Here is a 56,647-nt window from a genome sequence, read left to right on the forward strand (position 1 = left end):
GGGGGGGGAGGGCGGGAGGGGCAGGGGGGGGGGGGCCACCCCCCCCCCGCCGGTCCAGCGCGGCGAAGTCGTAACTCCCCTTCCGCGGTTCGGGGTTGTCGGCACCCCAGCCCATGATCGCCTGGCCCTGGGCGAGTCCGCCGCCGTCGGCGAGCAGCCGCCGGGCCCGCTCGACGGCCGTGCCGGAGCCCTGGTCGGCGCTGTACTGGGTGTGGGTGAAGCCCCAGCCGACGGACGGGCCGCCGGAGGCGCCGGGGGCGGGCGGGCGGCCCTCGCCGTGCGAGGCGCCGGGCAGCGCGTAGACGAGTGCCGCGAGCAGCGCGAGGACGGCCGCGCCCGCGCCGAGCAGGGCGGCGGGCGGCCGTCGTCGCATCCCCGTGTTCCCCCCGTGAGGTCGCATCGACGACCACAGTAACGGCGGACCCCGTACGGGGGGCAGTGGTCGGGACACCCGGAACAAGCGGGGGAAATGCCGTGCACCGGGGCCACCCGTGCCGGATCATGGCGACCATGACCGCCAATCCGCACGAGGCCCTGCCGATCCGGCTCCAGGTGGACGACTCCGACTCGCCGTCCGACGTCGTGGACGCGCTGTTCCTCGGCCGGTTCGCCACCGGCCAGCAGCCGTTCTCGCACGCGGCCAACATCGACCGGGTGCGTTCCGGCGCGACCCTGCTGCCGGACGGCGCGCGGGTGCTGCGGGTCGCCCGCGACGAGGACCGCAGCGCGACGCTCGCGGAGGGCGACGGCTGGACCCTGCTGGTCTCCCGCTGGAACCGGGGCGCTGACGTGACGGTCACCGCGACCAGCGCCGAACTCGCCCAGTCCGTGCTGGACCTGGCCACGGACGGCGCGGCGGACGAGCCGGAGCCGCAGCCGGAGAACGTGAGCATGGGCTTCTGGTACGTCTCGCCCCGGCGCGGCCCGTACCGTACGGCCCGGCAGATCTCGGCGGGCACCTGGGAGGAGATCCGACCCAACTACACGGCGCCGGTGGCGGACGCGATGGACGGGCTGATGAAGACCACCCCGGAGGACATCGCGGGCCGGCTGCTCCTGCTGCACGGTCCGCCCGGCACCGGCAAGACCTCCGCGCTGCGCACGCTGGCCCGGTCCTGGCGGGACTGGTGCCAGGTGGACTGCGTGCTGGACCCGGAGCGGCTCTTCTCCGACGTGGGCTATCTGATGGACATCGCCATCGGGGAGGAGGACGCCACCGGGCGGGGCCGCTGGCGACTGCTCCTGCTGGAGGACTGCGACGAACTGATCCGGGGCGAGGCCCGGCACACCGCGGGACAGGCGCTGTCCCGGCTGCTCAACCTGACCGACGGGCTGCTCGGCCAGGGTCGGAACGTCCTGGTCGGCGTGACCACCAACGAGGACCTGGAGCGCCTGCACCCGGCCGTGGTCCGTCCCGGCCGTTGTCTTGCCCGGATCGAGGTCGGCCCCCTCACACGTACCGAGGCGGTGGACTGGCTCGGTACGGAGGAGGGCGTCGGCCGCGACGGCGCGACCCTGGCCGAGCTGTACGCACTGCGCCGGGGCACGACGCCGACCTCGGTGCCGGGGGCGCGGGAGGGTGTGGACGCGGGGCTGTATCTGTAGGGGGTCCCTGAGGGGGCGGAGGGCCGAGTCCGTGGAGGGGGGCGCGGAATCGGCCCTCGCGGGCGGGCAGCCCGCACGCGACTGACGTGCCGGGTCGGCCCGGGCAGGCACCGTCAGGCCCCGTCGGGCCACCGGCGTGCCGGGGATCAGCCCCCGTAGGCCGCCCGCAGGGCGTCCCGTACGGCGTCCGCCGCCGCCTCCTCGCTCAGACCCAGCCGCCGTACCCGCTCCGCGTACGCCTGGGCGGCACCGGCGGCCTCGCGTTCGGCGGCGCCTCCGGCCGCCGCGACGAACGTGCCGTTGCGGCCACGCGTCTCGATCACGCCGTCGCTCTCCAGCGCGCGGTACGCCTTGGCGACCGTGTTGGCCGCGAGCCCGAGGGACTCGGCGAGACCGCGCACGGTCGGCAGCCGGTGGCCGACGGGCAGCGCGCCGGAGCGGGCCTGCTCGGAGATCTGGGCGCGCACCTGCTCGTAGGAGGGTGCACCGGCGTCGATACGGATCTTCAGGGTCACGGGGTGATTGTCCCGCAGCCGGGCGGAAATGGAGAGGCGGCCGTCCGGGTGCGCGGCGTACGGTGCGGGCCCATGACCGTGATCGTGCGCGAGCTGCGCCCCGACGTACCGGAGGATCTCGCGGGATACGCGCGGGTCCGCCGCCATGCCCTGCCGTTTCTGCTGTGCACACCGGAGTCGGTCCGGCATCTGGTGGCGGGGAGTCCGCCGGGGGCGGCGCTGCGGCTGTTCCTCGCCACCGAGGAGGGTGCGGTGACCGGCGTGGCGACCGCCTCGCTGGCGCACGACAGCACGGAGCCGGGGCAGGCCCATCTGAACGTGTACGTACGCCCGGACCGGACCGGCCGGGGTGCGGGCGGGCTGCTGGTACGGACGGCCGAGGAGTATCTCGGCTCGGTGGGGGCGACCCGGTGCTACAGCTATGTGCTGGACGCGCCCGGCAACGCGGAGTTCGCCGCCCGGCGCGGCTACCGGCCCGGCCGCCCCGGTCACTTCCTGCGGCTGGACCTGACGGGCACCGCGCTGCCCGAGCCGCCCCCGGTCCCGGCGGGCATGGAACTGCGCACGGCGGCCTCGTTCGCGGCGGACCCGCGTCCGCTGTTCGCGCTGGACGCGGAGACGACGCGGGACGAACCCGGCGAGATCGCGGTGGAACTGGCGGACTACCCGGCGTGGCTGGCGACGAGCTGGGAAAACCCTTTGCTGGACCGTGAGTTGACCCTGGTGGTAGTCGCGGACGGGCGTCCGGTCGCCTTCACCGTGGCGCACACCGACGGCTCCGGCCACTACGCCAGCGGCATGACCGGTACCGCCCGCGCCCACCGCGGCCTCGGCCTGGCCCGCCTCGCCAAGACGCACTCCCTGCACCGCGCCCGCGCCGCCGGCCTCACCACGGCCTTCACCGGCAACGACGCGTCCAACACCCCGATGCTCACCATCAACAAGCGTCTCGGCTACGAGATCTGCGCGACGGAGATCCACCATGTCCGCGAACTCCCCTGACATTCCGGCCATGTTGGACGTCGTCCTGACCAAGGCGGGCCGTACCAAGATCCTTTACCCGGCGGAGTGCCTGGCCGACGACGGCACGCGTCTCGTGGTGCGCGCCCCGTGGGCCGGGGCGGGCGTACGGGACTTCGGCTTCGTCCGCTTCGAGCCGGGGGACGTCTTCACCGAGCACTACTGGCGGGACCGGTGGTACGCGGTGAAGGAGGTCCGAGCCGGGGACGACACCCGCAAGGGCTGGTACTGCGACGTCACCCGACCGGCGGTGCGGCACGAGGGGGGCGTGCTGGTGGTGGAGGATCTGGACCTCGACCTGTGGTGCTCCGCCGACGGCACGGACGTACGGCGGCTGGACGAGGACGAGTTCGCCGCGAGCGGGCTGGCCGCACGGGACCCGGCCGCCGCGGAGGCCGCCGTCGCGGCCCTCACGGAGCTGGAGCGGGCGGCCCGGACGACGGGCGGCATCGCCTCGCTGCTCGGCTGACCTCCGCCGCCCGCGGCCCGGCCGCCGCTACACCGTCGCCACCACCGCGTACCGCTCGTCCTCCACCTCCTTCCCCCACAACTCCCTGTCATTGGAGAGGTGTTCGACGCGGAGTCCGGTGACCAGGGGGCGGAGGAGGTCGGCGAGGCGGGTGGCGGGGATGCCGACCGGGGTGAGGGTGCCCCAGACGCCCTCGACCAGGACGAAGCGGCCACCGGGGCGGAGGAGGGTGCGCCAGTGGCGGAGGACGCGGGCGGAGTCGGGCAGGGTCCACAGGACGTGCCGGACCAGGACCACGTCGAAGCGGGCGGCGCCGACCGGCGGGGTGGCCGCGTCGCCCAGCAGGACCGCCGCGTCATGACCGGCGAGTTTGGCCCGGGCCAGCCCGGTCATCGCGGGGGCGCTGTCCACGGCCGTCACCCGGTGCCCCCGCTCGGCCGCGAGGAGCGACAGGCTGCCGGTGCCGCAGCCCAGGTCGAGGACGTGGGCGGGCGGGTCGGGGAGCCAGGTGCCGAGGCGGGCGGTCCAGGCCGCGCGGGTCCCGGGGGTGCGCAGGCCGTGGTCGGGTTCGTCGTCGAAGGTCGCGGCTGCCGCGTTCCAGTCGGTTCCGTCACCCGCCGTGGCGGTCGTCTCACTGTGCATGCCCTCACCGTGACACGGGCCACCGACAATCCCGCCGGTCGGACGTGACGGCGGCCACAGACAAACCCGGCATCGATGAGGAATCGTCCCCGAACACGTCTACCTCCGCGACAACACGGAACCCGGTAGGCACGTAAGGAGGCCCCCATGCGCCGTACGACCGTGCAGAAGCCCCTGAAGAGGACCGACAACAGCCGCCGGGTCCGCGACGAGGCCGAGGAGCGCCCCGCCGGACGCCCGGAAGTGCGCAAGGACGTCGCCCGCGTGTGGTGGCCGGAGGGCTGAGACCGCGCCCCCGACGACATGGGTGGGGCCTGCCCGGCGGACGGCCGCCGGGCAGGCCCCTCGCGCACACCCGCGCGAGCGCGTCAGCTGAAGACCGACGCGCAGTTGGTGGTGGTGGCGTGGGACGGGTCGAGCGCGTTGGCCACCTCGTGGAAGGCGATGCGGTCCACGAGCGCGATGGCGAGGTGCTCGGAGAGGTCGAGCGCGCACAGGTCCTGGAGCAGCACGTTGCGTACGTTCGAGCCGCTCAGGTACTGGTTCTGCCAGGGCGTGGCCACCTCGTCGTACTTGGTGGCGAGGACGGTGTACTTCACGCCGGGCACGGTGTCGCCGCCCGCGTTCAGCTTGGTGAGGAAGGCGGAGCCGGGGAGCTGGTCAGCGAGGGCGGGCGTACTGCTCTTGATGAGGTTCTCGGCGCCGGGGAAGTACGGCAGCAGGTTGGCGAGGCCACTGAGGGTGGCGCCGTGGTTGCTGGGAGCGATACCGACCAGGGCGTTGACCTTGGCGGCGCCGCCGAGGAACTTCAGGTAGTACCGGGGCATCATGCCGCCCTGGGAGTGGCCGACGATGTCCGCCTTGGCGGCGCCGGTCGAGGCGAGCACCCGGTCCACGAAGGCGGAGAGCTGCTCGGCGGACTTGTCCACGGGACCGAGGCCGTAGAAGAGGGGTACGCCGGAGAGCTGGCCGTAGTCCAGGGAGTAGACGCAGTACCCGCGCACCTGGAGGTACGGGGCGAGGCCGAGCCAGTTGTCCACCGAGTTGCCCAGGGTGCCGTGGACGAGGACGACCGGACGGGGATGGGCGGCGGAGGGCTTGCAGGACCAGTCGTTCCAGCCGCTGCTTCCGGCGGCGATCCCGGCGGGAGCGGAGGCGGTGACCGGAGTGGCGGAGGCCGGGGCGGTGGCGGTGCGGGAGGCGGGGTGGGGGGTCGTGGCGTGCGCCGAGGCGGTGGGGACTACGGCGACACCGGCGGACAGCAGTAGTGCGGCGAGGGGTCTGAGCACTCGTTTCCAGGGCAGCATCGGGCGATCTCCTTGCGGCTCAAGGGGAAGGTGCGACGGGCCTACCCTGTGATCCGGATCACGGGATGCTGTTCACTCGTCAAGTTACGGGCGAGTAGCTCACGTTGGGAAGTTACGCGTCAGTAAAAACTTTGACGACCACGGGCGGCCATCGGCACCGCGTTCCCCAACGACCGGCGGCACCGCACGGACACGCCCCCAACAGGCAACGCGCGGCGCACCCCTTCCCCCACCCCGCCCCCCCCTCCCCCCTCAGGCCGCCAGCGACCCCGGCATCACCGCGCGGGGCCCGAACCGCGCCCGCGCCCGGTCCGCGACCTCCTCGATCCGGCGGAGCTTCTCGTCCACGGGGTCGAAGGAGAGCTGGTGGGAGGCACGGTCCGCGTCGGTGAGCCCCTCGGCGCGCAGCACGAGGCCCCGCACCCGGGCCCGCTGGAGACCGAGGGAGCCGTAGAGCCCGTACGCCGTCCCCGTGAGGGCGGCCGAGTGCGCGGTCGGCTCGGCGAGCGTGCGGCCACGTGTGGTGGTGGAGCGGTCGGCGTAGCGCACGGTGAGGGTGAGGGCGCGGCAGACCTGCTCCCCCGCGCGCAGCCGGGCGCCGGTCTCCTCGGCGGCCGACAGCAGTTCCCTGCGGTGCCGGGCGGGGTCCAACTCGTCCAGGGGGAAGGTCCGTTCGGCGGTGAGGGAGCGGGCGGCGGCGTTCGGCGCCACCCGGCTCCGGTCGATACCGGCCGCCCGTTCCCGCAGCTCGCGGGCGGTGCGCGCGCCGACCAGCCGCTGGAGCGTGCCGGGGGGCGCGGCGGCGACCAGCCCGAGGGTGTCCAGGCCGTACCCGCACAGGGTGCGGGCGGTGGCCGGGCCGACGCCGGGCAGCGCGGTGACCGGCAGCCCGGCGAGGAACTCCGCCACGGCGCGGGGGTCTTCGGGCACCGCGCGGATCTCGCCGGGGCGGGCACCGCGCAGCGCGAGACGGGCGAGCAGCGGTCCGGGTCCGGCGCCGATCGCGCAGTCCACGCCGTACCGGGCGAGGGCGCGCACCCGGATCAGCGGGGCGAGCCTGAGGCCGTCCTGCCCGAAGTACCGCTCGGCGCCGCCGAGATCGGCCAGCGCCCCGTCGGGCGGCAGCGCCTGCACGACGGGGGTGAACTCCTCCAGCAGCCCGAGCAGACCGGGCGGCACGTCCTCGTACCCGGGCGGCGGCAGGAAACGTATACAGACGACGGTCATCCCGCGCTCCCCGGGCTCTGGTGCCACAACTTCCGTCCCACCGGGGCCCCTTCGCCCGCCGGGCGCAGGTCGGCCCAGGGGTTCATCCGGTACCCGGTGGACATGCGGAGGGTCCGGCCGCCGCCGATCGGACCCCGGACCGGCGGTCCGACCGTGCGGGGGCGGCCGTCCACACCGAGCAGGCGCGGTCCGGGCGGCCCGAAGTCCTCGCCGCTGCCCTCGGAACCGTCCCCGGCGAGCCGGGCGGCGACGCCGTCGAGCCCCTCGGTGCGGCGGATCTCCAGCAGGTCGGCGAGATTCCAGACGGCGGCCCCGACCACGCTGAGGCTGCGCGGTCCGCGCCGCTGCACCACGCCCCGGACCAGCAGCAGCCAGGAGTGGAAGACGGTGTGCGCGCAGTTGTCGTGGGAGTCGTCGAAGAAGGCCAGGTCCACCAGGCCGGTGCCGTCGTCCAGGGTGGTGAAGATGACCCGTTTCCCGGAGCGGATCGGCGGCGTCTGGGTGGCCGCCTTGGCGCCCGCGACCAGTACCGTCGCGCCGTGCGGGGCGTCCCGGAGTTGCCGCGCGGAGAGCACGCCGAGTTCGCGGAGGAACCCGGTGTGGTCGTCCATCAGGTGGTACGAGGCGTCCAGGGAGAGCACGCCGAGTTCGGCGCTGAGGCGTTCCTCGGGGGTGAGGTCGGGCAGCCCGGCCGGTGCGGTCCCGCGCCCTCCGGCCAGCGGGAGTTGCCCGCCGCCCCCGCCCCGGGCGCTCCGGTGGAGTTCGGACAGGTGCAGTTGGAGGTCGCGGCGGTTGGCGCCGAACGCGTCGAGCGCGCCGACCCGGGCGAGCCGGTCGGCCAGCGGGCGGCTCGGCCGGGCGCGTTCCCAGAAGTCCCGCAGCGAGGAGTAGGGGCGGCCCTCCTCGATCCGGCGGGCCTCGGCGGCGGAGATGCCCTGCACGTCCCCGAGCGCGAGCCGCAGCCCCCACACCTCGCCCCCGCCCTCACCGGACACCGGTTCGATCCGGTGTGCGGCGCCCGAGGCGTTCACGTCCAGCGGCAGGATCGGCACCCCGCGCCGCCGGGCGTCCGCCAGCAGCAGCCGCTTGGGGTACATACCGGGGTCGTGGGTGAGCAGTCCGGCGTAGAAGGCGGCCGGGTGGTGCGCCTTCAGCCAGGCCGACTGGTAGGTGGGCACGGCGAAGGCGACGGCGTGCGCCTTGCAGAAGCCGTAGGAGCCGAACGCCTCGACGATCCGCCAGGTGCGCAGGATGGTGTCGAAGTCGTGGCCGCGCGCCGCCGCGTGACCGCCGAACCACTCCCTGATCCGGGCCTGTTCCTCCGGGTCGGACAGGTGCCGGCGGGCCTGGTCGGCGACGCCCCGGTCGAAGCCGGTCATCCGGGAGATGATCTCGATGATCTGCTCGTGGAAGACGACGACCCCGTAGGTGTCGTCCAGCGCCTCCGCCAGGCTCTCGTGCGGGACGCGGGCGGGGGCCCGGCCGTGCCGTGCCTCGACGAACGGCCGCACCATGTCGGCGGCGACCGGGCCGGGCCGGAAGAGGGAGATGTCCACGACGAGGTCGTGGAAGACGGACGGCTGGAGCCGCCCCACCAGATCCCGCTGGCCGGGCGACTCGATCTGGAAGCAGCCGAGCGTCTCGGTGGACCGGATCAGCCGGTACGTCGCCGGGTCGTCCTCGGGCAGCGTGTCCAGGCCGATCCGCTCGCCGGACGCCCGCTCGGTCTCCGCGACCGCGTGCGCCATCGCGGACTGCATCCGTACGCCCAGCACATCGAGTTTGAGCAGCCCGAGGTCCTCCACGTCCTCCTTGTCGAACTGGGACATCGGCAGGCCCTCGCCGCTGGTCGGGACGACCGGGGTGCGGGCGGGCAGCGAGGCGTCGGAGAGCAGCACCCCGCACGGGTGCATGGCGACCCCGCGCGGCAGCGCGTCCAGCCCCTCGACCAGCTCCCACAGCCTCTCGTACCGTGCCCCCTCGCCCGCGAGCCGTTTCAGCTCGGGCAGTTCGGCGAGCGCGGTGCGGGCGTCGCGGGCCCGGATGTGCGGGAAGGACTTGGCGATCCGGTCGATCTCGGCGGGGTCGAGGGACAGGGCCGCGCCGACGTCGCGCACGGCGTGCCGGACCCGGTACGTCTCGGGCATGGCGACGGTCGCCACCCGCTCGGTGCCGAACCTGGCGATGATCGCGCGGTAGACCTCGATCCGGCGGGCGGACTCCACGTCGATGTCGATGTCCGGCAGCACCGCGCGCTGCCGGGACAGGAACCGCTCCATCAGCAGGCCGTGTTCCATCGGGTCGGCACGGGCGATGCCGAGGAGGTGGTTGACCAGCGATCCGGCGCCGGAGCCGCGCGCGGCGACCCGGATGCCCCGGCGCCGTACGTCGTCGGTGACCTGGGCGACCGTCAGGAAGTACGAGGCGTAGCCGTGGTGGGCGATGATGTCCAGCTCGTGGTGCATCCGGTCCCAGTAGGCGCGGCGGTGGGTGTGGCCGAGGCGGACCATACCGGCGGCGGCACGGGAGGCGAGGGCGCGCTGCGCGGTGCGGCGGCCCGCGCCGACGAGGCGCGCCTCGGGGAAGTGGACGCCGCCGATGCCGAGGTCGGCCCGCGGGTCCACCCGGCACTCGGCGGCGGTGGCGAGGGTCTGCTCCAGCAGCCGCGCGGCGGTGTCGCGCCGGAAACCGGCCGCCTCCACCACGCGCTCGGCGGTACGGAGCATGGCCGCCGGGTCCTTCAGCCACGCCTCGCCGGAGTCCGGTTCGCCGCGGGGGTCGATCGGCACCAGCAGGCGGGCGGCGTCCAGGACGTCCGCCAGAGGTCCCTGGCCGGGGTCGGCGTAGCGGACGGCGTTGCTGAGCACCGGCCGGACGCCCTGCTCGGCGGCGAGGCCGAGGGTACGGGCGGCCAGCCGCAGGGAGCCGGGTCCGGTGCCCGCGCGGTCGTGCCGGACGGCTTCGAGGCGGAGGGCGTCGCCGTAGATCTCGCGCCAGGGGGCGAGCAGCCGGGCGGCGAGGTCGGGGCGTCCGGCGGCGAGGGCGCGGCCCACGTCGGAGTGGGGGCCGAGCAGCACAGTCAGGCCGTCGCCGTGGTTGGCGTCCCACGGCAGGAGGGGTCCGCCGCCGCCCCGGTGCGCGGCGGTGACCAGGGCGCACAGCTCGGCCCAGCCGCGGGCGCCGTCACGGGCGAGGTAGGTGACACGGGGCGCGGACTCGTCCACGAAGGCGCCGCCGCGCACCGGGGTGCGCGGGCGGGCCGGGTCCGCCGGGCCGGGGGCCGGGCCGGGCACGGCGACCGCGAGGTCCACGCCGAACAGCGGGCGGACCCCGGCCGCCGCGCACGCCTTGGCGAAGCGGACCGCACCGGCGAGCGAGTCGCGGTCGGTGAGGGCGAGGGTGTCCATGCCCCGCTCGGCGGCCCGTGCGGCCAGCCGCTCGGGGTGCGAGGCGCCGTACCGCAGGGAGAACCCGGAGGCGGTGCGCAGATGCGCGAAACCCGGCACACGCACCTCCCGCGCTCAGGAGCACCGAACGGCACTCGAACATCAGTTCCCTGCTTCCGTCTCCACCATACCTCCCTTCTCGAACATACGTACGATGGCGCGGACACCCCCTGCCACCTGCGCGAACGTGTCCGGGGTGCCCCGGACACGGCGAAGCCCCGTCCCCCTCGCAAGGGGGACGGGGCTTCGAGGTGCCGCCCGGAAGGGCTCGCCTCAGCCGATCTGGGTGCCCGTGGCGGAGAGCGCCTCGGTGACCGGCTGGAAGAAGGTCGTACCGCCGGAGGTGCAGTCGCCGTCACCGCCGGAGGTCAGGCCGATGGCGCTGCTGCCGGAGAACAGCGAGCCGCCGCTGTCGCCCGGCTCGGCGCACACGTCGGTCTGGATCAGACCGCTGACCGTGCCCTCCGAGTAGTTGACGGTGGCGTTGAGGCCGGTGACCGTGCCGCCGTGCACCTGGGTGGTGGACCCGCTGCGGGTGACCTTCATGCCCACGGTGGCGTCGGCCGCGCCCGTGATCTTCTGCGAGGAGCCGTTGTAGAGGTCCACCTCGCTCGGGTGGGCGGTGCTGGACGAGTACTTGACCAGACCGAAGTCGTTGCCCGGGAACTGCGAGGCCGCGTTCGAACCGAGCGGGTTGCCGGAGGCGTCCGTCCAGTTGTCGATGGCGTCGGTGCAGTGACCGGCGGTCAGGAAGTACGGCTCGCCGCCCTTGGTGACGTTGAAGCCGAGCGAGCAGCGCCCGCCCGAGCCGTTGATGGCGTCACCACCGGCGATGAAGGGCTCGAACTTCCCCTTGGACTGCTTCAGTTCGGCCTTGCCGCCGAGCCGCTCCACGACCTTGCCGAGCTTCGTCCGCGCGGCCCCGGTCACCGTGCTGTCGGCGGTGACGACGACCTTGTTGGAGACCGGGTCGGTCGCCCACGAGGTGCCGGGGATGGTGGCGTCCTTCTTCAGGGTCGTCCGGGCGCCGTCGAGGGCGGCCAGCGAGTTCTGGACGATTCTGGCCCTGGCTCCGGCCGCCTGGACGGTCTTCGCCGCGTCGGCGTCGAGCACGTTCACGACGAGGCTCTTGGCCTGGGTGTCGTAGTAGCTGCCGGCCGTGTGGGAACCGAGGTCCCGCGTGAGCGACGAGGCGAGCTTTCCGGCCGCCGGGACCGACAGAACGTGGGGTTCCGCGGCCGACTTCACGGGTTCGCTGGCGTTCGCAGTCTGGAAGGAAAGTCCCGTGGCGACCAGCGCGGCGATGCCGGCGCCTGTCACGGCGACCCGTCGCGTGGATATGCGTCGGTGCTGCAACTCACTCCTCCTGTGGGGGATCGACCCGTGGGTTGTGGGGACCTGACGGGCCGGAAGGGCTGGTTGACGTGCGACCACTCTTCCCTGACGCCGCCGGGACACACAAGGTCGAGTTCAGGTCGCGTGTACGGCACACCCGTTCACCGTCGATCTTCTTGACGGAGGACAGTCACACCTGGGCCTTCACACTGCAAACACTACGCATCGGTAACTCCTGACCACGCGGACGCCGTTCGGCCGTGGCCGAAAATCGCCCCTCGCACAGCGGACCGTGCCGCGCGCACAGCGGCGGACCCCCGCACACAGGACGTGTGCGGGGGTCCGCCCGAAGGGGCCCTGGATCAGGGCAGGGTGACGCCGTACCGGCTCAGCGCCTCGGTGACCGGCTGGAAGAAGGTCGTACCGCCGGAGGTGCAGTCGCCGCTGCCGCCGGAGGTCAGACCGTAGGCGGTGGACCCGCCGTAGAGCGGGCCGCCGCTGTCGCCGCCCTCGGCGCAGACCGTGGTCTGGATGAGGCCGGAGACGACGTCACCGCCGCCGTAGTTGACCGTCGCGTTGAGCGCGGTGACCCGGCCGCTGTGCGTGCCGGTGGTGGAGCCGCGCCGGGTGACGGTGGTCCCCACGGACGGGGTGGCCGCACTGGTGATGCTCTGGCTCCCGACCGCGCTGGGGTGCGCGATGGAGGAGTTGGTGTAGCGCACCAGGGCGAAGTCGTCGCCCGGGAAGCTGTAGTTCACGTTCGTGCCCAGCACCGTGGTGTGGCCCGAGTTGCTGTACCAGGTCGAGGCGACCTCACCGCAGTGCCCGGCCGTCAGGAAGTACCAGGTGCTGCCGCTGTGCACGTTGAAGCCCAGCGAGCAGCGGTACTGACCGCCCCAGATGGCGTCGCCACCGGAGATCAGCTTCTTGAACTGGCCGGGGGTGTGCTTGATGGTGAGCGCGCCCGCGTTGCCACCGGCCTGCTCCTTGATCCGGTTGACCTCGGCCTGGGTGACCGTGCTGTCCACGGTGACGACCAGGCGGTTGGTCTTGGCGTCAACGGCCCAGGACGTGCCGGGGACGTCGGCCCGCAGGACCGAGGAACCGGCCTGGGTCAGCTGGTTGGCGCTGAACGTCTGGACCTCGCTCGCGTTCGCGGTGGGGGCGGCGAACGCCGCCGCGGCGAGGAAGCCGGTGGCGACAGCGATCAGCCGGGTTCGTCTGCCGCTGCGGGGAGTGGTGCGCTTGATCCTCACGTTTCGTTCCCTCCCAGGGGAATTCGGGGGCCCGCGTGGGGTCGGGGCCCGTGAGGCGCAGTCGGGAGCGGTTCCGGGTCGCGGATCTTGCATGCCCCTGACAAGCGCTGAAGGGGAGTATTCGGCCGACCGCCCGGTCGGCACAAGAGCCCCTTTCGGCCGAGGCACACCGGGCGCCCCGGCCGTGCGGGGCCGGGGCGCCCGCCGTGCCGTGTCGGCGCAGCCGGGGACGGGGGCGGGTCCGTCCCCGGCCGGGCCGGACCCGCCGTCCCACCCGCCCCACTCGCCTCAGACGACCGCGTGTTCCCCGGCCTCGATGGCCAGATCGAGCCGGTTCCCGGGCGGCGGGAAGGGACAGACGAAGTGGTCGGCGAAGGCGCACGGCGGGAGCTGGGCCCGGTTGAAATCGACCGTGGTGAGCCCGTCCGCGTCCGGCACCGCCGGGTACAGGAAGCGGAACGGGAACCCCCCGCCGCCGACGCCGCCACCCCCGGTGACGTCGGCGAACACCGCCCACAGCGAGCCGTCCCCCCGCTGCGCGACCCGCAGCGTGTACGCGCCGCCCTCCAGGGTGAAGGCGAGTTCGCCCGCCAGCTCCAGCCCGCGTTCCCGCCCGTCCGCGTTGCCGACCCGCACGGTGCGCGGCTCCTCGTACGGGGTGAAACGGCCCGGCACCGACCAGCGGGGGTCGTAGGGGGCCGCCGTGATGTCCCGGAAGGCGCGCCGCCGCTCGGCGGCGGGGTCGTGGACGCGAACGCCCCAGACGTCCTCGCGGACCAGCACGACCAGCCGCCGCTCCCCCAGCGCGACCCGCGAACCGGCCGCCGGGCCGCTGTCCGCGACGAGGTGGATCTCGCCGGAGAACGGCTTGCCGTCCACGGTCAGCCCGGCGTCCTCGTCGGCGGTCAGCACCACCCCGGCCGCGTCCGCCGCCCAGTGGCCGCGCAGACCGGGCAGCCGCCCGTCGGGGTGATCGGCGAGCCAGTACGTCCCGGTCAGCGAGAGCGGTCCGTACGGCGCGGAGACCGCGGCGACCCGGTCGTCGTGCCAGCGCTGCCAGTCGGCGTCGGCGTTCATCGGGGGTTCCCTTCGTCGGTGGTGCCGGAGGGTTCCGGCGGTGTCCCGGTACTCCGTGTTCCACGCGGGAGCGCGAAGGCACCAGGTCACCGGTACCCAGGGGCACCGGTGCGGAGCACTCACCCGTTTCCTCTTCGCGGCACATTGGTGCCGTTCACACGAGTGCAGCGCGCGCGAAGGCCGCTCCCGGCGGCGCCGGAGGGCGCTCGCCGGAGGGGTACGGCCCCCGCCCCTCGGCGGGACCGCGCGCCACGACTACGCGCGCGGCGCGACGCGTTGCCGAGGCTGGTCGCCCGCTCCGACATCGGCCTCGGTCGTGTGTGGTCCGCGTCCTGTCGAGCGCGCCGCTCCCCTGCCGCGTCGGCCTCCGCCTCTCACACCGCGCGCCCCTCGCCGGACGTGTCCCGCGGGTGACTCCTCATCAGCAGTCGCAGTCGCAGCAGGAACCGCAGGAACAGCAGTCGCAGCACGAGCAGTCGCAGTCTCCGCAGTCGCAGTTGCCGCACCAGCCCTCCCGGCGCTTGCCGGACCAGGGGCCCTCGTAGGTGTCGGCGCAGCACACCTTGCAGGTGCAGCACAGGCCGACGGCGACCGCGCAGCCCGCCCAGAACCCGCGCCGGTCGGGGCGGGGCGGCTCACCGCCGTACGGGGCCCGGAAGGGGTCGTCCGGCCGGTACGGCGCGTCCGGACCGGGCGGCGGGCCGAACGCGGCCTCGGGCGGGTGGCCGCAGGCCGTGGTGCCGAACGCCCGGTCCACCGACCGGGCCGGTTCGTGCGCGAGCAGCGCGTGGACGAGCGCCGGGTCGGTGAACTCGGCCGCGCGCAGGGCGCGCCGGATGCCGTGCACGGCTTCGTCCGCGAGCCGCCGGGCCTCGGTGAGCGGGGTGCCGGTCGCGGTGAGCGGGTTCCACGCGCCGGACGCGGCGTCGGCGTCCCTGTCCTCCACTGCGTCCAGCAGATGGGCCAGGCGGCCGAAGTGGCGCCCGGCCTCGGCGAGCGGTGCCGCGTTGCCGGGGCGGCCCGCGAGGACGGCGGTGTGCGCGAACGCGGCGGCCGTGGCGGTCCCGGTGGGCTCGGTGACCGCGTGCAGCGGCGTGCCCGGCCCGGCCAGGGCCTCCAGTCCCGCCTGGCGTTCCACGGCGTCCACCAGGACACCGGTGTCGAAGCCGACCGCGGCGCCGCCGCGCGCTCCGGCGCGGCCCCAGCCCGCGGCGACCCGGCGGGCGGCGGCGGCCACCGGCCGCCGGGCCAGCGGCCCGTCTCCGTCCGCGACATGGTCGCGGACCTTGGCGGCGGCGAGCACCAGCGAGACGGCGGCGGCGAGCCGCGCGCCCTCGCCGCGCACGACGGACGCGGTCCGCATCCCGCGCAGCGGGCACGGCCCCGCGGTGCGCGGGGAGCCCTCGACCGGGCCGGTCTGAGCCTCCGTCAGGACCGAGACCAGCAGGGCGTCGTAGTGGGTGACGACCCGCGCGAACTGCCCGTGGTCGTCGCGCAGCGCGAGGCACAGTCCGCACAAGTGGGCCGTCCACCGGCCCTTGAGTCCGTCCCCCAGCCGGTGTGCGCACGGCCTGACGATTCCGAACACGACGATCCCCCGTGATGTGCCGTTCCGTTGAGCCGCGCGGCATCGTAGCGGCGTACGGACCGGGCGCGGCACCCCCCGACGTCCCCCCGGACACCCCGAACGTCACCCATGTGCCAGCGACAATCATATTTCACTCACAGTCAGCAGCCGTATGAGTCCGACCCCTTGGGGCACAAGGACTCTCGACGGATCGACTGTGCACCAGTACCGTCACAAACCCCCCGCGCGGCGTCTATCCACTTGGCGCTCCGTCCGCATCATGGATGACCATAGGGATGCGGAAACAAGAAGGACCGCTGTGAGAGGAGGCGTCCATCATGGGATCGGTACGCAAGGCGAGTGCGTGGCTCGGCCTCGTCGATGACAACGACGACGAGCGTTACTACGACGACGACTACTCCGAGGGCACACAGTCCGGGGACGCCTGGGTCACGGACCCGCGGGTGAAGGTGGCCACGGACACGGCCGAGGAGAAGGGCCGCCGGATCGGCACGGTCACTCCGGACAGCTTCCGGGACGCCCGCGCCATCGGTGAGCTGTTCCGGGACGGCGTCCCGGTCATCATGAACCTCACCTCGATGGAGCCCGCCGACGCCAAGCGCGTGGTGGACTTCGCGGCCGGGCTGATCTTCGGCCTGCGCGGCAGCATCGAGCGGGTGGCGACCCGGGTGTTCCTGCTGACGCCGTCCAACACCGAGATCGTCAGCAGTGAGCCCGCCGGGCGCCGCGAGGACGGTTTCTTCAACCAGAGCTGAGGCGGGGCCGCTCACCGGCCCCGCCCCCGCGGCCCCCTCTTCCGGGCCGCGCCGGGGAAGCGGGCTCAGCGGAAGGCGTCGAGCCCGGTGAGCGCCTTGCCCAGCACGAGCTGGTGCATCTCGACGGTGCCCTCGTAGGTGAGCACCGATTCGAGGTTGGTCGCGTGCCGCATCACCGGGTATTCCAGCGAGATCCCGTTGGCGCCGAGGATCGTGCGCGCGGTCCGGCAGATCTCGATCGCCTCGCGGACGTTGTTGAGCTTGCCGAAGCTGATCTGCTCCGGGCGCAGCCGTCCGGCGTCCATCCGCCGCCCCAGATGGTGGGCGAGCAGGACACCCTTGTGCAGTTCGACCGCCATGTCGGCCAGTTTGGCCTGGGTGAGCTGGAAGCCGCCGATGGGCCGCCCGAACTGCTCCCGCGTCCGCGCGTAGCCGAGCGCCGACTCGAAGCTGCTGCGCGCGGCGCCCATCGAACCCCAGACGATGCCGTAGCGGGCGTGCGACAGGCAGCCGAGCGGGCCGCCGAGCCCGGTGGCCCCCGGCAGCACGGCGGAGGCGGGCAGCCGTACCCCGTCCAGGACGAGTTCGCTGGTGACGGAGGCCCGCAGCGACCACTTGTGCTTGATCTCCGGGGCGGAGAAACCGGGGGTGTCGGTGGGGACGGCGAAACCCCGGATGCCCTCCTCGGTCCGCGCCCAGACCACGGCGACCCCGGCGACGGAGCCGTTGGTGATCCACATCTTGCGCCCGTCGAGCACCCAGTCCGAGCCGTCCCGGCGGGCGCGGGTGCGCATCGAGGCGGGGTCGGAGCCGATGTCGGGCTCGGTCAGGCCGAAGCAGCCGATGACCTCACCGGACGCCATCCGGGGCAGCCACTCCCGCTTCTGCTCCTCGCTGCCGAACCGGTGGATCGCGTACATGGCGAGGGAGCCCTGCACCGAGACCAGCGAGCGGATGCCCGAGTCGGCGGCCTCCAGCTCCAGGCAGGCGAGCCCGTACTGCACGGCGCTCGCGCCCGCGCAGCCGTAGCCGGTGAGGGACATGCCGAGAGCGCCCAGCGAGCCGAGTTCGCGGGCCAGTTCGCGGATCCCGGGGAGTTCGCCGCGCTCGTACCAGTCCGCGATGTGCGGCAGGACCCGGTCGGCGGCCCAGGCGCGGACGGTGTCGCGGACCGCGAGGTCCTCCGGGTCCAGCAGGTCGTCGAGGCCGAGCGGATCGGCGGCGTCGAACGGGGGCAGCTTCGCGGACGCGGACATGGGGGCACCCTCCGGAACACGGGACACGCACCGGGCGACGGCGCGCCGGGACCCAAACTAGCAGCGCTAGTCGCCGGGCCGGGGGCCACCGCCGGACGGGGTGGGCCGCAGGTCAGGCGGTGACGCGGGGGCGGCCCGAGCCCCGAGGCGCGGGCAGTCCGGCGTCGGCACGGTCGCCGTCCTCGGGCGCCGGGGGGCTCGCGGGCCGGGCGGGGAGGTCCTGTTCGGCGCCGGTCTGCTCGGGGAGCGCGGGGGACGTGCCGGTCTGCTCGGGGAGGGCGGGGGACGTGCCGGTCCCGCTTCCCGCCCGGGCCCCGCCATCGGCTCCGGCCGCGCTTCCTGTCCGGGCCCCGCCACTGGCTCCGGCCGCGCTTTCCCCGCCGGTCCTCGTTCCGGCGCAGGCGCGGGGTTCGGCCGTCGTGGCGCTCAGGGTGTCGGGGTCGGTGCCCTCCTCGCCGCAGTTCATGACGCGGGGCAGGCGCAGGGCGATCACCGCGCCGAGGAGGAGCAGGCCCGCGCTGACCAGGAGGGTGACATGGAGGCCGTGCACGAAGGAGTCGCGGGCCGCGCGGTGCAGGGCCGCTCCGGCGGGGCCGCCGAGGCGGGCGGCCACTTCGTACGCCTCGCCCAGTGAGCGGCTCGCGGCGGCGGAGGCGCGGGCGGGGACGCCCCGGACGGCGGTGAGACCGGGCGCGTAGGCCGCGTTCATCACCGTGCCGAGCAGGGCGATGCCGATCCCGGCGCCGAGTTGGTAGGAGGTCTCGCCGATCGCGGCGGCGCCGCCCGACTGCCCGGCGGGGGCCTCGCTGAGCATCGACTCGTACGCCCCGAACAGCGTGGTCTCCAGGCCGAAGCCGAGGAGGACGAAGCCGGACAGCAGCAGCGGGGCGTCGTCGGTGCCGCCCATGCCGGTGAGCAGCAGGACGGCGACGGCGGTGAGGCAGAACCCGGCGCAGACCATGCGGCGCGGGCCGAAGCGGCGCAGCATCCGGGCGCCGAGGAGTCCGGCGGCCATCGCGGCGAGGGTGAGCGGCAGCAGCCGGAGCCCGGTGGCCAGCGGGGAGAGGCCGAGGACGAGTTGCAGATACTGCGCGGCGATCAGCTCCAGGCCGACCAGCGCGAGCATGGCCAGCACGATGCAGCCGACCGAGGTGCTGAACGCGGCGCGGCGGAACATCCGCAGGTCCACCAGTGGGCTGGGGCGCCGCCGTTGCCGTCGTACGAAGAGGAGGAGGAGCAGGGCGCCGAGGAGCAGCGGGACCAGGGTGAAGGGGCTGTCGGCGCCCTCGCCGCCGCCGAGCCGCTTGACGCCGAGCACCACGCCGAACAGGCCGAGCGCGGCCATCAGCGCGCCCGCGACGTCCCACGGGCCGTTGCGGGCGCCGTAGGACTCGGGGAGCAGCAGGCGGCCGACCGGCAGGCTGAGCAGCATCAGCGGGACGTTGATCAGGAAGACCGAGCCCCACCAGAAGTGTTCGAGGAGGAACCCGCCGAGCAGGGGGCCGACGGCCGCGCCGACGGCGGCGACCGCGCTCCAGATGCCGATGGCGAGGGCGCGTTCGCGGCGGTCGGGGAAGACCTCCCGCAGGATCGACAGGGTGGCCGGCATGATCATCGCGCCGCCGACGCCGAGCAGCGCCCGCGCGCCGATGAGCGTCAGGGCGCTCGGCGCGAAGGCGGCGACGGCGGAGGCGACACCGAACAGGGCGTAGCCGAGGAGGAGGACGCGTCTGCGGCCCACCCGGTCGCCGAGGGTGCCGAAGAGGATCAGCAGCGAGGCGCAGACGAGCGGGTAGACATCGACGATCCAGAGGAGCTGGGAGGCGCCGGGCCTCAGGTCCTCGCTGACGGCGGGGACCGCGACGTGCAGCACGGTCGCGTCGAGGGCGACGAGCAGCAGGCTGGCGCAGAGGACGACGAGGACGACCCAGCGACGGGCACCGGCCGTGTGACGGCTCGTCCCGGTCGGGGCCGTGGTCGTCCCGGTCATGTACGTACCTCTCAGATGGTCCTCGCGGACGCGGATCGGCGGCGCCCCCGGTCGTCCGGCCGGAGCGGGCGCGGTGCCGGTGAGGTGCTGTTCTCCCGGCCCGCGCGGACCCACGCGAGTGACTGGCCAATGTACGCGAGTCGGTCACGGGCACACGTGGCGCGGCTCTCACCCGCGCGACCCAACCCGTGTGGCGTACACCACGTCGCACGTCCTTGACCACGACCCGGCGGAGGGTCCGGTTCCCGGTCCGGTCGATAATCGGGCCCGTGACCGACCTCGCCAAGCGTGTGCCCCCCGTCCGCGCCCCGCTGCCGCCCTCACCGTTCCGGCGGGCGCTGCCCGCCCTGTACGGGTACGCGGCCGTGCGCGCGCTGGGCCTGCTGGTGCTCGGCGTCTGGAGCGCGGCGCGGGGCAAGGACCCGTACACGCTGCTGACCGGCCGCTGGGACGCGCTCTGGTACGAGCGGGTGGCGAGCGGCGGTTACGGGTACGTGGTGCGGCTGCCGAACGGTGACGTCCACTCGGACCTGGCGTTCTTCCCGCTGCTGCCGTGGCTGGAGCGGCTGCTGCACGCGGTGTCCCCGCTCTCCTTCGGGGACGCGGGTTTCCTGGTGAGCCTGCTCGCCTCGCTCGCGGCGGCCGGGGGGATCTTCGCGGTGGCGGAGTTCCTGTACGGGCGGCGGGCGGGAGTGTGCGCGGCGCTGCTCTGGGCGGTGCTGCCGGTCGGGATCGTGCAGTCGATGGCGTACAGCGAGTCGCTGTTCACGGCGCTGGCGGCCTGGTCGCTGTACGCGGTGCTGACCGGGCGCTGGGTGGGCGCGGGTCTGCTGGCGGCGCTCGCCGGGCTGACCCGGCCGGTGGGGCTCGCGGTGGTCGCGGCGGTGTGGGCGGCGGGCGTGGTCTCGTTCGGGCGGTCCCGGAGCGCGGCCCGGCCGGACGGCGCGTCCGGCGGCGTACGCGCCCGCTCGGGCGGGGACCGCGGTACGCCCCGGCGCGCGGCGGACCCCGCGAGAGCCCCGGACTCCGTACGCGCCCCCGCGTGGCGGCGCGTCCTCGGGATGCTGATCGCGCCCCTGGGGGCGGCCGGTTACGTCCTCTGGGTCGGCCGTCGCACCGGCGGGGGCCTTCTCGGCTACGCGCGGGTGCAGGCGGGGTGGCGGAACGGGTTCGACGGCGGGTACGCCTTCGCCCGGTTCACCGCCGACAAGTTCACGTCATTCCCGTCCGCCGCGGCGGGCGCCGGTCTGGTGATCGGCGTGGCGCTGGTGATCTGGCTGTACGTCACCTGTGTGCGGCAGGGCCAGCCGCTCGCGCCGCTGGTCCATACGGGTGTGGTGCTGGCGCTGGCGCTCTGCGCGTCCAGCTACTTCGGTTCCAAGCCCCGGCTGCTGATGCCCGCGTTCCCGCTGCTGTTCCCGCTCGCCCGCGCCCTGGCCCGGTCGCGGACCTCAACGGCCGTGCTGGTCATGGCCGGTGCGGCGGTGGCGTCGGCGGTCTACGGGGCGTTCTGGCTGAACGGCAGCGGTCCGCCGTGACGCGGCCGGTGGGCGGGTGAGCGTCGCCTGAATTCCCCACCAGGATTCGGTGAACGGCTTTATACGCGCCATAGGAACGACACCCCGCATGATCAAAGGGAATTGTGGCGATCGACATCGTCGGATTGCCTAATAGGCCGAATTCGAGGGCTTCCTGAGAGGTTTCCCACATCACATCGTCATCACAAAGCCCCTGTTTCGTCGGGTGACTGAGCGCCCTCCCTGTAACGTCGATTGGGTGCGTACCGAACGAAACCTCACCCGGAGTCTGGACCGGGTGTTCACCAGACTGGACCGTGAGCCGGAACGCCCGGCTCACCTCGACGTGCCCAGGATGAGCAGGCACCGGGTCGTGCTGTTCGCCGCGACCCTCGCCTTCTACCTGGCCATCGTGTGGGCCGTGGTGATCACCTCCTGGCTGGTGCGGCTCGACTGGCAGGTCATGTTCTTCCGGCCGTACCAGCAGTGGCCGCAGATCCACGCCTTCCTCGACTACTACGTGGTGCTGGGCCAGCGCGGCCCCACCGCCGTGATGGTCGCGGCCTGGCTCGGCTGGCGCTCCTGGCGGCAGCACACGCTGCGCCCGCTGCTGACGCTGGCCACCTCGCTGCTCCTGCTGAACTGCACGGTCGGCGCCGCCAAGCTCGGCATGGGGCGCCTCGGTCCGCACTACGCGACCGTGATCGGCTCCAACGAGATGGGTCTCGGCGGCGATATATTCCCCAGCGGCCACACCGCCAACGCGGTCGTGACCTGGGGAATCCTGGCGTATCTGGCCTCCACCCCGCGGGCCCGCCGCTGGCTGTCGGCGCTCTCCGCCGTCACCTCGCTCGGCGTCGGCCTCACCACCGTCTACCTCGGTACGCACTGGCTGAGCGACGTGCTGCTGGGCTGGGCCGCCGGTCTGCTGATCCTGCTGGCGCTGCCCTGGTTCGAGCCGCTGATCGCCCGGACCGAGTCCGCCCTGTTCACCCTGCGGGACCGCCTGCGCGCACGGCGCGGCCGGACCGCGCCGGTGCCCGCCCTGCCGGTCACCCCGGTGGCGCTCAAGCCCCTGCCGGTGCCCGCCGAACCGGCCCGCGAGCCGGTGCCGCCCGCCCGGAGCACCCGCACCCCGGCCCACCTGACGCCCGGCCCGCACACGGCACGCGGCGAGCGCACCCCGGTCGCCCCGGCGGGCAGCCGCCGCCCGCCGCACACCGACCGCCTGCCACGCGGCACGTCCCAGCCCGCCCGCCCCTAGGGCCTGTCTCCAGGACCCCGGTGCGCACCCGGTCCTGACGCCGTGAAAGCCCCGCTCCCCTCTCGACGAGGGGGCGGGGCTTCGCCGTACGTACGGGGCGGCGGGGCGGGTCAGCCCTTCCAGGCGCGGGTCACCCGGCCGTCGCGGACCTCGAAGTTGAGGCGGCCGACCCGGTACTCCATCGTGACGATCGTCCCCGGCGGCAGCGGCCGGACGGTGGTCCAGCCCCGCTCCCGCGCCCGCCGCTCCGCGCTCTCCGCGTCGAGGCCGACGTACGCCTCCGGACTGTCCTGGGGCTCCTCCTGGGGAGCGGGAAAGGGTGCCATACGTCCACGCTAGGCCCGATCCGGGACCGGGGGAAGCGGAAACCGGGGAAGCGGAACAGGAGCATCCGTCACGCTTGTGTCACAGGTTCGGGGTGCGCGATCCGGCCGAACTCCATCACACGTACGGGGGTTTCCGTACACCTCTCGGGGGTATTCGAACAGAATTTTCGCGGCCCCCGCACAGCCGCGCAATTACCGGGCGGAATAGGCCGTGCGACGAGTGCCCGCGGACGCGGAGTGGCATTCTCGGACCGAATGGGCCGCCCCGCGCGGCGAGCTGACGGCGCATAGGAATTGCACCGGTCCGGCACATCGGGGCGGTCAGGGGCGCCCGGTGTCGCCGGAGCCGTCCGGGATCTCGGCGGAGGCGTCGAGCGCCGCGTCGAGGCGGTCACGGGCGGCCCGGACCGCGGCGCGCAGCTCCGGGGGCCGGAGCACCCGGAAGGGCAGGCCGGTGCTCATCAGGTGCACGACCATCACCTCCAGGGAGGGCGCCCCGCTGCGCAGCAGGCAGGCGTCCGGTCCGTCGGCCTCCAGTGTCCCGGCGGACGGCGACACCCGCTCGGCCGCCACCGCGAGCGGCACCGGCAGCCGCACGACGGACCGTTCGGCGTAGACGCGGGTGGAGACGCCCTCGGAGACATAGGCGGCCAGGTCCTCGGCGGGCGGGGTGCGCGGCGTGAACCGGGGTCGGTGCGGGGGCCTCGGGGTCATCCGGTCCACCCGGAAGGTGCGCCAGTCGTCGCGGTCCACGTCCCGGGCGACCAGGTACCAGCGCCGCTCGGTGCAGACCAGGCGGTGCGGTTCGACGGTACGGCGGCTCACCGCGCCCTCGTGGGTGCGGTACTCGAAGCGCAGCAGCTCGGTGTCCCGGCACAGATGGGCGAGTTCGGTGAGCAGCGCGGGATCGACGGCGGAGGCGGGCGGGCCGGGGCGCAGCATGGGCACCGTGTAGGCGGTGAGGGCGCCCACCCGGCGGCGCAGCCGGTCGGGGAGCACCTGTTCCAGCTTGGCGAGGGCGCGCACCGAGGTCTCGCCGATGCCCTCGATGCCCTGTCCGGCGGCGGTGCGCAGGCCGACGGCGACGGCCACCGCCTCGTCGTCGTCCAGCAGCAGCGGCGGGAGTTCGGCGCCCGCGCCCAGTTGGTAGCCGCCGCCGGTGCCGGGACTGGCGTGCACCGGGTAGCCCAGTCCGCGCAGCCGGTCCACGTCCCGGCGGACGGTGCGGGCGGTGACGCCGAGGCTCGCGGCGAGTTCCGCGCCGGACCACTCGCGGTGGGCCTGGAGCAGCGAGAGCAGGCGGAGCAGTCGGGCCGAGGTCTCCAGCATGGCGCCGAGTCTGCCAGGCGGTCCGGGGGCGGGACGCGGGCAGCCGCCGCCCCGGTGGGACGGCGGCTGCCCTGCGGCTGCCCGCCTCAGACGGCGAGGCGCTGGCCGGGCACGATCAGGTCGGGATCGCCCCCGATGACGGCCTTGTTGGCGGCGTAGACACGCTGCCAGGTGGTGCCGTGGCGCTGGGCGATGGTGCTCAGGGTGTCGCCGTGGCGCACGGTGTAGTTGGCACCCGGTGTGGCGAGGGGGCGCTGGTGCGCCGGGGCGGGTGCCGGGGCCGGGGAGCGCCGGGCCTCGGGCGAGGGCGCCCGGTGGCGCGGGGCGGGCGCGGGCCGGGACTCGGACCTGGGCGCCGACTTCGTCGTCGGCGCGCCGCCGGTGGAGCCGTGGTGGACCGAGGCGGTCTCGGGAGCGGAACCGGCGGCTCCGGCGCGCCCCGAGCAGACCGGCCAGGCACCCCAGCCCTGGGCGCCCTGGACCTTGGTGGCGACGGCGATCTGCGCGCTCCGGGAGGCCCGGTCGGCGGTCGGGGCGTAGGCGGTGCCGCCGTACGCGCGCCAGGTACCGGCGGAGAACTGGAGCCCGCCGTAGTAGCCGTTGCCGGTGTTGATGTGCCAGTTGCCGCCGCTCTCGCACTGGGCGATGCGGTCCCAGACCCCATTGTCCGCGGCGGCGGCGTCGCCGGTCGCGGCGAGCAGTCCCAGCGGGGCCAGCAGTGCGGCTCCGGCGAGGACGGCCGCCGTACGGCCCTTGCGGGCGCTGTCACGGCGGACGGTGTCACGGCTGGTATCGGCACACTCGGACATGTAACTCCTTCTCGACGTACCCGGGGGTTCCCCCTGCGAGCGGGACGCGGTCCACCACGCGGTCGCGCGGCCTCCCGTGCCCACCCCGTCCGCCTCCGCCGGACCGGCGGTGGTGCTGCCGGTGCCGGACGGCGGACGTCCCTGGGCGGTGCTCTGTGCACACGGCGGAGGAATGTATGGAGGAGATGTGCCCGGCCGCAACCAACTCCCCTTCTTGCCAGGCCAGTTCATGGTTACCCTAGGTAACAACCAATTCCGGCCAGCCCTTTCATCACCTGATGTCACGTTTTTTCGGTCAAGAGGTGACGTGGACTGTGACGCGGTTCACCCGTTCAAGTTCCTTGACTCCGCAGGTGATTGACGGAGAGTGGTGAATTCCGGACGCGCGGTGACCCTGTGCGCTGGTTGGTTCGATTCCGTTCCCCCGAGGGCGTGACCACCACCACAGCACGCCCGTTGTCCTCTTCATGAGCCCGCGACGTTCTCGGGCTCTGGACCGGGACCCGCCCGGCCCCCGCCACGCACCGCATCCCGAGGGAGCCACCGTGCCGCGCATGCTCGACGTCAGCGACGCCGTACGCGCCGAGATCGGCGACGAAGAAGCCGACCGGCTGCTCGCCGGAGAGAACGCTCCGGGCAGCTACGACTGCACCTCCTGCCGCACTCCGGGCGACTCCGGGCAGGAACGCACCAGCACCGTCCTGTTCGTCGGCGACGAGACCGCCGTCCTCGCCTTCGCCCACGCCGGGTGCCTGCCCTCCCAGGTCGTCCAGGTCACCGACGAGCAGCTGCGCGGCGCCGTCCGCTCCATCGGCGGCGACATCGGGGGCGAGGGGGGCCCGGCGGGCGCCGCGCCCGAGCAGGCCGTGCTCGGGGTCACCAGCGGACTGGTGCTGATCGAGGGCGAGTTGCACCCCGCGCTGGTGGTCGAGCCGACCGCGCCCATCGTGCGCCCCGGCTCCACCGGCATCGGCGACGACTTCCTGCCCCTCCTCATCGAGCAGGGCTTCATGCCGCTGACCGAGCTGGCCTCGGTGCCGCCGGTGCTGCACGGCTGGTCGGTGCTGCTGGCGGTCGGCCAGCTGCACGCGGTGCTCCAGCCCGCCGCCAACGGCGGCCAGCCGGTGGCCTGGTGGCAGGCGCACCAGCCGCTCCAGGTCACCGACGGCTGGCGGGCCGCCGCCAACAAGCACCAGCAGGTGCTGATGTTCGCGGCCCCCGTCGGCTCGGTCGGCCGCCAGCCGCGCGAGGACCTGCTGCGGGACGCCATCGACAAGGCGGCGGCCGGTGGCAAGCTGGTCGCGGCGGCGCTGCCGCTCGCGGGCACCTGATCCCACCGCGCCGCGGCCACGGCCCGCCGCACCCCCTCCCCCGGCGGGCCGTGCCCGGCGGGGGTCCCGCGCATCCCTTTGCGGCCCCGGTCGTTTGGAGAGGTGTGCACCCATACGACACCCCCCGCCGGTCCGCCTACCCCTCCGTCCCGTCCGCGCGCGCGGGCCAGGAGGGGCCGGGCGCGACCTCGGCCACGCCGATCTTCGACACGCTCTACGCGGAGTGGGGCAAGACCTTCCGTACGCTGCCGGGCGACCGCAGCGGCGAGGAGGAACTGGAGTTCAGCGCCTTCGGCAGCGCCCCGCACAGCACGGGGTCGTACCGCGCGAACTCCTACAGCGCCTACAGCGCGGGGGCGTACAGCGCCCGCAACGGCGGCCAGCAGCAGCCGCAGTGGCAACGGGTGGGCACGCTGGGGCGGCCGTCGGAGTCCGGTTCGCACTACGTCCCGGCGGCACTCCCGCCCGCACCCCGCCGGGGCGCCTGAACCGCCGCGCACCGAACACCCCGAACACACGGCGGGGCGGCCCCCGTTGACCGGAGGCCGCCCCGCACGCCGTACGACGGCTACTTCTTCTTGGCGCCCTTCGCGCCGCGCTTCTCGCGGACCCGGACCGAGATGTGGATCGGGGTGCCCGCGAAGCCGAACTCCTCGCGCAGCCGGCGCTCGATGAAGCGCCGGTAGCCCGCCTCGATGAAGCCGGAGGCGAACAGCACGAACCGGGGCGGCTTGGTGCCCGCCTGGGTTCCGAACAGGATGCGGGGCTGCTTGCCGCCCCGGACCGGGTGCGGGTGGGCCGAGACCAGCTCACCGAGGAAGGCGTTCAGACGGCCGGTCGGGACCCGGGTCTCCCAGCCGTCCAGCGCGGTCTCGATGGCCGGGACCAGCTTCTCCATGTGCCGCCCGGTACGCGCCGAGACGTTGACCCGGGGAGCCCAGGCGACCTGGGCCAGCTCGGTCTCGATCTCCCGCTCCAGGTAGTAGCGGCGCTCCTCGTCGAGGGTGTCCCACTTGTTGAAGGCGAGGACGACCGCGCGGCCCGCATCGACGGCCATCGTGACGATCCGCTGGTCCTGCACCGAGATGTTCTCCGAGGCGTCCAGCAGGATGACCGCCACCTCGGCCTTCTCCACGGCGGCGGCGGTGCGCAGCGAGGCGTAGTAGTCGGCGCCCTGCTGGAGGTGGACCCGCTTGCGGATGCCCGCGGTGTCCACGAACTTCCAGGTGACACCGCCGAGTTCGATCAGCTCGTCCACCGGGTCGCGGGTGGTGCCGGCCATCTCGTTGACGACGACGCGCTCCTCACCGGCCACCTTGTTCAGCAGCGAGGACTTGCCGACGTTCGGGCGGCCGATGAGCGCGATCCGGCGGGGTCCGCCGACCGCGGTGCCGAAGGACTGCTCGGGCGCCTCGGGCAGCGCCTCCAGGACGGAGTCCAGCATGTCGCCGGTGCCGCGCCCGTGCAGCGCGGAGACGGGGTGCGGCTCACCGAGGCCGAGGGCCCACAGATACGTCGCGTCGGCCTCGCCGCTCGGGCCGTCCACCTTGTTGGCGCACAGCACGACCGGCTTGCCCGCCTTGCGGAGCAGCCGGACCACGGCCTCGTCGGTGTCGGTGGCGCCGACCTTGGCGTCCACCACGAAGACGACCGCGTCGGCCGCCTCGATGGCGTACTCGGCCTGCGCGGCGACCGAGGCGTCGATGCCGAGGACGTCCTGCTCCCAGCCTCCGGTGTCCACGACCTTGAAGCGGCGGCCCGCCCACTCGGCCTCGTAGGTGACGCGGTCACGGGTGACGCCGGGCTTGTCCTCGACCACGGCCTCACGGCGGCCGATGATGCGGTTCACCAGCGTGGACTTGCCGACGTTGGGGCGGCCGACGACGGCGAGGACGGGCAGCGGGCCGTGACCGGCCGCCTCGATGGCACCCTCGACGTCCTCCGCGTCGAAGCCCTCCTCGGCGGCCAGCTCCATGAACTCCGCGTACTCGGCGTCGCCGAGGGCCCCGTGCTCGTACTCGTGGTCGGCCGAGCCGCCGGGCTCGATGTGGTCGTTCATGACGTGCGTACCTCGTCGTTCATCGTGGTGATCGGTGGAGCGTTCCCAGTGGGGAAGGTCCACTACTCGAGTGTGGCCCGGCGCCCGGTCAGGCGCCTGGCGTTTTCCAGGTGGTCGGTGAGCTGCTTCCGGATGCGCGCCGTCGCCTCGTCCAGCGCGGCCCGCGTCCGCCGTCCGCTGCCGTCGCCCGCGTCGAACGGGTCGCCGAAGACCACGTCGATCCGGGAGCGCAGCGGAGGCAGTGCCTTCACCAGCCGCCCGCCCTCCCCGGCGCTGCCCAGGACGGCGACCGGCACGACCGGCGCGCCGCTGCGCACCGCGAAGTAGGCGAGCCCGGCGCGCAGCGCGGCGAAGTCGCCCTCACCGCGGGTGCCCTCGGGGAAGATGCCCAGCACACCGCCCTGCTCCAGGGTGCCGAGCGCGCGGGTGATCGCGGTGCGGTCGGCGGCGGTGCGGTCCACCTCGATCTGGCCGATCCCGGTGAGGAAGGCGTCCAGCGGGCCGGTGAACGCCTCCTTCTTGATCAGGAAGTGGGTGGGCCGGGGCGCCACGCCCATGACCATCGGGCCGTCTATGTTGTGGGAATGGTTCACCGCGAGGATGACCGGGCCGCTCGCGGGCACCTTCCAGGCGCCGAGCACCCGCGGTCGCCACAGGCCGTACATCAGACCGACGCCGATGCGCCGCCCGACCTCGGCGCCCCGCTCGGAGGGCAGCTCGGCCCCGGCGGTCGTCCGGGCGGGGGCGGGGGTCACTTACCGGCCCGCTTCTCCTCGACCAGGGTGACGACACACTCGATCACCTGGGCGAGGGTCAGCTCGGTGGTGTCCACCTCGACCGCGTCACCGGCCTTGGCCAGCGGGGAGGTCTTGCGGCTGGAGTCGGCGGCGTCCCGCCGGATCAGCGCCTCACGGGTGGCGTTGACGTCGGCACCCTTCAGCTCGCCGCTGCGGCGGGCGGCGCGGGCCTCCGGGGAGGCGGTGAGGAAGATCTTCAGATCGGCGTCCGGCAGCACGGTCGTACCGATGTCCCGGCCCTCGACGACGATGCCACCGGCTCCGGCGGCGATGGTGCGCTGGAGCTCGGTGATCCGGGTGCGCACCTCGGGGACCGCGCTGACCGCGCTGACCTTGGAGGTGACCTCCTGGGTGCGGATCGGGGCGGCGACGTCCACGCCGTCCACGGAGATCGCCGGGGCGGACGGGTCGGTGCCGGAGACGATCTCCGGCTTGCCCGCCACGGCCGCTATGGCGGTCGGGTCGGTGAGGTCGATGCCGTTGGCCACCATCCACCAGGTGATGGCGCGGTACTGGGCGCCGGTGTCCAGGTAGCTCAGCCCCAGGTGGGCGGCGACGGCCCTGGACGTGCTCGACTTGCCCGTGCCGGAGGGGCCGTCGATCGCTACGACGACGGGCTTGGCGGTCGGGGCGCCGTTTTCCACGGGGGGACACCTTCCTGGTGCGGTGCGGGGTGCGGGGAGCGAGTGCGCCCCGCACAAGGTTACTGGGTTCGGGTGACCCGGAAGGACGGCAGTCCTCCCCGGCCACCCCGCACCCCGGCACACCCCGCTCCCCCGGCACACCGCGTACCTCGGCACACCCCGCACCCGGCCACCCGGCACGCCCCGCACCCGCCCGCCGGGGCGACCCGTGCCGCCGCGCCGTGCCCCCTCCTACTGCCGCAGCGCCCAGCCCCGCTCGCGCAGCGCCTCCTTCAGGAGCGGGGCGGCCTTCGGCTCGACCACCAGCTGCACCAGGCCCGCCTGCTGTCCGGCGGCGTGCTCGATGCGTACGTCCTCGACGTTGATCCCGGCGCGGTCGGCGTCCGCGAAGATCCGGGCGAGCTGGCCGGGCTGGTCGTCGATGAGGACGACGACGGCCTCGTACGCGCGCGGGGCGCTGCCGTGCTTGCCGGGCACCCGCACCTGGCCCGCGTTGCCGCGCCGGAGCACGTCGGCGACGCCCTGGCCGCCGGTACGGCGCTCGTCCTGGTCGGCGGACTGGAGCGCGCGGAGGGCGCGGACCGTCTCGTCGAGGTCGGCGGAGAGATCCGCGAGGATGTCCGCGACCGGGCCGGGGTTGGCGGAGAGGATGTCGATCCACATCCGCGGGTCGGAGGCGGCGATCCGGGTCACGTCCCGGATGCCCTGCCCGCACAGCCGTACGGCGGCCTCCTCGGCGTGCTCCAGGCGGGCGGCGACCATGCTGGACACCAGCTGGGGCATGTGGGAGACGAGGGCGACGGCACGGTCGTGGGCGACGGCGTCCATGACGACGGGGACGGCCCGGCAGTGCGAGACGAGTTCCAGGGCGAGGTTCAGCACCTCGGTGTCGGTGTCCCGGGTCGGGGTGAGCACCCAGGGGCGGCCCTCGAAGAGGTCGGCGGTGGCGGCCAGCGGGCCGGACTTCTCCCGGCCGGACATGGGGTGCGTGCCGAGGTACAGGGAGAGCAGGGCCGGGTCGAGGCCGCGTGCCTCCAGTTCGCGGCGCGGGCCGCCCTTGACGCTGGCCACGTCGAGGTAGCCGCGGGCCAGTCCGCGTTCCATCGCGTCCGCGAGGACGGCGGCCACGTGCGCGGGCGGCGCGGCGATCACGGCGAGGTCCACCGGCCCCTCGGGCGGCGCCCCGGTGCCCGCGCCCAGCGCGGCGGCGGTCCTGGCCTGCTCGGGGTCGTGGTCGTCCAGGTGGACGGTGACCCCGCGCGAGGTCAGGGCCAGCGCGGCGGAGGTGCCGATCAGACCGGTGCCGATGACGAGTGCGGTCCTCACTGGGCGATGTCCTTGCGCAGGGCGGCGGCGGCACCGAGGTAGACATGGGCGATGTCGGCGCGCGGCCGGTCGGACTCCACGTGCGCGAGGACCCGGACGGCGCGGGGCATGGCGCCCTCGATGTCGAGTTCCTGGGCGCAGATCAGGGGCACGTCCACGATGCCGAGCTTGCGGGCGGCGGCGGCCGGGAAGTCGCTGTGCAGATCGGGGGTGGCGGTGAACCAGATGCTGATCAGGTCGTCCGGGGTGAGCGCGTTGCGCTCCAGTACGGCGGTGAGCAGCGCACCCACCCGCTCGTCCATGTGACCGGCCTCGTCCCGTTCCAGTTGGACGGCTCCCCGGACCGCTCGTACCGCCACGGCGCTGCTCCTCGCTGACTCGGTTGCGCGGACTGCTGTTCCGCTGCTGCTGGTCCGTCCAGCCTAGTCAGCCCGCGCGGGACGGGCGCGCGCCGCCCGCGTTGCGAGACCGGGGGCGCCCCGGATGCGACCATGTGCCGGATCGCGGGCTTATCCGCCCTTTTCCGCGCTTTCGCGCACGTTCCGGGAGTGACGACATGACCTACAGCACGACCCGTCGCGCGGCCCTCGCCACCGGCGCCGCGGCGCTCGCCGTCTCCTGCGGCACCAACAACGGCGGCGGAGGCGGGGGCAGTTCCACGCCCCCCGGCACGTCCTCCGGCACGCCCTCCGCAGCGTCCTCCGCCGCACCTCCCGCCACGTCCTCGGGCAAGGGCACCGACCTCGGGGCGACCGCCGACATCCCGGTGGGCGGCGGCAAGGTGTTCAAGGACGAGAAGGTCGTGGTGACGCAGCCCGCGAAGGGCGAGTTCAAGGCCTTCTCCGCGGTCTGCACGCACCAGGGCTGCCTGGTGGACAAGGTCGCGGACGGCACCATCGACTGCCCGTGCCACGGCAGCCGGTTCAGCGCGACGGACGGTGCGGTGGAGCACGGTCCGGCGACCAGGCCGCTCCCCGCCAGGACGATCACGGTGGAGGGAAATTCCGTCCGCCTCCTCTGAGCGCCCGCGTACGCTCCCGGCATGCGGCCCGAGGACATCGTACGCGACCACACCGTCTACTCCTGTGTCATGGGGTCGCGGGCCTTCGGCCTGGCCACGGAGGGCAGCGACACCGACCGCCGGGGTGTCTTCCTCGCCCCCGCTCCCCTGTTCTGGCGCTTCGAGAAGCCGCCGGAGCATGTGGAGGGGCCGGGCGAGGAGGAGTTCTCCTGGGAACTGGAGCGGTTCTGCGCGCTGGCGCTGCGGGCCAACCCGAACATCCTGGAGTGCCTGCACTCCCCGCTGGTGGAACGGGTGACCGACACCGGCCGCGAACTCCTCGCGCTGCGCGGCGCGTTCCTCTCCCGCCGGGTGCACACCACGTTCATCCGGTACGCGGTCGCCCAGCGCCGCAGACTGGACGCGGACGTCCGCACCACCGGTGTCCCGCGCTGGAAGCACGCCATGCATCTGCTGCGGCTGCTGGAGAGCGCCCGTGACCTGCTGCGCACCGGGGAGCTGCGGATCGGGGTCGGGGAGAGCCGCGAGGCGCTGCTCGCGGTGAAGCGGGGCGAGGTGCCGTGGCCGGAGGTGGAGTCCCGGATGACCCGGCTCGCCGCCGAGGCGGACACGGCGCTCGACCGCACCCCGCTGCCGGACGAACCCGACCGGGCGCGGGTAGAGGACTTCCTGGTACGGGCCCGGCGGGCGTCGGTGCGGGAGCGCTGACCCGGTCCGCCGGACCGGGCGGGGTCAGCGTCCCCGCCGTATCCGCACCACGAAGTCGTGCAGGGCGTCCCGCGCGGTGGGGGTGTCGGGCAGGGGCGAGGCGGCCTGGGCCGCGTCCAGCACCGTGTGCAGCCGCTCCACGTCGGCCTCGGCGCGCCGGGGGTCGATGACGGCGCGTCCGTGCTCGCGCCCTGCCTTGGCGGCGATCAGCTCGGGGAGGTAGGCGGGCGCGGTCAACCGGTCGAGCAGGGTGGGCAGATGGGGCTGCACCTCGCCGGAGCGCATCAGGTGGATGCCAGTGAGCAGCACCCGGAACGTGTAGAGCAGCGGCTTGAGTTCGCCGGTCCTCTCGAAGAGCCGCCACTGGGTGGCGGCGAACCCCCGGTAGTGGTGGGCGTGGTGGACGGTGAGCACGCCGGGGGCGAGCGCGGCGAGTTCGCGGTGCGCCTCGCCGGTGTGCGCGACCAGCGGGGAGAGCAGCTGCTCCAGTACGTGGCCGTTGCGGCGGAGCATCAGCCGGACGAACTTGCGGACGTCGTGGGTGACGAGGTCCATCTCGACGCCGTGGCGCACCCAGACCCGGCTGCGGGTCTCCTCCGGCTCGCGCAGCCCGGTCAGGTCGGCGGTCGGCAGCAGGTGGGCGCCGCGCAGGTCCAGGTCGGAGTCCTCGGAGGGGAATCCGTACAGATGGGCTCCGGAGACGGTGGCGAACAGCAGCGGGTCGGGCTGTTCGGCGATCACCGGTGCCAGGTCCAGGTCCAGGGTGTCGATCATGCCGTCAAGCGTCCCAGAGCACTCCGAGCGCCGACAGGTCCGTTCGGTACTCGATCCGTTCCGCCCAGGCGGCGGGCCACGCCCCGGCGCCGAGCCAGGCGCCCGCGAACGCGCCGGTGAGGCAGGCGATGGAGTCGGAGTCGCCGGAGGAACAGGCGGCCCGGCGGAGCGCGGTGACGGGTTCGTCGGGGAACTGCAGGAAGCAGAGCAGCCCGGTGGCGAGCGCCTCCTCGGCGGTCCAGCCCGCGCCGGTGGCCAGACACGGGTCGAGTTCCGGTGAGGCGGTGCGTACGGCGTGCTCCAGGCGGCCCAGGATCTCCAGGCACTCGTCCCAGCCGCGCGCGGCGAAGTGCTCCGGCGTGGGGTCCTGGGCGCGGGTCCACAGGTCACCGAGCCAGGTGTGGTCGTAGCGGGTGCGGTGCTCGAACGCGTAGGAGCGCAGCCGTCCGACGAGTCCGGCCGGGTCGGCCCCGTCGGCGAGCAGCCGTACGGCGTGCGCGGTGAGGTCGGAGGCGGCCAGCGCGGTGGGGTGGCCGTGGGTGAACGCGGCCTGCGACTGGGCGGCGCCGGACCGCTGTTCGGGGCTCAGTCCGGGGACGAGCCCGACGGGCGCGACGCGCATGTTGGCGCCGCAGCCCTTGGAGTCGATCCGGCTGGCGTCCCGCCAGTCCCGGCCTTCCGCCTTGAGCAGTTCGCAGGCGGTGAGGCAGGTCCGGCCGGGTGCGCGGTTGTTGTCGGGCGAGAGGAACCACTCCACGAACTCCTCGCGCAACGGCCTCTCCAGGCGCTTCGGTGCGAGATACCCCCTGCTCATGGCGGTGGCGAGGGCCCGCCCCACGGAGAGCGTCATCTGTGTGTCGTCGGAGACGAACGCACGCTGGGGCAGCTCCATCTCCCGCCAGGGCCCGCACGTGGCGAGGATGGAGGGCACGTCGTTGAACTCGGTGGGGAAGCCGAGGGCGTCCCCGAGGGCGAGTCCGGTCAGCGATCCGGTGGCGGCGCGCTTGCCCGGCCGGGCGGTGGTCATGCCGGTGGTCATGGGGTACGTCCTTCCCTGGGCGGGCGGAGCAGGGGCGGGTGGAGTGCGGTGGCCGGTCCGGCGCGGTAGAGGGCGGCGGGTTTGCCGCGCCCCTGGGTGAGCCGGGCGGCGCCGGGCACGGGGGCGACGAAGCCGGGCACGGCGAGCGCCTTGCGGCGGAAGTTGGCCGCGTCCAGCGGGGTGTCCCACACCGTCTCGTAGACCTGGCGCAGCTCACCGAGGGTGAACTCGGGCGGGCAGAACGCGGTGGCGGCGCCGGTGTTCTCCAGCAGCGCGCGCACGCGTTCGCGGGCGTCGGCCAGGATGCGGTCGTGGTCGAAGGCGAGCGTCCCGGCGGCGGTGCAGGGCAGCCAGCGGGCCTGGGCCGCGTCGCCGCCGCCGCGCGGTTCGGGCGGGTCGGCCAGCAGCGCGGTGAAGGCGACCGAGACGACCCGCATCCGGGGGTCGCGGCCGGGCTCGCTGTAGGTGCGCAGCTGCTCCAGGCGCAGGCCGGGCAGGGCGTCGAGCCCGGTCTCCTCGGCGAGTTCGCGCCGGGCGGCGGTCTCGGCGGACTCGTCGGGCAGCAGGAACCCGCCGGGCAGCGCCCAGCGGCCCGCGTACGGCTCCTGCCCGCGCTCCACGAGGAGGACGTGCAGCGCGCCCGCCCGGACGGTGAGGACGGCCAGATCGACGGTGACGGCGAACGGCTCGTGGGCGTACTTGTCGTAACCGCGCACCCGACCCCCTCCGATTAATGGTCTTCTTGACCATAAAGGGTGAACAGGGTTCGTCACAAGCCCTGTTGGCCGTCGTAGGCGCATCAGCAAAGCGGCCCGCACCCCGGTGATCCGGGGTGCGGGCCGCGTGCGAGCCGCCGGTGGGAGGGGCGGGGAGAGCGGGCCTAGAGATCGACTTCCTTCATCAGCATGCCGACCTCCGTGTTGGACAGCCGCCGCAGCCAGCCCGACTTCTGGTCGCCCAGGGTGATCGGGCCGAAGGCGGTGCGGACCAGCTTGTCCACGGGGAAGCCCGCCTCCGCGAGCATCCGGCGCACGATGTGCTTGCGGCCCTCGTGCAGGACCACCTCGACCAGGTAGTTCTTGCCGGTCTGCTCCACCACCCGGAAGTGGTCGGCGCGGGCGTACCCGTCCTCCAGCTGGATGCCGTCCTTCAGGCGCTTGCCGAGGTCGCGCGGGATCGGGCCGACGATGTGCGCGAGGTAGGTCTTCTTCACGCCGTACTTCGGGTGCGTGAGGCGGTGCGCCAGCTCGCCGTGGTTGGTGAGCAGGATGACACCCTCGGTCTCGGTGTCGAGCCGTCCCACGTGGAACAACCGGGTCTCGCGGTTGGTGACGTAGTCCCCGAGGGACTGGCGGCCCTCCGGGTCCTCCATCGTGGAGACGACACCGGCGGGCTTGTTCAGCGAGAAGAACTGGTACGACTGCGTGGCGACGGTCAGCCCGTCCACCCGGACCTCGTCCTTCTCCGGGTCCACGCGGCGGCCCTGCTCCAGCACGATCTCGCCGTTGATCTCGACGCGGGCCTGCTCGATCAGCTCCTCGCAGGCGCGCCGCGAGCCGTAACCGGCACGGGCGAGGACCTTCTGCAGCCGCTCGCCCTCCTGCTCGGCACCGGGGAACGTCTTCGGGAGCTTCACGTCCTTCTTGTCGGCGTACCGCTCGCGGTTGCGCTCCTCGGCCCGCGCGTCGTACTCGCGCGAGCTGGCCGGAGCGGTCCGGCCGCGCCCTGTGCCCTGGGGCTGCCTCGGGCCACCCTTGGCACCGCCACGCGCGGCACCGCCCCGGCCCGACTTGGGGCCGTCCTGGGTGCCGCCGGGACCCACGTCGTAGCGGCGCTCCTCCGGGCGGGGCTTGCGGGGGCGGCCCTGCCCCTGCTGCCGCTCGTCCCGGTCGTTGCCGGCGCCGCGCTGGTTGCCGCGTCCGCTGTTCCTGCCGCTGCCGCTGCTTCGCATCAAGGTTTCCGTCTTAGTCGTCTGCGTCTTCGCCCCCGGGCGCGTCGGGCGCGTCGGGGTCGAACGACGGTACCCCCTCCAGCGTCTCGGCCTCGATCGCCTCCGCCTCCGGGAGGAAGGGGGCGAGTTCCGGCAGTTCGTCCAGGCCGCGCAGGCCCATCCGCTCCAGGAAGTAGTTCGTCGTCCTGTACAGGATCGCACCTGTTTCGGGTTCCGTGCCCGCCTCCTCGACCAGACCCCGCTGGAGGAGGGTGCGCATCACGCCGTCGCAGTTCACCCCGCGCACCGCGGAGACCCGGCTGCGGCTGACCGGCTGGCGGTACGCGACGACCGCGAGCGTCTCCAGCGCGGCCTGGGTGAGACGGGCGGTCTGCCCGTCCAGGGCGAGGCGTTCCACGGCGGGCGCGTAGGCGGCCCGGCTGTAGAAGCGCCAGCCGCCCGCGACGAACCGCAGCTCGAAACCGCGCCCCTGGGCGGTGTACTCGTCGGCCAGCTCCCGCAGCGCGTCCGCGACCCGGCGCCGGGGCCGCTCCAGGAGGCGGGACAGGTGCTCCTCGGTCGCGGGTTCGTCCACGACCATGAGGACCGCCTCCAGGGCGGGCTTGAGAGCGAGGTCCGCCACCGGGCTCGGCGCCTCCGGCAGCTCCGCGCGGTGCGCCTGGACGCGGGGCTCGTTCATGCCTTCTCCTTGGCCGGTGCCTCGGCGGGCCGGTCGAACTCGTCGGTGACTGTCGGCGCCGCCGTGCCGTCGCCGCCGGTCCAGCGCACGGTCAGCTCCCCGAGGGCGGTCTCCTGGTCGAGGGCGACGGCCTTGTCCCGGTACAGCTCCAGCAGCGCCAGGAACCGCGCCACGACGGTCAGGGTGTCGTCGGTGTCGTCCACCAGGTCCCGGAAGCTGGCCTCGCCCACCTCCCGCAGCCGCGCCACCACCAGGTCCGCCTGCTCCCGCACACTGACCAGCGGGGCGTGGATGTGGTCCACGTACACCTGCGGCCTGGGCCTCGGCTGCATCGCCTTCACCGCGAGCCGGGCGAACCCCTCGGGGCCGATGCCGATGACCACCTCGGGCAGCAGCGCGGCGTGCTCGGGCTCCAGGCCGACGGTACGGGGGTACCGGCGGGCCTCCTCGTCCAGCCGCTCGTTGAAGATGTCCGCGATCCGCTTGTACGCCCGGTACTGCAACAGCCGCGCGAACAGCAGGTCCCGCGCCTCCAGCAGCGCGAGATCCCCCTCGTCCTCCACCTCGGCGGCGGGCAGCAGCCGGGCCGCCTTCAGATCCAGCAGGGTCGCGGCGACGACCAGGAACTCCGTCGTCCGGTCCAGGTCCCAGTCCGCGCCCATCGCCCGGATGTGCGCCATGAACTCGTCGGTCACCTTCGACAGCGCCACCTCCGTGACGTCCATCCGGTGCTTGGCGATGAGCTGGAGCAGCAGGTCGAAGGGGCCCTCGAAGTTGGCGAGCCGGACCGTGAAGACGCCGGTGCGGGCGCCGTCGGCGGAATCGGCGGGGGCCGGGGGCCCGGCGTCGGTCTCCGGCACCGGCTCTCCGGTGTCCGGCCCGGCGGTGCCGGGGGCGTCCGCCTCGGGGACCGGCAGGGCCGCGGGCTCCGCGTCGGCCACCTCCGCGGGCCCCGCCGGTACGGCGGACGGAGCGGGGTACGGGTCCGGGCCCCGGCCCAGGGCTCGTCTGCGGGACGGGGGGCCGGGGTGGGGCACGTCGTTCGAGGTCATGGCCGTCGCAGGCTACCGCCCGGCGGGCGCCGGGACGGTCAGCGACCCCGCAGGCGGCGGACCAGGATGCTGGCTTCGCCGCGCGACTCCAGGTCGGCGAGGACCACGGCGACCGCCTCGCGGACGATCCGGCCCCGGTCCACGGCGAGGCCGTGCTCGCCGCGCAGCACCAGCCGGGCGTGTTCGAGGTCCATGAGTTCCTCGGCGGAGACGTACACGGTGATCTTCTCGTCGTGCCGTTCCCGGCCGCTGGGCCGCCGGGCCGGAGCCCGGCCGCGCTTGCGGGCGGGCTGCACGGTCTGGTCCGGCGCCCGGCCGGAGGCGCCGCCCGCGTCGGATGAACCTTCCTGCGCGGGTGCCCGGCGCCGGGCGGGCGAGGGGTGGGACTCACCGCTGTCGGCGGGTTCCGGTTCGGCCGCCGCGTGTTCGGCGCCCTCGCCGTCACCGCCCCGTACGGGCACGGACGGCGGCGCGTCCTCGGCCGCCGCCACGTCGTCGCTCTCCCCCGCGGGAGCCGGCACCCGAGCCTCGCCGCCCGCCGGACGCCGGGGCGAGGACGACTGCAGCGCCGTCCCCCCGGTCGTACGGAACAGTTCGTCGGCTCCGGGCAGACTCACTCGGCGTGACACCGGGCGAGCACCTCCCTGGCGAGCTGGCGGTAGGCGGCGGCGCCCACGGAGTTGGAGGCGTAGGTGGTGATGGGCTCACCGGCGACCGTGGTCTCCGGGAAGCGGACCGTACGCCCGATGACCGTGTGGTAGACGTGGTCGTCGAACGCCTCGACCACGCGCGCGAGGACCTCGCGGCTGTGCACGGTGCGCGAGTCGTACATGGTGGCGAGGATGCCGTCGAGCTCCAGCTCGGGGTTGAGCCGCTCCTGGACCTTCTCGATGGTCTCGGTCAGCAGGGCCACCCCGCGCAGCGCGAAGAACTCGCACTCCAGCGGCACGATCACCTTGTGCGCGGCGGTCAGCGCGTTGACCGTGAGCAGGCCGAGCGAGGGCTGGCAGTCGATCACGATGTAGTCGTAGTCGTCCATCAGCGGCTTCAGCGCCCGCTGGAGCGTGGACTCGCGCGCGACCTCGGAGACGAGCTGCACCTCGGCGGCGGACAGGTCGATGTTGCTGGGCAGCAGGTCCATGTTGGGGACCGCCGTCTTCAGCAGCACCTCGTCCGCCGACATGCCCCGCTCCATGAGCAGGTTGTAGACGGTGAGGTCCAGCTCCATCGGGTTGACCCCGAGCCCCACCGACAGCGCGCCCTGCGGGTCGAAGTCCACGAGCAGCACCCGCCGCCCGTACTCCGCGAGCGCCGCACCCAGGTTGATGGTGGACGTCGTCTTGCCGACGCCGCCCTTCTGGTTGCACATGGCGATGATCTTCGCCGGACCGTGGTCGGTCAGCGGCCCCGGAATCGGGAAGTACGGCAGCGGGCGCCCGGTCGGGCCCACCCGCTCGCGGCGCTGACGGGCCGCGTCGGGCGCGAGCGTCGCCGCGTACTCCGGATCGGGCTCGTACTCGGCGTCGGGGTCGTAGAAGTGCCCCTCGGGCAGGTCGTCGTAGTCGGCGAAGTGGTTGCGGGGCGCGCCACTTCCGTCGCCGGCCGTGCCGTTCACGTGATGGCCATCCATGCTCTGGTGTGCAGTCGGAGCCGGCTGCGGCCCCGGACTCTGGTGGGCTGCGAAGGTGCGCACCGCGACGGAGCCGACAGCCTCGATTCCCGCGGGACTGCCGTGGACCCGGACCGGCGTTCCTGGCCGACCGCCTCCGGGAGAAAATGTCGACTCATTCACAAGTCGTCTTACCTCCTTGGTGACCAGGGAACTTCTGGACAAGTCAGCGTGGCACCATGCCGACGGTTGGCGACTCTATGGCGTGTCGGCGGTCCGCAGCAACACAATCCGCCGGACCCGGCCGGATGTGTCGGCAATGAAACATCCCGCTGTCAAGGGCGTACGGCCGTCGCACAGCAGGTTTCACGGGTGTACGAATCGGTCGAAGCCTTACGTTCGAGGCGAGTTGACCGAGCGTCGCAAAGTGACCATACACACATCCGGCCGGACCTTGTCGGGCAAGGTCCGGCCGGACGCGCGGGGTTGACGTGCCGTGTTGACGAATCGCCTTTTCGGACCGGGTGACTTGGCGGTCCGCAGGTGCCGGGAGGTCAGCCGAGCAGCGAGGTCAGCTCCACGTGCTCCAGGCCGTGCGCCTCGGCGACCTCCTTGTAGACGACCTTGCCGTCATGGGTGTTGAGGCCGCGGGCGAGCGCGGCGTCCCGGCGCAGCGCCTCCACCCAGCCGTTGTCGGCGAGCGAGACGATGTACGGCAGCGTCGCGTTGGTGAGCGCGTTGGTGGAGGTGTTGGGCACCGCGCCGGGCATGTTGGCGACGCAGTAGAAGACCGACTCGTGCACCCGGAAGGTCGGCTCGGCGTGCGTGGTGGCGCGGGAGTCCTCGAAGCAGCCGCCCTGGTCGATCGCGATATCGACAAGGACACTTCCCGGCTTCATCCGGGCGACCAGCTCGTTGGTGACGAGCTTGGGGGCCTTGGCGCCGGGGATGAGCACGGCGCCGATGACGAGGTCGGCGTCGAGGACGGCCTTCTCCAGCTCGAAGGTGTTGGACATGATCGCCTTCACCCGGGTGCCGAAGACCTTGTCCGCCTCGCGGAGCTTGTTGATGTCCCGGTCCAGCAGGGTCACCTCGAAGCCCATGCCGACGGCGACCTGGGTGGCGTTCCAGCCGGAGACACCGCCGCCGATGACGACGGCCTTGGCCGGGGTGACACCGGGCACACCGCCGGGCAGCACACCGCGTCCGCCCGCCGGGCGCATCAGGTGGTAGGCGCCGACCTGCGGGGCGAGTCGGCCCGCGACCTCGGACATCGGGGCGAGCAGCGGCAGCGCGCGGTTCGGCAGCTCGACCGTCTCGTAGGCGATGGCGGTGGTGCCGGACTCGATGAGCGCGTCGGTGCACTCCTTGGAGGCGGCCAGGTGCAGGTAGGTGAAGAGGATCTGGTCCTTGCGGAGCCGGTGGTACTCCTCCGCCACCGGCTCCTTCACCTTGAGCAGCAGGTCGGCGGCGGCCCACACCTCGTCCGCGGTCTCCAGGATTCCGGCGCCCGCCGCGACGTACTCGGCGTCCGGGATCGAGGAACCGAGGCCGGCGCCGCGCTCGACGACGACCTGGTGGCCGTGGCGCACCAGCTCGTGCACACCGGCGGGGGTGATGGCCACCCGGAACTCGTTGTTCTTGACCTCGCGGGGGATGCCGACCTTCACGTGGATCACGGTCCTTGGCTCAGAGGGTGTGGGGATGCGTTTCATGACATACCCGGCCGCGCGCGGGCACACCGGGAGACACCGCAGGAGAACGAGCGGCAGAGCCAGTTTAATGAAGGTGTTCCCGCTGTCTAGCCTTTCATTGCTTTAATCGTCGCTGGATGCACTACGGATTTCGCAGGCATCCGCGTCCTGCTCGGGCTCGGGGCCCTTCTCCGGCTCCCCGGACGCGGGTCCGGACGCCTCCTCGTTCAGCATGCGCTCGGCCGCCGCCCGGTGCAGCAGGGCCGCCGTCGGGTCCCCGAGCCGGTCGAGGGTGTCGGCCAGCCGGAGCTGGAGGGCCGCCTGGAGCCGGGTGTCCTCGGCCCGGCGCGCCCACTCCACCGCCTCCTGGCAGGTGCGCAGCGACTCCTCGGGGCGGCCCGCGTACTCCTGGACCCGCGCCACCTCGCTGAGCGCCCGCGCGTGCGCGGCGACCGCGCCCTCCTTGCGGTATCCGGCCGCGGCCGCCCGCCAGCCGCGCAGCGCCTCGCCGTACCGGCCCGCGTAGGTGTGCGTGACCGCGATCCGGCCGTACAGCCGGGCGGCCTCGGTGCGCTCGCCGCGCGCCAGCCGCTCCGCGAGCGCCCGGCCGAACCAGTCGGCGGCCCGGTCGTGGTCGCCCAGCTCCTGGTGGGCACCGCCCACGGACTCCATCGCGCGCCCGGTGGCGTACGGGTCGCCCGCCAGCCGCCCGGCGTCCAGCGCGGCCCGGTAACGGGCGAGCGCGTCGTGGGTGCGGCCGGTCTGCGCGTCCAGGTCCCCGAGGTTGAGCAGCGCGGCGGCCTTCTCCCGGTGCAGTCCGCGCCGCTCGGCCACGTCGAGGACCAGCCCGTGCACGCCGTACAGGTCGGGGGCGGCGGCCTGGGTGCCGATGTGCGCGGCGACCGCGCGGACCAGCTGGGACATCAGCCGCCGGGCGAGGGTGTCCAGCTCGCCGTCGGCCACCGCGAGCCGTACGGCGGCCAGCAGCGCCGGACGCCGGACCCGCAGCCACTCGGCGGCGTCGCGCGGGGCGGCGAACCGCACCGCCTGCGGCATCTCCTGGAGCTTCTCGCGCGCCTGGGGGCTGTCGGTCTCGGTGATGGCCCGGCACGCCTGGAGCAGCCGTACGGTGCGTTCCAGCATCCGGGCGCGGGCGAGCTGGAGTTCGCCGGGCCGGTCCTGGCTCTCGGCGAGGGCGCGCAGCAGCGGGTGCAGCGAGCCGGGGATGGCGTACTCGGGCAGCGGGGAGTCCAGCGGGCGCAGCAGCCCGAGGGCGGCGAACTCCGCCAGCGCGGCCCGCGCGGCCTCCAGGGAGCACCCGGCGAGCGCGGACGCGGTGTGCGGGTCCACCAGACCGGCCGGGGCGAGGTGCAGCAGGCGCAGGGTGCGGGCGGCGCCGCCGGGCAGCAGGTCGTGCACCAGGCGCAGTACGCGGGCGAGCGGGGTGCTGTCGTCGGGCTCGGCGTGCAGGCGCTTGGCCAGGTCGGAGACGGCGGCCTGGGGGTGGGAGGCGAGCCAGCCACCGGCCAGGGTGAGAGCGGCCGGGTGGCCCTGGCAGGCTTCCGCGAGGCTCTCGGCGGAGCGGGGGTCCACGGTGACGCGGACGGAGCCGGTCCAGCGGGTGAGGAGTTCCACCGAGGACTTGGTGTCGAGGCCGCCCAGGGTGCAGGGGCGGACGTCCGCGATGCCGGTGAGCGGGCCGCCGGAGACGACGACGGCGAGGCAGTCCGGGGCGTCCGGGAGGAGGGCGTCCACCGGTGCGGCGCCGGGCGCGTCGTCCAGCAGGAGGAGGGCGCGGCGGCCGGTGAGCGCGGTGCGCAGCGCCTCGGTGAGTTCGTCCTCGGCGGCGCCCGCGGGGGCGTCCACGCCGAGTGCGGAGAGCAGGTCGCGGGCGGCGCGTTCGACGGGCACGGGGGTGCCGTCGGGTTCGGCGAGCGCGGTGCGCAGCACCCCGTCGGGGTAGCGGCCTGCGACCTCGCGGACGAGTTCCGCGGCGAGCGCGCTGCGCCCGGAGCCGGGGCGGCCCGCGACGAGCAGGACGCGGGCGCGGGGCGCCTTGCGGCCGGAGAGGGTGTCGAGTCCGGCGCGCTCGATGTCGGCGCGCAGTTCCTTCAGCTCTCTGGTGCGGCCCAGGAACTGGTCCGCCGTGGCGGGCTGCGCGGGCGTCCGCGCGCCTTCCGTGTCCACCGCCTGATCCGTCACGGGCCACACTCCCGTCCCACCGCGCGCAAAAGCCCGCCGGGTTGTCCGCAACGGGCGTTCGCCGAGCCTAGTTCACGCCTCCCGGCGTTCCCGGCGGAGCGCGGCGGGCACGTCCCCCGATCGGATCAGGCGATGGTCGGATCATCACCGTCCGCCCGGCGGCCCCACGGACCACCGGCCACCGTACGGCCGGGGGTGTCAGGCGGTGAACGGGCGGGCGGGCCAGGGTGCCTCGGCGGGCCGGAGCGCGTCGAGCCCGTCGCCGGAGCGGGCGGCGACCAGCGAAAGGACGCCCACGACCAGGCAGTTGTTGTGCACGTCCCCGGCGAGCACCCGGCGCACCAGTTCCTCGACCGGCACCCGCGCGTGCTCCATGTCGGTCTCCTCGTCCTCGGCCGCGAAGCGTTCGCCGTCGGCCGCGGAGAGGGTGCGGGCGAGGAAGATCCGGACGGCCTCGTCGCAGCCGCCGGGCGTGGTGTAGACGTCGGTGAGGACCCGCCAGTCCTCGGCCTTGACGTGGGCCTCCTCGTACAGCTCGCGCTGGGCGGCGTGCAGCGGGTTCTCGCCGGGTACGTCGAGCAGCCCGGCCGGGATCTCCCAGAGCCGGTGGCGCACGGGGTGGCGGTACTGGTTGATGAGCAGCACCCGGTCCTCGTCGTCCAGGGCGAGGACGGCGACCGAGCCGGGGTGGACCTGGTAGTCGCGGCCGGTGACGGAGCCGTCGGGCATGACCACCCGGTCGGTGCGGACCGAGGTCTTGGCGCCGGTGAAGGGGGTGGAGGTCGCGCGGACCTCCCACTCCTCGGCGGTGTCCCTGATGGTCATGACCTGTCCTCCCACGTGCGCAGACGAGACCGGGGCGGCCCCGCGCGGGGGCGCCCCGGCCACCGTACAGCGGCCGGGGCGCCCGGTGATCTTCGCGGGGCACCCGGCGCCGGGTGCCCCGGTTCACTCCGCGGCCGGGGCCGCCTTCAGCTGCCGCTCCACGGCCGCCTTCACCAGTCCGGCGAACAGCGGGTGCGGGCGGGTCGGGCGGGAGCGCAGCTCCGGGTGGGCCTGGGTGGCGACCAGATAGGGGTGGACGTCGCGCGGGTACTCGACGTACTCGACGAGCTTGCCGTCCGGGGAGGTGCCGGAGAACTGGATACCGGCCTTCTTCTCCAGTTCGCCGCGGTAGGCGTTGTTCACCTCGTAGCGGTGCCGGTGGCGCTCCTCCACGTACTCCTTGCCGTCGTACACCTCGCGGACGATGGAGCCCTCGGCCAGCTTGGCGGGGTACATGCCGAGCCGCATGGTGCCGCCCATGTCGCCCTCACCGGCGACGATGTCCATCTGCTCGGCCATCGTGGAGATCACCGGGTGCGGGGTGGCGGGGTCGAACTCGGTGGAGTTGGCGTCCGGGATGTCCGCAAGGCTCCGCGCGGCCTCGATGACGATGCACTGCAGGCCCAGGCAGAGGCCGAGCAGGGGGACGCCGTTCTCGCGGGCGAAGCGGATCGCGCCGACCTTGCCGAGCACGCCCCGGTCGCCGAAGCCGCCGGGGATGCAGATGCCGTCCACGTCGCCGAGCTGCTCGGCGGCGCCCGCCGGGGTCTTGCAGTCGTCGGAGGTGACCCACTTGATCCTGACGCGGGCCTTGTTGGCGAAGCCTCCGGCGCGCAGCGCCTCGGTCACCGACAGATAGGCGTCGGGCAGGTCGATGTACTTGCCGACCAGGGCGAGGGTGATCTCGTGGTCGGGGTTGTGCACCCGGTCCAGCAGGTCGTCCCAGGTGGTCCACTCCACGTCCCGGAAGGGCAGGTCGAGCTTGCGCACCACGTAGGCGTCCAGGCCCTCGGAGTGCACGACCTTCGGGATGTCGTAGATGGAGCGGGCGTCGGGGCAGGCGACGACGGCGTCCTCGTCCACGTCGCACATCAGCGAGATCTTGCGCTTGATGGCGGTGGGCACCTCGCGGTCGCAGCGCAGCACGATCGCGTCGGGCTGGATGCCGATGTTGCGCAGCGCGGCCACCGAGTGCTGGGTGGGCTTGGTCTTCAGCTCGCCCGAGGGGCCGATGTACGGCAGCAGGGAGATGTGCACCACGAAGACGTTGTCCCGGCCGACCTCGTGGCGGACCTGGCGGACGGTCTCCAGGAACGGCAGCGACTCGATGTCGCCGACGGTGCCGCCGACCTCGGTGATGACGACGTCCACCTCGTCGGTGGCCATGCGCCGGATGCGGTGCTTGATCTCGTTGGTGATGTGCGGGATGACCTGCACGGTGTCGCCCAGGTACTCGCCGCGCCGCTCCTTGGCGATCACCGTGGAGTACACCTGGCCGGTGGTGACGTTGGCGGAGCCGTCGAGGTCACGGTCGAGGAAGCGCTCGTAGTGGCCGATGTCCAGGTCGGTCTCGGCGCCGTCGTTGGTGACGAACACCTCACCGTGCTGGAAGGGGTTCATCGTGCCGGGGTCCACGTTCAGATACGGGTCGAGCTTCTGCATCACGACGCGCAGCCCGCGGGCCTTGAGCAGCATGCCCAGGCTGGAGGCGGTCAGGCCCTTGCCGAGCGAGGAGGCGACACCCCCGGTGACGAAGATGTGCTTGGTCGTCGAGGATTTCGGCTTCATGGCCAAGAGGGGGCTCCCGTGGTCGCGGTCCAGTGATGCGGAACGGCTGCCGGCCGAGGGGCCACTCGCGTTCCCGTCGGGGAGGCGCCGTCGCTGCGGTTCGGGGGTTTTTCTCCCACCGGTCCACGGGCTACCAGCGTATCAGCGCCCGGAGGGGATGGCTCCCGGCCGCCCGCCCCGCCCCTGATCCGGGCCCCGCTAGGGCCTGTCTTCAAACTCTCCTCGTCGTCCGGAGGACGGCCCCGCGGCGTTCGGTGCGTGCTCTCGGCGTGCCGGCCGTGATCCCTCGTACTGGGCGTACTCGGGGTCGCGGCCGGTGCGGCGAGAGGGCGTGCCGGGCGTCGTGGGGCAGAGGGGAGTTTGAAGACAGGCCCTAAGGCCCCCGTCACCGGGCCGGTACGGGCCTGCCACGGCCCCGGCGCGGGCCCGGACACCGGTCCGCCGGGACGCCCGCCGCCACCTCGGCGGTCACAGAGTTCTCACCCGGTGCTCACCCGTTCGGCTCACACGGGTTGCCCGGAGCGGCACGCGGATCATCTACGTGCGTCGTATCCTGCTCGGACGTTCACCTGCCGGGCCCGGCCGGATCGACGGCACACCCCCGCCGGTATCCGCTTCGGAACAACGAGAGCGCGGCAGGTCGTTGAGTGAGGACCGTCGTTTTGCCTCAGGGCTCGGCGGACTGCTTTGCTTCACCGCTCAACGACGCACAACAACACCCCCCAATGACCGCATCAGCGACAGCCCCCTGCGCGGGGGGTGACGTGGCCGTTCGACTGGAGTTGCACGTGGCCGGGCGCATCGAGGACTACGCACTCATCGGAGACATGCAGACCGCCGCACTGGTCTGCCGGGACGGCACGGTGGACTGGCTGTGCCTGCCCCGCTTCGACTCGCATGCCGTCTTCGCCGGCCTGCTGGGCACCGAGGAGCACGGCTTCTGGCGGCTCGGACCGGCGTACGCGGCCGACGCGCAGCCTCCGACGGCCGCACGGCGCGGCTACCGGGGCGACTCGCTGATCCTGGAGTCCGAGTGGGACACCCCGCGCGGCACGGTCCGCGTGACGGACTTCATGCCCCCGCGCGACGGCGCCCCCCAGCTGGTCCGCATCGTGGAGGGCGTCACCGGCCGGGTCCCGATGCGCTCCGCGCTGCGCATGCGCTTCTCCTACGGCCGGGTGGTGCCCTGGGTGCACAAGCACGACGGCCGCACGGTCGCCGTCGCGGGCCCGGACAGCGTGTGGTTCGACACGGAGGCGGAGACCTTCGGCAAGGCCCTCACGACGTACGCCGACTTCACGGTGGCGCCCGGCGACCGGATCGCGTTCACCATCTCCTGGGAGCCCTCGCACCGCGAGCCGCCCGCGCTGCCCGAGCCGGAGGCGTCGCTGCGCGCCACCGAGGACTTCTGGCGGGACTGGGTCGGCCAATGCACCTACCACGGCCCCTACCGGGAGGCCGTCGTCCGCTCCCTGATCACGCTGAAGGCGCTCACCTACGCCCCCACCGGCGGCATCGTCGCCGCCCCCACCACCTCGCTCCCCGAGGACATCGGGGGCGTGCGCAACTGGGACTACCGCTACACCTGGCTGCGGGACGCGGCGATCACGCTCTCCTCGCTGCTGCGCACCGGCTACCGCGAGGAGGCCCGCGCCTGGCGCGAGTGGCTGCTCCGCGCCGTCGCCGGTGACCCGGAGAACCTCCAGATCATGTACGGCATCGCGGGCGAGCGCGAGCTGGGCGAGGCCGAGCTGGACTGGCTGCCCGGCTACGAGAACTCCGCCCCGGTCCGCGTCGGCAACGGCGCCGCCCACCAGCTCCAGCTCGACGTGTACGGCGAGGTCACCGAGGCGCTGCACCTGGCGCACATGACGGGCCTGGCCCGCAACGACTACGCCTCGCTGCTCCAGCTGAAGCTGATCCGCTACCTGGAGGACCACTGGCAGGAGCCGGACGAGGGCATCTGGGAGGTGCGCGGCCCGCGCCGCCACTTCGTGCACTCCAAGGTGATGGCCTGGGTCGCGGTGGACCGCACCATCAAGCTGATCGAGTCCGGTGACGCGGACGGCCCGCTGGAGCGCTGGCGCGAGCTGCGCGACGACATCCACCGGGACGTCTGCGAGAAGGGCTTCGACCAGGAGCGCAACACCTTCACCCAGTCCTACGGCTCCAAGGAGCTGGACGCCTCCCTGCTGCTGATCCCGCAGATGGGCTTCCTGCCCCCGGACGACAAGCGGGTCATCGGCACCATCGAGGCGATCCAGCGCGAGCTGTCCACCTCGGACGGTTTCATCCTGCGCTACCCCACCGAGGGCGACAGCGAGGGCGTGGACGGCCTCCCCGGCGACGAGGGCGCCTTCCTCGCGTGCTCGTTCTGGATGGCCGACGACCTGGCGATGATCGGCCGCGTGGACGAGGCCCGCAAGCTGTTCGAGAAGCTCCTCGCCCTCCGCAACGACCTCGGCCTCCTCGCCGAGGAGTGGGACCCGCGCCTCCAGCGCCAGGTGGGCAACTTCCCGCAGGCGTTCAGCCACGTCCCGCTGATCGACACCGCCCTCCGGCTCACCGCCTCCGGGGCGTACGGGGGCTGAGCCGGGCCGGTGGTCCGCGCGCTGTTCCCGGGACGTTCGCGCAGGTAGCGTCCGGTGCATGGAGAGCGGTGCGGAGAGCGGGCCCGGCGGCGGGATCACCGTGCGGCGGGCGCTGGAGCTGCCCGGCCTGCGCGGCGGGCTGCCGGAGATCGTCGCGGGCGGCGACCGGCTGGGCCGTACGGTGCGGTGGGTGCACGCCGGTGAGGTGCCCCACATCGCCTCGCTGCTCAAGGGCGGCGAACTGCTGCTGACCACGGGCTACGGCCTGGGCACCCGGCCCGCCGAGCAGCGGGCGTTCGTGCGCACGCTGGCCGAGCGCGGGATCGCCGCCCTGGTCGTGGAGCTGGGACCGCGCTTCGCCCGGCTCCCGGCCGCGCTGGTGGACACCGCGCGCTCACTGGGCCTGCCGCTGGTCCAGCTGCACCGCGAGGTGCCGTTCGTCACGGTCACCGAGGAGATCCACACCGAGATCGTCAACGGGCACTACGCGCTGCTCCGGCGCGCCGAGGAGGTGCACCGGCGCTGCACGGGCGCGCTGCTCGACGGGGGCGGGGTGCCGAAGGTGCTGGAGATCCTGGCCGGGTTCGGCGGCAACCCGGTGTTCCTGGAGACCGTGGACGGGCGGCTGCTGTACGCGGCCGGTGCCGGACCCGAGGGCACCGACCCGCTCCAGGTGTGGGAGGGGCTGCGCGGCCCGCTGAAGGAGGCGCCGCCGCCCGCAGGTTCGGTGCTGGTGGACGTGCCGGGCGGTACGGCGGGCGCCGGGTCGGTGCGGGCCCGGCTGGTGCTGCTGCCGGTGCGCGGGCCGCTGGGCGCGGTGCACCGGATGGCCACCGAGCGGGCCGCGGGCATCCTCGCCGTGGTGCTGATGCAGGCCCGGCAGGAGGACGAACTCACGGCGCGCGGCCGGGGCGACTTCCTCACCGATCTCGCCGAGGGCCGGGTCGCCGCGCGGGACGCGCCCGCGCAGGCCAGGGTCCTCGGCTTCAGACCGGGCACCGGCCCGCTGCTGCCGGTGGTCATGCGGATCGGCGGCGCGCCGGGCGGTGAGGGCACCGGCGGCGCGGAGTACGGCGCGAACTGGGCGGCGCTGGCCCGCGCGGTCGCGGAGGAACTGGCCGCGGTGGGCGTGCCGGTGCTGCTGGGTGTGCGCCCGGTGGAGGGCCGGGTGCCGGTGCTGGCCGGGCTGCGCGGCGCGGCGGAGCGTCCGGCGGTCGCGGACCGGGTCGCGGCGGCCCTCAAGGCGGGTGCCGAACGCGCCGGTGCGGTGCGGCCGGGCGCCCCGCCGCCGGTCGTGGTGGTCGGCGCGGCCGGTGACTGGACGGCGGCCTCGGCGGGGCTGCGGCACGCGGCCGAGACGGCGACGGCCGCGCAGGGCCTGACCGACCGGCCCTGGTACGACGCGCGGCGCCTCGACATCGACCTGCTGCTGTGGCGGCTGCGCGACCACCCCGGCCTGGCCGCGTTCGTGGACCGCGCCATCGGCCCGCTCCGCGACCACGACCGGCGCGCCCGGCCGCCGCTGCTGCCCACCCTGGAGACGTATCTCGCGCACGCGGGCCGCAAGGCGGAGACCGCCCGCGAACTCCACCTCAACCGGCAGACCCTCTACAACAGGCTCGCCCGCATGGGGGAGTTGCTCGGCACCGACCTGGACGACCCGGAGACGGTGATGGCGCTGAGTCTGGCACTGCGGGCCAGGCGGCACGTGCGGTAGGCGGTGGGTGGGTACGTGCGGTGAAGGCCGGGGTGCCGGGGGCGCGGGTCAGGCGAGTGGCCGGGGCTGTGTCAACTCATCGTAGACAGCGAGCACTTGGGTCACCGTCTCGTCCTCCGTCGGCCAGGTCAGGGCCTGTTCGGCGCCGCGTGCGCGCAGCAGTTCGCGGCGCGCGGGGTCGGCGAGCAGGGCGGTGACGGTGTCGGCGAGGGTCAAGTGATCCCCGTACGGGACGAGTTCGGCCGCGTCGCCGACGAGGTCGGGGATGCCGCCGACACGGGTGGCGACCAGCGGCACCCGGGCACGCAGCGCCTCCTGGGCGAGGAGGGAGCGGGATTCCCAACTGCTGGTCACCAGCGCCAGATCGGCCGCGGCGAGCAGGTCCGGCACGTCCTCGCGCCGTCCCAACAGCCTTACCGGCAGCGCCTCTTCCTCGATACGGCGCTGCAACTCCGGTCGCAGCGGCCCCTCCCCCGCGACGACGACCAGCGGGGCGGGGTCGAGGTCGCGCCAGGCGCGGGCCGCGTCCAGCAGGGTGCCGTAGCCGCGCTCGGTGTCGAGGGAGCCGACCGCCATCAGCAACGGGCGCCCGGTGGCGCCGAGTTCGGCGCGGACCTTGGGGCGTTCCCGGTCCGGGTCGGCCGGGCGGGGCCGGGGCACGGGCAGCGCCGAGGCGGCGAGCCGGGCGTCCCGCGCGCCCGTGCGGCGGGCCCGGTCCACGAGGTCGGAGGTGGTGCCGAGGACGATCGTCGCCGCTCTGGCCACCCGGCGCTCCAGCAGCCGCAGCAGGTGGGCCCGCGCGCCCTGGGCGTGGGCGCGGTCGTGCCAGGTGACGACCAGCGGGGTGCTCCGGCCGCCGAGGGCGAGCGCTGCGCGGAACGAGGCGTGCAGGCCGTGCGCGTGGACGAGGTCGGCGCCCGTGCAGGCGGCCCGGAGCGCGGCCACCGAGGCGGGGTCGCTGCTGCGCGGCACGGGCACGTGGTCGGCACCGGTGCCGGTGAAGTCGTAGGCGTGGTCGGCTCCGGCGGGCGCGCACACGGTGACCCCCACCCCGCGCGCGACCAGTCCGGCGGCCAGCGACCGCACGTGCGCGCCGCTGCCCGCGTTGCCCCCGCCCAGCACCTGCACGGTGCGCAGCGGCGGGCGGCCGTGCGCTGCGGTGCTGCGGACGAGACTCACGGGGCTCACGGGGCCGGGGCTCCTGACTCGGCGCGGACGGTCGTGGGACACGTGCGCGGGGGGGGCGGTCGGACACGAGGGAACGTACCGAAGGTAGCGGGCGCACAGGTGCGGAAAGACGTACCGCCCGCCACCCGTCCGGGCGGCCCGCCCCCTGCTCTCCCCGTCAAGCATGCCAGTCCACAAGGCCGTTCCGGCCCACCGAACGGAGGCGCACTCCCCGGCGCACGACGACAACGCCCCACCCCACATCACCCGCACGAGTGAGAGAACCCCGGCACAGTCACCCGCATCCGCACCCGCAAGCAGCGCTCACCGCCCCCACCCAGGGGCGCGGGGAACCGCGCGAGACGTGAAGCGCACCCGCACCCGGCGAACGGGCCTCAGCCACCGGTCTTCCAGGGGCGCGGGGAACTGCGCGACAGGCCGAAGCGGACCCGCACTCGAAAGGCGGCCTCACCTCACCGCAAGGGGGCCGCAGGCACCCGGCACCCCGGCGGCACCCGCCGCTCCCCCTCCCGCGCCCCGGGCACCCCGACCGCTACCCGTCCTCCCGTGCCGCCGCCAGCAGTTCCTCCGCGTGTGCCCGCGCCGTTTCGGAGTCCTCCTGGCCCGCCAGCATGCGGGACAGTTCGCGGACGCGTTCCTCGCCCTCCAGGACCTTCACGCCGGACCGGGTGACGGAGCCGTCGTTGGTCTTCTCTACGAGGAGCTGGCGGTCGGCGAAGGCGGCGACCTGCGGGAGGTGGGTGACGACGACGACCTGGGCGGTGCGGGCGAGCTTGGCGAGGCGGCGGCCGATCTCGACGGCCGCCTTGCCGCCGACGCCCGCGTCCACCTCGTCGAAGAGGTACGTCGGGACGGGGTCGGTGCCCGCGAAGACGACCTCCACGGCGAGCATCACCCGGGACAGCTCGCCGCCGGAGGCGCCCTTGGCGATGGGCCGGGGCGGCGCGCCGGGATGCGGGGCGAGCAGCAGCTCGACCTCGTCCGCGCCGGAGGGCCCGTAGGCGACCGTGCGCCCGCCGACCTCGACGCCCTCGGGGTCCTCGGTCTGCCGGATGTCGAAGGAGACCCGTGCGTGCGGCATGGCCAGCGAGGCCAGCTCGGCGGTGACGGCGGCGGCGAACCGTTCGGCGGCCTCGGCGCGGGCGTCGGTGAGGGCCTGCGCGAGCCCGCCCAGTTCGGCGCGGAGCGCGTCCCGCTCGGCGGTCAGCTCCCCGGTGCGCTCGTCGTCGCCGTCCAGCTCGGTGAGCCGGGCGGCGCTCGTCTCGGCCCAGGCGAGCACCCCGGCCACGTCGTCGCCGTACTTGCGGGTGAGCGCGGTCAGCGCGGCCCGGCGCTCCTCCACGGCGGCCAGCCGCAGCGGGTCGGCGTCGAGGTCGTCGGCGTACCCGGCGAGTTCCCCGGCGACGTCCCCGAGCAGGATGCCGATCTCCCCGATCCGGTCGGAGAGCGCGGCCAGCGCCTGGTCGTGCGAGCGGACCGACTCCAGCGCCCGGTGCGCGCCCGCGACCTGGGTGGCGGCGTCGATGCCCTCGGGGTCCTCGGGGTTACCGGCGAGGGCCGCGTGGGCGGCGACGGCGGAGGAGGACAGCGCCTCGGCGTGCCCGAGCCGCTCGGCCTCCTCGGCCAGCTCCATGTCCTCACCGGCGCGGGGTTCGACGGCGGAGATCTCGTCCAGGCCGTACCGCAGCAGGTCGGCCTCCTGGGCGCGCTCGCGGCCACGGGTGAGGATCTCGTCCAGCTCGTCGGAGACCGCGCGCAGCCTGCGGTAGGCGGAGGCGTACTTGTCGAGCGGCACGGCGACCGCGTCCCCGGCGTACCGGTCGAGCGCCTGCCGCTGCCGGGTCAGCTTGAGCAGGCCCTGCTGGTCGGTCTGGCCGTGCACGGCCACGAGGTCGTCGGCCAGCTCGGCGAGCAGCCCGACGGGCACGCTGCGTCCGCCGAGGTGGGCGCGGGAGCGGCCCTCGGCGGAAACGGTACGGCTGATCAGCAGGGCGCCGTCGTCCAGCTCGGCGCCCGCCTCCTCGGCGCGCAGCGCGGCGGCGGCCCCGGAGGGCACGGCGATGCGCCCCTCGACCACCGCCTTGCCCGCGCCGATCCGTACGAGGGCCGGGTCGGCCCGGCCGCCGAGCAGCAGCCCGAGGCTGGTGACCACCATCGTCTTGCCCGCGCCGGTCTCACCGGTGACCGCCGTGAACCCCGGCGCCAGTTCGACCACGGCGTCGTCGATGACCCCGAGCGACCGTATCCGCATCTCCTCCAACACGGAACAGACCATACGAGGTCCGGGCCGGGGAACGCACATGGCCCGCCCGTGTCACCCCGGCGGGTGGCGGTGGTACGGGCCCTGACGGCACCGGGGCGCCGGACTACCGGCCGACGCCCTGCGGGTCGCCGTGCGGGTCGCTCCGCGCGTCCCCGTGCGGGTCCTGGTGGGGTGCCCCGCGCCAGCCGTGCGTGGGCAGCGCGAACTTGGCGACCAGCCGGTCGGTGAACGACGAGTGGTGCAGCCGGGCGAGGCGGACCGGGACGGCACCGCGCCGGACCTCGACGCGCGCGCCGGGCGGGAGTTCGACGGTCCGCCGTCCGTCGCACCACAGCACGCCGGGCGGGATGTGCGGCAGCACCTCCACGGCGAGCACCGAGTCCGGTGAGGTGATCAGCGGCTTGGCGAACAGGGCGTGCGCGCTGATCGGCACCATGAGCAGCGCCTCCACCTCGGGCCACACCACCGGCCCGCCCGCGGAGAAGGCGTACGCGGTGGAGCCGGTCGGCGTGGACAGCACGATGCCGTCGCAGCCGAACGCGGTGACCGGCCGCCCGTCGATCTCCAGGACGACTTCGAGCATCTTCTCGGCGCCGTCCTTCTGCACGGCGGCCTCGTTCAGCGCCCAGTCGGTGTGCACGATGTCGCCGTTGCGGTGCACGACCACATCGACGGTCATCCGCTCCTCGACCTCGTACGACCGGGCCACCACCCGGTCCACCACCCGGTCCAGGTCGTCCCGCTCGGCCTCCGCGAGGAACCCGACCCGGCCGAGGTTGACGCCGAGCATCGGCACCCCGGAGGCGCGGGCGAACTCGGCGCCGCGCAGCAGCGTGCCGTCACCGCCGAGGACGATCAGCAGCTCGCAGCCGTCCAGGGAGTGCGGACCGGCCTCCTCGACCAGCTCGACCTCGTCCGGCACGGGCAGGTCGCAGGCCTCCGCCTCCAGCACCCGCACACCGATCCCGGAGCGCAGCAGGCCCTTGACGACCAGCTCGGCGCTGCGGATCGCCGCGTGCCGCCCGGTGTGGGCGAGCAGGAAGACCGTTCTCGCGCTCTTCCCGGTCCCTCCCGCGCTGTTCTCGGTCACCGCCGTCATTTCGGCCCCTCCGCCACTGCCCGGTCCGCGTCGGCCGGGTCCAGCTCGGGGGCGCCGGACCGCAGCCACAGGAAGAACTCCACGTTGCCGGAGGGCCCCGGCAGCGGGCTCGCGGTGACGGCCCGCGTCCCCAGCCCCAGCTCCCAGGCCCTCGCGGCCACCCCCCGCACGGCCTCCGCGCGCAGCTCCGGACTCCGTACGACCCCGCCGCTGCCCAGCCGTTCCCGGCCCACCTCGAACTGCGGCTTGACCATCATCACCAGATCGGCGTCCGGCTTCACGCACCGCTTCAGGGCGGGCAGCACCAGCCCGAGCGGGATGAAGGACAGATCGCCCACCACAAGATCCACAGCTTCTCCGTCGATCGCGTCCAGCGTCAACTCGCGTACGTTCGTACGGTCCTTGACGGTGACGCGTTCATCGTTCTGCAGGGACCAGGCGAGCTGGCCGTAGCCGACGTCCACGGCGACGACGTGCGCGGCCCCGGCGCGCAGCAGGACGTCGGTGAAGCCGCCGGTGGAGGCACCGGCGTCCAGCGCGCGGCGCCCCTCGACGACCAGTCCCCGCGGTACGAACGCGGCGAGCGCCCCGGCGAGCTTGTGCCCGCCCCGCGAGACGTAGTCGGGGTCGTTCTCGTCGGCGCGTACGACGATCGCGGCGGCGGTCTCGACCTGGGTGGCCGGTTTGGTCGCCACGGCCTTGCCGACGGTGACCCGGCCGGCGGCGATCAGCTGTCCGGCGTGCTCGCGCGAGCGCGCGAGCTTGCGCCGGACCAGCTCCGCGTCGAGACGGCGGCGTGCGACTCCTGCCACGTTCGGTTCAGCTCCTGTTCCCGTACGAAGTGGGGGGCGCCGGAGGTCCCGGCCGGGCGTCGAGCGCGGTGAGCGCGTCGCGCAGCCCCCGGTGTACATCCTCGTACACCTCGGCGTGTCCGTCGGTGGCGAGGTGGTCGGCGTCGGCCAGCCGCTCCAGGTGGGCGTCCACGCCGGGCTCGCCGGTGGGCGTGCGGGGCACCTGGAGCGGGGCCGGGGCGGCGGGGCCGTCCCCGGTCTCCCGGCGGGCGTCGGCGGCCTCGGGGGCGGGCGGCCCGGCGGGGGCTCCCACCGCCCGGACCTCGGGTTCTGGCACGGACTCGCTCATGCCCAGACGCTACCGCGAACGCCTCGGGTACCGTCGTGCCTCATGGCCACCGTCGCGGAGTGCCGTACGGCGCTGGAGAAACTGTCCGAGAACATGCGGGGCGCCGGGGGCGACGTACGCGCCGCCGCCGCGCTGGACCGCACCGTGAGCTGTCACCTCACCGACCTGGACACCACGTTCGCGGGGCGGCTCACCGGCGGCCGGATCGAGGTGGACGACACCCTGCCGGGCCCGCCGGGCGAGCGCGCGCAGATCCGCCTGGCCCTGACCGGCGACGACCTCGTGGCCCTGGTGTCCGGCGGGCTGGACTTCGCGGCCGCGTGGGCGTCGGGGCGGGTCCGGCTGGAGGCGAGCCTGCTGGACCTGTTCCGGCTGCGGAAACTGCTGTGAGTCACCTCGCGCGCATCCCGGCGGACC

General features: G+C 74.0%; 49 protein-coding genes and 2 pseudogenes. 14 read left to right on the forward strand and 37 right to left on the reverse strand.

The genetic code is table 11. From position 1 onward, the window contains the following. Positions 1–373: pseudogene (locus KUM39_RS19635) on the reverse strand (xylan 1,4-beta-xylosidase); the annotation flags it as partial. A gap of 137 nt (positions 374–510) precedes the next feature. Between KUM39_RS19635 and KUM39_RS19640 the strand changes: the two are divergent. Beyond that, the gene (locus tag KUM39_RS19640) at positions 511–1,605 is read left to right on the forward strand and encodes a DUF5925 domain-containing protein (protein WP_217787040.1); all 1,095 of its coding nucleotides are present in this window, start codon (positions 511–513) and stop codon (positions 1,603–1,605) included. 146 nt (positions 1,606–1,751) lie between these two features. Here the strand turns inward: KUM39_RS19640 and KUM39_RS19645 are convergent, their stop codons facing one another. Further along, complete coding sequence (locus tag KUM39_RS19645) at positions 1,752–2,120, reverse strand: GntR family transcriptional regulator (RefSeq protein ID WP_217787041.1); 369 nt, start codon at positions 2,118–2,120, stop codon at positions 1,752–1,754. Between the two features lie 72 nt (positions 2,121–2,192). Between KUM39_RS19645 and KUM39_RS19650 the strand changes: the two genes are divergently transcribed. Further along, entirely contained in the window at positions 2,193–3,122 is a 930-nt protein-coding gene (locus tag KUM39_RS19650) for a GNAT family N-acetyltransferase (RefSeq protein WP_217787042.1), read from the forward strand. After that, the gene (locus KUM39_RS19655) at positions 3,103–3,609 is read left to right on the forward strand and encodes a ribonuclease FAU-1 family protein (protein ID WP_217787043.1); all 507 of its coding nucleotides are present in this window, start codon (positions 3,103–3,105) and stop codon (positions 3,607–3,609) included. Before KUM39_RS19650 ends, KUM39_RS19655 begins: the two co-directional genes overlap by 20 nt. A gap of 27 nt (positions 3,610–3,636) precedes the next feature. On the opposite strand, the gene KUM39_RS19660 is transcribed toward KUM39_RS19655, so the two are convergent. Continuing rightward, complete coding sequence (locus KUM39_RS19660; RefSeq protein ID WP_217787044.1) at positions 3,637–4,251, reverse strand: class I SAM-dependent methyltransferase; 615 nt, start codon at positions 4,249–4,251, stop codon at positions 3,637–3,639. Between the two features lie 147 nt (positions 4,252–4,398). On the opposite strand from KUM39_RS19660, the gene KUM39_RS19665 reads away from it, so the two are divergent. Next, positions 4,399–4,536 carry a hypothetical protein gene (locus tag KUM39_RS19665; protein ID WP_217787045.1) on the forward strand — a complete coding sequence of 46 codons (138 nt, stop codon included), beginning with the start codon at positions 4,399–4,401 and terminating at the stop codon, positions 4,534–4,536. A gap of 83 nt (positions 4,537–4,619) precedes the next feature. Here KUM39_RS19665 and KUM39_RS19670 read toward each other — a convergent pair whose 3' ends face one another. From KUM39_RS19670 to KUM39_RS19700, 7 genes are all read right to left on the reverse strand, one after another. Further along, entirely contained in the window at positions 4,620–5,558 is a 939-nt protein-coding gene (locus tag KUM39_RS19670) for an esterase/lipase family protein (RefSeq protein WP_217787046.1), read from the reverse strand. Positions 5,559–5,810: 252 nt separating this feature from the next. Then, on the reverse strand, positions 5,811–6,785 hold the full coding sequence (locus tag KUM39_RS19675; RefSeq protein WP_217787047.1) for a DNA polymerase Y family protein: 975 nt from the start codon (positions 6,783–6,785) through the stop codon (positions 5,811–5,813). Further along, positions 6,782–10,291: a DNA polymerase III subunit alpha gene (locus KUM39_RS19680; protein ID WP_217787048.1), complete on the reverse strand. Its 3,510-nt coding sequence runs from the start codon at positions 10,289–10,291 to the stop codon at positions 6,782–6,784. Before KUM39_RS19680 ends, KUM39_RS19675 begins: the two co-directional genes overlap by 4 nt. 213 nt (positions 10,292–10,504) lie before the next feature. Beyond that, positions 10,505–11,587, reverse strand: a complete 1,083-nt coding sequence (locus KUM39_RS19685) for a S1 family peptidase (RefSeq protein WP_217787049.1) — start codon at positions 11,585–11,587, stop codon at positions 10,505–10,507. 341 nt (positions 11,588–11,928) lie between these two features. Next, positions 11,929–12,822: a S1 family peptidase gene (locus KUM39_RS19690; protein ID WP_217787050.1), complete on the reverse strand. Its 894-nt coding sequence runs from the start codon at positions 12,820–12,822 to the stop codon at positions 11,929–11,931. Positions 12,823–13,110: 288 nt separating this feature from the next. Further along, positions 13,111–13,899, reverse strand: coding sequence for a DUF1684 domain-containing protein (locus KUM39_RS19695; protein ID WP_217787051.1), 789 nt, complete (start codon positions 13,897–13,899; stop codon positions 13,111–13,113). 421 nt (positions 13,900–14,320) lie between these two features. Next, positions 14,321–15,487, reverse strand: a complete 1,167-nt coding sequence (locus KUM39_RS19700) for a DUF5685 family protein (protein ID WP_217787052.1) — start codon at positions 15,485–15,487, stop codon at positions 14,321–14,323. 317 nt (positions 15,488–15,804) lie between these two features. Here KUM39_RS19700 and KUM39_RS19705 point away from each other — a divergent pair, with 317 nt between their 5' ends. Continuing rightward, positions 15,805–16,242: a cell division protein SepF gene (locus KUM39_RS19705; protein WP_217787053.1), complete on the forward strand. Its 438-nt coding sequence runs from the start codon at positions 15,805–15,807 to the stop codon at positions 16,240–16,242. A gap of 65 nt (positions 16,243–16,307) precedes the next feature. Here the strand turns inward: KUM39_RS19705 and KUM39_RS19710 are convergent, their stop codons facing one another. Further along, complete coding sequence (locus KUM39_RS19710; protein ID WP_217787054.1) at positions 16,308–17,498, reverse strand: acyl-CoA dehydrogenase family protein; 1,191 nt, start codon at positions 17,496–17,498, stop codon at positions 16,308–16,310. 112 nt (positions 17,499–17,610) lie between these two features. Beyond that, positions 17,611–19,488: an MFS transporter gene (locus KUM39_RS19715; protein WP_217787055.1), complete on the reverse strand. Its 1,878-nt coding sequence runs from the start codon at positions 19,486–19,488 to the stop codon at positions 17,611–17,613. A 269-nt stretch (positions 19,489–19,757) separates the two neighbouring features. Here KUM39_RS19715 and KUM39_RS19720 point away from each other — a divergent pair, with 269 nt between their 5' ends. Both KUM39_RS19720 and KUM39_RS19725 read left to right on the forward strand, forming a co-directional pair. Further along, on the forward strand, positions 19,758–21,026 hold the full coding sequence (locus tag KUM39_RS19720; protein ID WP_217787056.1) for a glycosyltransferase family 39 protein: 1,269 nt from the start codon (positions 19,758–19,760) through the stop codon (positions 21,024–21,026). Positions 21,027–21,264: 238 nt separating this feature from the next. Then, the gene (locus KUM39_RS19725; protein WP_217787057.1) at positions 21,265–22,269 is read left to right on the forward strand and encodes a phosphatase PAP2 family protein; all 1,005 of its coding nucleotides are present in this window, start codon (positions 21,265–21,267) and stop codon (positions 22,267–22,269) included. Positions 22,270–22,379: 110 nt separating this feature from the next. Here the strand turns inward: KUM39_RS19725 and KUM39_RS19730 are convergent, their stop codons facing one another. The 3 genes from KUM39_RS19730 to KUM39_RS19740 all read right to left on the reverse strand — a co-directional run bounded on the left by KUM39_RS19730 (position 22,380) and on the right by KUM39_RS19740 (position 24,733). Then, a complete protein-coding gene (locus tag KUM39_RS19730; protein WP_217787058.1) occupies positions 22,380–22,595 on the reverse strand; it encodes an I78 family peptidase inhibitor in 216 nt (71 codons plus the stop codon). Between the two features lie 321 nt (positions 22,596–22,916). After that, complete coding sequence (locus tag KUM39_RS19735; protein WP_217787059.1) at positions 22,917–23,924, reverse strand: helix-turn-helix transcriptional regulator; 1,008 nt, start codon at positions 23,922–23,924, stop codon at positions 22,917–22,919. Positions 23,925–24,010: 86 nt separating this feature from the next. Continuing rightward, on the reverse strand, positions 24,011–24,733 hold the full coding sequence (locus tag KUM39_RS19740) for a LysM peptidoglycan-binding domain-containing protein (RefSeq protein WP_217787060.1): 723 nt from the start codon (positions 24,731–24,733) through the stop codon (positions 24,011–24,013). Positions 24,734–25,278: 545 nt separating this feature from the next. Here KUM39_RS19740 and KUM39_RS19745 point away from each other — a divergent pair. Both KUM39_RS19745 and KUM39_RS19750 read left to right on the forward strand, forming a co-directional pair. Next, complete coding sequence (locus KUM39_RS19745) at positions 25,279–26,064, forward strand: DUF8842 C-terminal domain-containing protein (protein WP_217787061.1); 786 nt, start codon at positions 25,279–25,281, stop codon at positions 26,062–26,064. 104 nt (positions 26,065–26,168) lie between these two features. Beyond that, positions 26,169–26,552, forward strand: coding sequence for a hypothetical protein (locus tag KUM39_RS19750; RefSeq protein ID WP_217787062.1), 384 nt, complete (start codon positions 26,169–26,171; stop codon positions 26,550–26,552). 80 nt (positions 26,553–26,632) lie between these two features. Here the strand turns inward: KUM39_RS19750 and der are convergent, their stop codons facing one another. From der to aroH, 5 genes are all read right to left on the reverse strand, one after another. Further along, positions 26,633–28,123 (reverse strand): ribosome biogenesis GTPase Der, encoded by a 1,491-nt coding sequence (der, locus tag KUM39_RS19755; protein WP_217787063.1) that lies wholly within the window; start codon positions 28,121–28,123, stop codon positions 26,633–26,635. A 62-nt stretch (positions 28,124–28,185) separates the two neighbouring features. After that, positions 28,186–28,788: a lysophospholipid acyltransferase family protein gene (locus tag KUM39_RS19760; protein ID WP_217787088.1), complete on the reverse strand. Its 603-nt coding sequence runs from the start codon at positions 28,786–28,788 to the stop codon at positions 28,186–28,188. An 86-nt stretch (positions 28,789–28,874) separates the two neighbouring features. After that, a complete protein-coding gene (cmk, locus tag KUM39_RS19765) occupies positions 28,875–29,564 on the reverse strand; it encodes a (d)CMP kinase (protein WP_217787064.1) in 690 nt (229 codons plus the stop codon). 231 nt (positions 29,565–29,795) lie between these two features. After that, positions 29,796–30,890: a prephenate dehydrogenase gene (locus tag KUM39_RS19770; protein ID WP_217787065.1), complete on the reverse strand. Its 1,095-nt coding sequence runs from the start codon at positions 30,888–30,890 to the stop codon at positions 29,796–29,798. Beyond that, positions 30,887–31,249, reverse strand: a complete 363-nt coding sequence (gene aroH, locus KUM39_RS19775) for a chorismate mutase (protein WP_217787066.1) — start codon at positions 31,247–31,249, stop codon at positions 30,887–30,889. Before aroH ends, KUM39_RS19770 begins: the two co-directional genes overlap by 4 nt. A 197-nt stretch (positions 31,250–31,446) precedes the next feature. Here aroH and KUM39_RS19780 point away from each other — a divergent pair, with 197 nt between their 5' ends. Next, a complete protein-coding gene (locus KUM39_RS19780; protein ID WP_217787067.1) occupies positions 31,447–31,911 on the forward strand; it encodes a Rieske (2Fe-2S) protein in 465 nt (154 codons plus the stop codon). A 21-nt stretch (positions 31,912–31,932) separates the two neighbouring features. Then, positions 31,933–32,712, forward strand: a pseudogene (locus KUM39_RS19785) (nucleotidyltransferase domain-containing protein); the annotation flags it as partial. Here the strand turns inward: KUM39_RS19785 and KUM39_RS19790 are convergent. From KUM39_RS19790 to pyrG, 12 genes are all read right to left on the reverse strand, one after another. Beyond that, positions 32,644–33,393, reverse strand: coding sequence for a nucleotidyltransferase domain-containing protein (locus tag KUM39_RS19790; protein ID WP_217787069.1), 750 nt, complete (start codon positions 33,391–33,393; stop codon positions 32,644–32,646). The pseudogene KUM39_RS19785 and the gene KUM39_RS19790 overlap by 69 nt on opposite strands. 4 nt (positions 33,394–33,397) lie before the next feature. Continuing rightward, positions 33,398–34,420, reverse strand: a complete 1,023-nt coding sequence (locus KUM39_RS19795) for an ADP-ribosylglycohydrolase family protein (protein WP_217787089.1) — start codon at positions 34,418–34,420, stop codon at positions 33,398–33,400. A gap of 8 nt (positions 34,421–34,428) precedes the next feature. Further along, positions 34,429–35,148: an NUDIX hydrolase gene (locus KUM39_RS19800; RefSeq protein ID WP_308288180.1), complete on the reverse strand. Its 720-nt coding sequence runs from the start codon at positions 35,146–35,148 to the stop codon at positions 34,429–34,431. 164 nt (positions 35,149–35,312) lie between these two features. Continuing rightward, entirely contained in the window at positions 35,313–36,383 is a 1,071-nt protein-coding gene (locus KUM39_RS19805) for a pseudouridine synthase (protein ID WP_217787070.1), read from the reverse strand. A 13-nt stretch (positions 36,384–36,396) separates the two neighbouring features. Continuing rightward, positions 36,397–37,062 carry an SMC-Scp complex subunit ScpB gene (gene scpB, locus KUM39_RS19810; protein ID WP_217787071.1) on the reverse strand — a complete coding sequence of 222 codons (666 nt, stop codon included), beginning with the start codon at positions 37,060–37,062 and terminating at the stop codon, positions 36,397–36,399. Next, positions 37,059–38,114 (reverse strand): segregation and condensation protein A, encoded by a 1,056-nt coding sequence (locus KUM39_RS19815; RefSeq protein WP_217787072.1) that lies wholly within the window; start codon positions 38,112–38,114, stop codon positions 37,059–37,061. The genes scpB and KUM39_RS19815 overlap by 4 nt, the downstream gene beginning before the upstream one ends. Positions 38,115–38,152: 38 nt before the next feature. Further along, positions 38,153–38,743, reverse strand: a complete 591-nt coding sequence (locus KUM39_RS19820; RefSeq protein ID WP_217787073.1) for a hypothetical protein — start codon at positions 38,741–38,743, stop codon at positions 38,153–38,155. Beyond that, positions 38,728–39,744 carry a ParA family protein gene (locus KUM39_RS19825; protein ID WP_246620428.1) on the reverse strand — a complete coding sequence of 339 codons (1,017 nt, stop codon included), beginning with the start codon at positions 39,742–39,744 and terminating at the stop codon, positions 38,728–38,730. Before KUM39_RS19825 ends, KUM39_RS19820 begins: the two co-directional genes overlap by 16 nt. A 533-nt stretch (positions 39,745–40,277) precedes the next feature. Next, positions 40,278–41,402, reverse strand: a complete 1,125-nt coding sequence (ald, locus tag KUM39_RS19830; protein WP_217787074.1) for an alanine dehydrogenase — start codon at positions 41,400–41,402, stop codon at positions 40,278–40,280. A gap of 138 nt (positions 41,403–41,540) precedes the next feature. Continuing rightward, positions 41,541–43,619 (reverse strand): tetratricopeptide repeat protein, encoded by a 2,079-nt coding sequence (locus tag KUM39_RS19835; RefSeq protein ID WP_217787075.1) that lies wholly within the window; start codon positions 43,617–43,619, stop codon positions 41,541–41,543. Between the two features lie 198 nt (positions 43,620–43,817). Beyond that, entirely contained in the window at positions 43,818–44,444 is a 627-nt protein-coding gene (locus tag KUM39_RS19840; protein ID WP_217787076.1) for an NUDIX domain-containing protein, read from the reverse strand. Positions 44,445–44,567: 123 nt separating this feature from the next. Then, a complete protein-coding gene (gene pyrG, locus KUM39_RS19845; RefSeq protein WP_217787077.1) occupies positions 44,568–46,232 on the reverse strand; it encodes a CTP synthase in 1,665 nt (554 codons plus the stop codon). Positions 46,233–47,020: 788 nt separating this feature from the next. On the opposite strand from pyrG, the gene KUM39_RS19850 reads away from it, so the two are divergent. Together KUM39_RS19850 and KUM39_RS19855 are read left to right on the forward strand one after the other, a co-directional pair. Next, positions 47,021–48,823, forward strand: a complete 1,803-nt coding sequence (locus KUM39_RS19850; protein ID WP_217787092.1) for a glycoside hydrolase family 15 protein — start codon at positions 47,021–47,023, stop codon at positions 48,821–48,823. A 58-nt stretch (positions 48,824–48,881) separates the two neighbouring features. Continuing rightward, the gene (locus tag KUM39_RS19855; protein WP_217787078.1) at positions 48,882–50,540 is read left to right on the forward strand and encodes a PucR family transcriptional regulator; all 1,659 of its coding nucleotides are present in this window, start codon (positions 48,882–48,884) and stop codon (positions 50,538–50,540) included. A gap of 48 nt (positions 50,541–50,588) precedes the next feature. Here the strand turns inward: KUM39_RS19855 and KUM39_RS19860 are convergent, their stop codons facing one another. The 5 genes from KUM39_RS19860 to KUM39_RS19880 form a co-directional block, all read right to left on the reverse strand. Further along, a complete protein-coding gene (locus KUM39_RS19860; protein ID WP_372455789.1) occupies positions 50,589–51,719 on the reverse strand; it encodes a glycosyltransferase family 4 protein in 1,131 nt (376 codons plus the stop codon). 541 nt (positions 51,720–52,260) lie between these two features. Then, on the reverse strand, positions 52,261–54,003 hold the full coding sequence (recN, locus tag KUM39_RS19865; RefSeq protein WP_217787080.1) for a DNA repair protein RecN: 1,743 nt from the start codon (positions 54,001–54,003) through the stop codon (positions 52,261–52,263). A 91-nt stretch (positions 54,004–54,094) separates the two neighbouring features. Next, entirely contained in the window at positions 54,095–55,090 is a 996-nt protein-coding gene (locus KUM39_RS19870; protein WP_246620430.1) for an NAD kinase, read from the reverse strand. Beyond that, entirely contained in the window at positions 55,087–55,902 is an 816-nt protein-coding gene (locus tag KUM39_RS19875) for a TlyA family RNA methyltransferase (protein ID WP_217787081.1), read from the reverse strand. The genes KUM39_RS19870 and KUM39_RS19875 overlap by 4 nt, the downstream gene beginning before the upstream one ends. 7 nt (positions 55,903–55,909) lie before the next feature. Continuing rightward, on the reverse strand, positions 55,910–56,230 hold the full coding sequence (locus KUM39_RS19880; RefSeq protein WP_217787082.1) for a hypothetical protein: 321 nt from the start codon (positions 56,228–56,230) through the stop codon (positions 55,910–55,912). Between the two features lie 42 nt (positions 56,231–56,272). On the opposite strand from KUM39_RS19880, the gene KUM39_RS19885 reads away from it, so the two are divergent. Continuing rightward, positions 56,273–56,620, forward strand: coding sequence for an SCP2 sterol-binding domain-containing protein (locus KUM39_RS19885; protein ID WP_217787083.1), 348 nt, complete (start codon positions 56,273–56,275; stop codon positions 56,618–56,620). The last annotated feature ends 27 nt before the right edge of the window (positions 56,621–56,647 follow it).

This window comes from Streptomyces corallincola, from assembly GCF_019104725.1.
GTDB lineage: Bacteria > Actinomycetota > Actinomycetes > Streptomycetales > Streptomycetaceae > Streptomyces > Streptomyces corallincola.

Excerpts from the sequence above, each read along its gene's own strand:
- KUM39_RS19840 (WP_217787076.1), bottom strand. The coding sequence starts at position 44,444 with ATGACCATCAGGGACACCGCCGAGGAGTGGGAGGTCCGCGCGACCTCC.
- KUM39_RS19710 (WP_217787054.1), bottom strand. The coding sequence starts at position 17,498 with ATGTCCGCGTCCGCGAAGCTGCCCCCGTTCGACGCCGCCGATCCGCTC.
- KUM39_RS19665 (WP_217787045.1), top strand. The coding sequence starts at position 4,399 with ATGCGCCGTACGACCGTGCAGAAGCCCCTGAAGAGGACCGACAACAGC.
- KUM39_RS19760 (WP_217787088.1), bottom strand. The coding sequence starts at position 28,788 with ATGTACGGCCTGTGGCGACCGCGGGTGCTCGGCGCCTGGAAGGTGCCC.
- KUM39_RS19705 (WP_217787053.1), top strand. The coding sequence starts at position 15,805 with ATGGGATCGGTACGCAAGGCGAGTGCGTGGCTCGGCCTCGTCGATGAC.
- KUM39_RS19795 (WP_217787089.1), bottom strand. The coding sequence starts at position 34,420 with ATGACCACCGCCCGGCCGGGCAAGCGCGCCGCCACCGGATCGCTGACC.
- KUM39_RS19870 (WP_246620430.1), bottom strand. The coding sequence starts at position 55,090 with ATGACGGCGGTGACCGAGAACAGCGCGGGAGGGACCGGGAAGAGCGCG.
- recN (WP_217787080.1), bottom strand. The coding sequence starts at position 54,003 with ATGGTCTGTTCCGTGTTGGAGGAGATGCGGATACGGTCGCTCGGGGTC.
- pyrG (WP_217787077.1), bottom strand. The coding sequence starts at position 46,232 with ATGAAGCCGAAATCCTCGACGACCAAGCACATCTTCGTCACCGGGGGT.
- KUM39_RS19815 (WP_217787072.1), bottom strand. The coding sequence starts at position 38,114 with ATGACCTCGAACGACGTGCCCCACCCCGGCCCCCCGTCCCGCAGACGA.
- KUM39_RS19885 (WP_217787083.1), top strand. The coding sequence starts at position 56,273 with ATGGCCACCGTCGCGGAGTGCCGTACGGCGCTGGAGAAACTGTCCGAG.
- der (WP_217787063.1), bottom strand. The coding sequence starts at position 28,123 with ATGAACGACCACATCGAGCCCGGCGGCTCGGCCGACCACGAGTACGAG.
- KUM39_RS19640 (WP_217787040.1), top strand. The coding sequence starts at position 511 with ATGACCGCCAATCCGCACGAGGCCCTGCCGATCCGGCTCCAGGTGGAC.
- KUM39_RS19735 (WP_217787059.1), bottom strand. The coding sequence starts at position 23,924 with ATGCTGGAGACCTCGGCCCGACTGCTCCGCCTGCTCTCGCTGCTCCAG.
- KUM39_RS19790 (WP_217787069.1), bottom strand. The coding sequence starts at position 33,393 with ATGATCGACACCCTGGACCTGGACCTGGCACCGGTGATCGCCGAACAG.
- KUM39_RS19695 (WP_217787051.1), bottom strand. The coding sequence starts at position 13,899 with ATGAACGCCGACGCCGACTGGCAGCGCTGGCACGACGACCGGGTCGCC.
- scpB (WP_217787071.1), bottom strand. The coding sequence starts at position 37,062 with ATGAACGAGCCCCGCGTCCAGGCGCACCGCGCGGAGCTGCCGGAGGCG.
- KUM39_RS19675 (WP_217787047.1), bottom strand. The coding sequence starts at position 6,785 with ATGACCGTCGTCTGTATACGTTTCCTGCCGCCGCCCGGGTACGAGGAC.
- KUM39_RS19880 (WP_217787082.1), bottom strand. The coding sequence starts at position 56,230 with ATGAGCGAGTCCGTGCCAGAACCCGAGGTCCGGGCGGTGGGAGCCCCC.
- KUM39_RS19855 (WP_217787078.1), top strand. The coding sequence starts at position 48,882 with ATGGAGAGCGGTGCGGAGAGCGGGCCCGGCGGCGGGATCACCGTGCGG.
- KUM39_RS19780 (WP_217787067.1), top strand. The coding sequence starts at position 31,447 with ATGACCTACAGCACGACCCGTCGCGCGGCCCTCGCCACCGGCGCCGCG.
- KUM39_RS19660 (WP_217787044.1), bottom strand. The coding sequence starts at position 4,251 with ATGCACAGTGAGACGACCGCCACGGCGGGTGACGGAACCGACTGGAAC.
- KUM39_RS19730 (WP_217787058.1), bottom strand. The coding sequence starts at position 22,595 with ATGGCACCCTTTCCCGCTCCCCAGGAGGAGCCCCAGGACAGTCCGGAG.
- KUM39_RS19805 (WP_217787070.1), bottom strand. The coding sequence starts at position 36,383 with ATGCGAAGCAGCGGCAGCGGCAGGAACAGCGGACGCGGCAACCAGCGC.
- KUM39_RS19715 (WP_217787055.1), bottom strand. The coding sequence starts at position 19,488 with ATGACCGGGACGACCACGGCCCCGACCGGGACGAGCCGTCACACGGCC.
- KUM39_RS19740 (WP_217787060.1), bottom strand. The coding sequence starts at position 24,733 with ATGTCCGAGTGTGCCGATACCAGCCGTGACACCGTCCGCCGTGACAGC.
- KUM39_RS19655 (WP_217787043.1), top strand. The coding sequence starts at position 3,103 with ATGTCCGCGAACTCCCCTGACATTCCGGCCATGTTGGACGTCGTCCTG.
- KUM39_RS19670 (WP_217787046.1), bottom strand. The coding sequence starts at position 5,558 with ATGCTGCCCTGGAAACGAGTGCTCAGACCCCTCGCCGCACTACTGCTG.
- KUM39_RS19650 (WP_217787042.1), top strand. The coding sequence starts at position 2,193 with ATGACCGTGATCGTGCGCGAGCTGCGCCCCGACGTACCGGAGGATCTC.
- KUM39_RS19825 (WP_246620428.1), bottom strand. The coding sequence starts at position 39,744 with ATGGATGGCCATCACGTGAACGGCACGGCCGGCGACGGAAGTGGCGCG.